The organism is Arsenicibacter sp. R0_47 (genome assembly GCF_057652235.1).
On record NZ_JBYFCJ010000020.1, the window covers coordinates 1 to 57,671 of the forward strand.

The following is a 57,671-nucleotide window of genomic DNA, read 5'->3' on the forward strand; positions in this document are numbered from 1 at the left end:
AATCGATCAGTTTGCGGATGATTTTAACTCACTAATCGAATTTATGACCATGCATAGGGTTTTATGAGAAAGCCCTGGATAAGTAAAATGATTCATTGTTGTAGTATTCTATTGATAATGAAGCCAAGTTGTCTTCATATAATAAAACCGAATCTTGTTCGATTCTTTTGAAATTTCCCTCAAATAATATACGCTTCAGACTTCTCTCAACTTCATTTAAATCGTCACAATAAATTGTAGCGTAAATAGCTGTTTCCATATCTTTTCATAATTTAACAAATGGTTTCAGATCAACGCTTTTGCGTCAGCCAATCTCTGACCGGCATCTAATCAACTAATTTACAAGTTTTCATCTCACGCAACAGCATTCAGAGCTAAATCACTACGGCTAAACGGTAATCCCGACTATGCAGAAGCTATTAATTGCTACTGATTTTCTTAGAACAGTACGCCGGTCTGCGACCGGCTAACGTGCGGCCGTGGGTTGCACCACGACCAACGGGGCAAGCCGTGATGATGTAGCCGGTAGTCGGCCCGGACTGACGGGTATGAACTATATCAATCCGGAAGAATCATCAACTTAGTGCAGAATTCTATCGAATTGATCCAATTTCGGACCCGATATGCTTGGATATGTTTTCTCATATGAGTAAATTGAAAACCTATCTAAACCCCTCTGAGCCATGAATATAAAACAAATCTTACAGCGCAAGCCAATCAACACAATTTACTCGGTTAGTCCTGACGAATCGGTTTATCATGCCCTGGAGCTTATGGCCGAGAAAAACATTGGTGCCGTACTGGTCATGGCCGATGGTAATCTGACGGGGATTTTCTCCGAACGGGATTATGCCCGCAAAGGGATTCTGATGGGCCGGGCCTCCAAAGAAACGCACATTCATGAGGTGATGACCAGCAAACTGATTACCGTCACGTCGACCGACAAACTCGAAGACGCGATGCGGATCATGGCCGACAAGCACATCCGCCACCTGCCGGTCGTTGACGAAGGCACGCTGATCGGCATCATCTCCATCAATGACGTGGTTTCGACGATTATTAATGACCAGAAGGCACGAATTAATTCCCTTGAGAGTTATATAACCGGTAGTATGTATTAAAAGAAGGAAAGCAGGTTACGGATTATGCAGCCGTGAACTCTACGGAATTCATAATTCGTAACTATATTTGTTTTTCTCTTTTTTAACCACCGGAATCATTTTGACTGAAATACTCGATAAACCCCGGCAAGAGGTTTTGAAATTATATGGCAACCGGCTCCGTCTTCGCGTATGCGGCCTCTATCGCGAAGGAGATCGTCTGTTAATGGTTCGCCATCGTGGCATTGGCCCGACCGATACGTTCTGGTGCCCTCCCGGGGGAGGCCCGCAGTTCGGTGAGGCAGCGCATGAGGCTCTGGTCCGTGAATTTGTGGAAGAAACCGGCCTCAATATTGCCGTTGGCGACTTGTTGTTTGTCAACGAGTTTATGCAACCGCCGCTGCATGCGCTTGAGTTATTTTTTGACGTTAAAAACCTGGGCGGCAGCATTCATCAGGGATTTGATCCGGAAATGGGTGCCGATGAGCAGATTATCGAAGATGTGCAGATGATGCACTTTGAAGAGATCAAAGCCTACCCGCCCGAAGAAGTACATACGCTTTTTCAGCGGTGTGAATCGCTGGATGATGTCTTCCGCCTGAGGGGATATTTACACTGATCCACTGCCGGCAGTCCGGTCTTAGCCGGACTGCCGGTATTATGTTTGCCTGAATTATTTTGATCGCTACTGTGTCTACTTCACCAACCGTTGCCATTCGTCAGGAATCTTTTGATCCGATTCAGGCCGAACAGGCGACCCTATGCCTCGAAGTAGCCAAAGACCGGTTCCGGTTTGCGATGCTGGATCATGAAGGCCTGTGTGTCTGGCTGGAAGAATTTATGTTTCCGTCGCTCCTGAATGAGCGCCCGCCCCACGACATACTACCAACCATCTTTGAGCAGCATCAGGTATTGTCGCACGGTTCATGGCGGCAGGTGCTGGTATCGGTCAATTCGCCTTCGTTTACGCTGATTCCCAAACCGCTTTTCCGGAAAGAATACGCGGGCAGTTATCTGGCGTTCATGCGTGGCAGTGAACTGATGCCGCACGAGTTTCCGGCCGCCTACCTCCACGCTCATGACCAATGTTATGTGGTCTTCAACATGGACCACCAGCTGAGCGACTTTTTTTCGGCGCAGTATCCGCTACAGCAGCTGTCATTTGTGCACCAGACCAGTACCATCCTTGAGTCCTCCCGGTATTCAGATGGCGGCAAAACGGGTTTACGGCCTGTGCTGACGCTTTATTTTGAGAACGAGTTTGTTACGGCCGTTGTCCGTCAGAGTGGTTCGCTGAAATACAGCAACCGTTTCGGGTACAAAAATCCGGACGACCTTGTGTACTACCTGCTTTACCTGATTGCCGAGCTTCAGCTTACGCCCGATGTGCTGACTGCCGTTCTATTCGGGGAAATAACCCCCTTTTCGGAGACGTATTCACGGTTAGCCGCGTTTTTTCCGAACCTTCGCTTCGGGCAGTCGCCTGCCCCGCTCCGGCTCGCCCCCGATTTTGATGAGCTGCCCGACCACCGCTACCTGAGCCTCTACGGCCTCTGCCTCCTCAGCGACTAAGCACCTGAGTACCCACAAAAGCAAATTGAATTATTCTTTTTTCACACAATCACTATCGCTCTTTCACTCAATCACTCTTTCACTCTTTACTCCCTCTTGTAGGTTTGTAGTTATTTTCTTCGCTAATTCGCCGACACATTCATGTGAGTCAATGAAGCGAATCGCACTTTTCCCGGGCTCTTTCGACCCGTTCACCAAAGGGCACGAAGACATCGTTCTGCGCGGCCTGAATCTGTTCGACGAAGTCGTTATCGGTATTGGCCGTAATGCGAATAAGCAACGCTATTTCGGGCTGGAGCTCATGCAGCAACTGATTGAAGAAACGTTCAGGGAGTACCCGGCGGTCAGGGTGGTATCGTATGATGACCTGACGGCCAATGTTGCCCGCGAGCTGGGCGCCCGTTTTTTATTGCGTGGTTTACGCAATACCACGGATTTCGAATACGAAAACGGCATTTCGCAGGTAAACCGGTATGTCTATGAAGACGTGGAGACGGTTTTTCTGATTACCTCCCCTCATCTGGCACCGATCAGTTCGAGCATCATCCGTGATCTGCACCGGTACCACAAAAACATCGACAATTTTCTGCCGTACAATATTGATCCAAAAAAATAAGCGGTGTTTCCACCGCTTATTTTACCAATGACTCAATCACGTAGCGGATGGAGCTGAACGAGTTGGTCAGCGCCATCTGCGTTTGTTTGGTATCCATCCAGGCCAGTTTTTCAATATCTTCATCTTCCTGCGGGGCCATCTTCCGGTCGTCGATGCAGACCATCCGGTACCACTTGGTCCGTTTCAGAATCCGGTTGCCATTCAGCGTATAGGTATGCCACGTGGTACAGATTTTTTCCTCAATATCGACCCGGACGCCGGTTTCTTCCTCGACTTCCCGCATGGCTCCCTCCTGCGACGATTCACCGTCGTCGAGTTTACCCTTTGGCAGGTCCCACACGCCGCGGCGGAACATGAGGAGCATTTTATTGCCTTTAAACACCACGCCTCCTGCGGCCTTTACCACCTTGTACAGCGTCTTGAAGCGGTCTTCAACCGCCTCTTTATCAAGACAGACAAGCGTTACCGACAACAGGTGTGAGGCATCACTGCTCTGGAGTAAACTATTCAGCTTCTCGGCCGTGGCCGGCGTAGCATTCAGCAGAAGCAAGTGACCATGTAAGGCGCTCTCTTTCAGAACACCGAGCCGGGCGTCGATTACCTTATCAAAATAATCGTGGCTTTCGAGCCGGTCAGTTGCATTACGCCCAATAATTCGGATGGGCCGGTCGTCAATAAAGACAATCATGTAGGGGATGATTACAGCCTGGTTTGTTTTCAAATGCAAGGATAGCCTGCTAAACAACAAACTTATCTTTACAAAAGGCTAAACAGGCGGCTGAAAACTAGTTTTTGGGCAAATTTAGCAAAACCAACATTGTTGCATAGTTAGAACTTATGCTATTTTTGCGTCAGGTCAATTCTCTCCCTTTGTGGAAATACTCATAATACTCTTACTTACGATACTCAACGGCGTCTTCTCCATGTCCGAAATCGCCCTTGTATCCTCCCGTCGGTCAAAACTTGAATCCGCTGCCAAAAACGGCGATCGGCGCGCACAGGTGGCGCTTGATCTGGCTAACGCACCAAACCGCTTTCTATCTACCGTTCAGATTGGTATTACCCTGATCGGTATCCTGTTAGGTATTTTCAGTGGTGACCAGCTCACCACCGATGTCCAGAACTTCATCGCGCAGATTGATATTCTCCAGCCATACTCCCGCTCCGTTGCCGTTGTTCTGGTGCTGCTTATGCTGACGTATACCTCACTGGTGCTCGGCGAGCTCGTACCGAAACGAATCGGTCTGTCGAATCCGGAAGGCATTGCCAAAACCATGGCGGCCCCGATGATTCTGTTATCAAAAATTACGTCGCCGTTTATCAGCCTTCTCAGTGTGTCGAGCGACTTGCTCATCAAGCTGCTCCAGATTAAGCCGAACGAAAGCGCCGTAACGGAAGAAGAAATCAAAAGCCTGATTCAGGAAGGAACCACCGGTGGTGCCATCGAGGAAATTGAACAGGAAATTGTACAGAATGTTTTCCAGCTGGGCGACCGGCGCATTACGTCGCTGATGACTAACCGGCAGGAGATTGTATACCTGGATCTGGAAGAATCGGCCGAAGAAAACATTGAGAAGGTTATTCAGTATAAACATTCGACCTATCCGCTCTGTAACGGCGGTGTGGATGAAGTGGTCGGACTGGTGTATTCGAAGGATTTACTTGGTAAAGATCTTTCCACGGAAATTCTGCGGCTAGACTCGATCAAACGCGAAGTGCTGTATATCCCGGAAAATAACCGTGCCTATCAGGTACTGGAACGGTTCCGCGAACGCCGGCAATACGTGGGCATTATTGTCGATGAATACGGCGGCGTTCTGGGTATTGTGACCCTGAATGATATTCTGGACGCGCTGGTGGGCGATATTTCGGAAACCAGCGAATTCAACTATGAAATCCGGGAGCGCGAAGACGGTAGTTTCCTGATTGATGCCCAGTTGCCGTTCGACGAATTTGTGGAGCACTTCGACATCACGCTGTCGGCCCAGAGCCGCCGCGAACTGACCGGCTTTGATACCCTCGGCGGCTTTGCGCTGCATATCCTGAAGGATATTCCGCAGACCGGCGAAACCTTTACCTGGCATAATTACCAGTTCGAAATTGTGGACATGGACAAGAGCCGGATCGACAAAATGCTGGTCAAGAAACTCTCTGACGAATAAGCTAGTAGTGATGAGTATGGATTCAATAAAAAGTGAAGTTGCCCGCGCGCTCCTCGACGTGAAGGCGGTCCGGTTACGGCCGCAGGAACCGTTTACCTGGAGTTCGGGCTGGAAGTCGCCGATTTACTGCGATAACCGTATTACCCTGTCTTACCCGCCTGCCCGCACGCTGATCAAGCACGCACTGGCACAGGCTGTTCAGGAGCAGTTCCCGGAGGCTGATATCATTGCCGGGGTTGCCACCGCCGGTATCCCGCAGGGGGTACTGGTTGCCGATGCCCTGGCACTCCCTTATTGTTATGTCCGGCCGGAGCCGAAAAAACACGGCATGGGTAACCAGATCGAAGGCCGGCTTGAACCTGGTCAGAAAGTGGTTGTGGTTGAAGACCTGATTTCGACCGGCGGTAGTTCGCTGAAAGTGGTTGACGTGCTGCGTCAGGCCGGTGCAGAGGTGCTGGGCATGGTCGCTATCTTCACCTACGGCTTTCCCGTTGCCGATCAGAACTTCAGCAACAAAGACGTTAAGCTCGTTTGCCTGAGTGATTACACGGCGCTGCTGACCGAAGCGGCGGCCCTCGATTATATTTCTGAATCAGACATGGCTTCGCTCAACGCGTGGCGCGAAAATCCGGCGGTCTGGCAGGGTTAACGGCGCTGCACCGTAGTAAAAAAGAGGCATCTCCTTCGGGGTTGCCTCTTTTTTTTGTTAAAGACCGGATTAACAGAAATTTCACACCGCCAATGGCCTTAGCCGCCGATTTTCGCGTAAGTTAGTGGCCTGTATTTTATCTTATTCTGCATGAACACCCAGCAAACTATAGCCGATATCAGCGCTCTTTTTGACCGTAGCGGGCAGGAAGCCTACTATGGTGAGGACGTTACCCAATTGCAGCATGCCCTGCAATGTGCCCACCTTGCCGAACGTGCAAAACTCGACGACGAATGTATCATTGCCGCCCTGCTGCACGACATCGGTCATTTGCTGCCGTCGGATGTTGCCGAAGAGCACATGGACGGGTACGGCCGCGTAGACCATGAAAAACTGGCGGCCGACTACCTGCGCGAGCGCGGGTTTTCCGAAAAAACCGCGCAGCTGATTGAGCATCATGTGAATGCCAAACGGTATCTGGTGGCGCGTAATCCTGATTACCTGGCCGACCTCTCGGATGCCAGCCTGCAAACGCTGACGTTTCAGGGCGGCCCGATGAGTCCGGAAGAAGCTACTGATTTTGAGCAGAATCCTCACTTTCACGGCATTCTGCAAATGCGCCGCTGGGACGAACTGGCGAAGGATACCGATGCACAAACCCCGTCACTTACGCATTATCTGCAGATCTGCGAACGCTATCTCACTCAGGCATGAAACGATTTCTGTGGGCAATGGCACTTTGCGGCGTAACACCGGCCATAGCCCAGAAAACCTACCAGACCCTACAGGTGCCGGGGCGCACGCAGTTCTGTCAGATCGACACCAACGGGCGCAGCGCCGTTTTACCGAGCGGCCGCCTGGTCACCCCTGCCGGAAACGTTATACGCATCACCAACGACCCCTTCGGTCTGGCCATCGCCCCCGACGGCCGCACCGCCCTGACCCTGCATGACGGTGTTGTTACCGTGGTTGACCTGCCATCACTCAAACCGGCGCGGGTGCCTGACTATGGCCAGCCGGCCAACAGTTCTCCGGTTCGCGGCGGTTCGTTTCTGGGTGTTGCCTTTTCGGCCGACAGCCGGCTTGCCTACCTCAGCAACGGCGATAAAGGCCGGATTATCGTGTTTGACGTTAACCGAAAAACGGCGATCGACAGCATCAGTCTCGACGGGCAGGGCTTCGGCGAAAGCTTTACGTCTGACCTGCTCCTGAACGGCCGCGAATTACTGGCCCTCGACCGCGCCAACTTCCGGATGGTCCGCATCGACCTGGCCACTAAAACCGTTACAGCGTCTATCCCGGTAGGCCGGCAACCCTTCGGCCTCTCGCTGAGCCCGGACAAAAAACTGGCCTTTGTAGCCAACGTGGGCCTGTATGAGTACCCGCTTGTGCCGGGTGTGACACCAGCGAACAAGGACAGCATGATGCTCCGCTTTCCGGCCTACGGGGCACATACCAAAGAATCGCGGGAAGGGGTCGAAATCGAAGGCCGGAAAATCCCCGGACTCGGCGACCCGCTCGACGATGAGGCCATGAGCGTCTGGACCATCGACCTGCAAACCAACAAGGTAGTGGCCAGACATAAAACAGGCGTTCAGATCGGCGAGATGATTGAAGAAGCCGAGGTAGTGGGCGGCAGCAGTCCCAATTCCATCGCCGTCGGGCAGCGCTACGCCTATGTGTCGAATGCGACCAACGATAACATTTCGGTTATTGACTACGTAAAACATAAAATCGTCGGGACAATTCCGCTGAAAGCGGACCGGCGTATCGACCGCTTCAGAGGCCTGATGCCGTTTGGGCTGGCCCTGAGCAACGACGAAAAAACACTGTATGTCGCCCTGCTGGCCTTCAACGCCGTAGCGGTCGTGGATGTGCCGTCTAAGAAAGTAAAGGGGCTGATTCCGACCGGCTGGGGCCCAACCAAACTCGCCCTGTCGGCCGATAACGGAATGGTATATGTAGTCTCGGCCCGTGGTTACGGGGCAGGCCCAAACGGAGGTAAATCCTTTGTCCGGCCACCGCAGGGCACTTATGTCGGCGACATTCAGCTGGGTACGTTTCAGGCCATCCCGGTACCGGGTCCGGACGCGCTTGCGGCTTATACAAAGCAGGTTCTGGCAAATACATTTGACGTAGTTCCGGTTATCGACGACAAAACAAATCCGTTACCGCCGTTGCCTGAAATCCGGCAGTCGCCGATTAAACACATTGTGTACATCACCAAAGAAAACCGCACGTATGACGAAGTGCTCGGGCAGCTTAAAACAGGACGCGGGGACTCAACACTGGCGCGGTATGGTGTGAATGTGACGATTAAAGGCAAAAACCAGGCCGACTCGCTGTTTGGCGTGGCGGTCATGCCGAATCACCAGCGGGTGGCGACGCAGTTTGCGTTTTCCGACAACTTCTACTGCGACTCAGACGCCAGCATTCATGGCCACCACTGGATGATGGGCACCATTCCGAATGAGTGGGTGGAGGCAAATTCGTCAACGTCTGCGACATTCGATGCCTTCTCCAAAGCGCCGGGCCGACGGTTTCCGCGCACCACAGGGGCCATTGATCCTGAGGACTATAACGAAACCGGCGGACTGTGGGAAGCCCTCGAACGGGCAAAGATTTCCTTTTATAACTTCGGCGAGGCCAATGAATACAACGGAGCACACGAAGACGCCAACACCCTGCCGTTCGGTACGGCCCAGCCCGTTGTGTTTCCGATGCCGGGTGCCGCATTCCGGCATACGTCGCGGAACTATGCCGGCTATAATACCAGCATTCCGGACCAGTACCGCATGGAGCAGTTTGAGCAGGAGTTTACGGAAAAGTGGCTGAAAGGCAAGGAGAAAATGCCGCAGCTCATCACCATGCAGGTGCCGAACGACCACGGCTCACGCCCGAGACCCGATGCTGGTTATCCGTTTACGCATTCGTACATGGCCGATAATGATCTGGCAGTAGGCCGCATTCTGCATTTCCTGTCGCGGACACCATATTGGAAAGATATGCTGGTGATTATTACCGAAGACGATCCGCAGGGGGGTGTTGACCATATCGACGGGCACCGGTCGGTGCTGATGATGGCGGGGCCTTACGTGAAGCGGGGATATGTCTCCCACACGCATGGCAATTTCGGGTCTATTCTGAAGGTGATTTATAACACGCTTGGCGTTCCGTACGTCAACCAGTATGACCAGACGGCGTCGCTGCTACAGGACTTTTTTACCGACAAGCCGGACGTTACGCCGTATACGGTTGTGCTGCCCGACAAGCGTATTTTTGACCCGCAAAAGGCAATGAATCCATACGGCAAACCCTTTGACTGGTCGAAGATTCAGACGGGGCCACAGGCCGGTGAGACAAAAATGGATGATCCGGCCCAACAGCGCGCCGAACACTATCGCCAGCAGCAGAATTAAGTATGTAACTGAATAGACTACACTATAAATACGTAGCAAACAAAAATTTACCACATAGGCACATAGAGAAATAAAGATTATATTCTTAAATTTTCTATGTGCCTATGTAGTAAAATAAAAAATATTGGTTTTCCGGTTTATTGCAAATTCCGGTCTTCGCGGCTGTTGAAGGTATCGCCCTGATTCAGGTCACCGGTCTGGAAACCCTTTTTAAACCAGTAAACCCGCTGAGCTGACGTACCGTGGGTAAACGCATCGGGCACTACATAGCCCTGCGACTCTTTCTGCAGCCGGTCGTCACCGATGGCATTGGCCGCCCGCATGGCTTCTTCAATGTCTCCGTCTTCCACTACTTTCAGCGTTTTCTGCGCATAGTGCGCCCAGACACCGGCCAGAAAATCAGCCTGTAACTCCAGGCGTACCGAGAGCTTATTGTATTCTGCCTCACTCACCCGTCCGCGGGCATTATTCACTTTGTCGAGTATCCCCCACTGGTGCTGCAGGTGGTGGCCGACTTCATGGGCAACGACATAGGCCATGGCAAAATCGCCGGGTGCATTGAAGCGCGACGACAGTTCATCGTAAAACGAAAGGTCGATGTATAATTTTTCATCGGCAGGGCAGTAGAACGGTCCCGAAGCGGCCGTAGCTGTTCCGCAGCCCGACTGGGTTCTTCCACGGAAAAGCACCATCGTCGGTTTAGGATATTGCTGGTTCTGCTCCGCCAGCAGTTTCGTCCAGACGTCTTCGGTATCGGCCAGAACAACCTTGACAAACTTAGCGGCTTCATCGTCTGCCTGCGGCCCCGCCGGTGCTTCGGTAGCCACCTGGTCGGACCCCGACTGATTGAATACTTCGGACGGGTCACCGCCCAGCAACATTACGATCAGGGCAATGACCAGGGTACCTATGCCCCCGCCAACCACCATGCCGGTGCCGCCCCCGCCGCCCCGGCGATCTTCTACATTATCACTTTCACGTCTTCCTATCCAACGCATGATTTCTGTTGTTTTGGTTAAAATAGTCCCCAAAGTAAGGAGGAAACCTGATTTCTTGCTAACCTGCAAACCACTTTATCTGATCATTGTTAGGATTATTGAGCGAATGTCAGTTCAGGTGAAAAGGCTGCGAATCCTTGTTGATCAGCTTTGACTGATGGATCAGTCCCAGAATCAGCAGGCCGACCACAATCGCACTGACTATCTGAATCATGGATACCAGATTAAATACCGACGACTCACTTTTCGATTCCATCATCAGCGCCCGGCCTTCTGCCGATTGAATGGCGGTCAGTTCATGGACTTCCCCCATTAAGGCCTGAAATGTCTGCGCGCTCCTGCCTTTCACCAGTTCATCGAGTGCCTGCGCTTTGTCTTTCCGGTACAGCGTCAGCAGGTCGCGCTCCTGTCCGTTGTAGCGGGCCAGCTGCTGCTTAAAGAGTTGCAGGCCTCTGGTTTCGCCGTCAACCAGAAACGTCTTTTCGTAGGCTGTCAGCAGGGAATCAATACGGCCCTGATGCATCCGTTGCTGGCTCACAAAAAAGGCTTCATCCGGCGACCGGCCCAGAATCATCTGCTTTTGCAGCGCAATGCGTTTAGTAAACAGGCTCTCCGTTAGGTATACCATATCAATAGCCGGCATCAGCCGGTCAGCGTAAATGGACGAAAACGATTGGTTGATGCTGCGTATGTTCTTCCGGGAGATAAAGGTATTCAGCGTAATGATGGCCATGATGCCGCTTAACAGCAAAGCCGCTTTCAGTTTTTGTTGTATGACGAATGACCACTTCATAAGTGTTTTTCCATTGAGTGTTACACATATACAGTCCGACAGACTATTATATTTGTAACGAACCTACAAAAAATTGTATAATAACACCTAATCCGGTTGCTGTCCGGTGCCTTTTATGCAGTTTTTCTTCCTTAACCTGGCTATGCTGACCCGACTAACTGCCCCATTCCTGTGTTGTGTCCTGTATCTGACCGGCTGGCTCGTGATCAGTCAGGCTGCCTGTGCGCAGGAAACGGCAACAATCCTCCGCGGAACCGTGACCGATGCCGAAACCCATCAGCCGATTCCGGCCGCCAACGTGTACATCAGCGGCACGACAAGGGGAACCACCACCGACGAAAAAGGCAATTACGTACTGACAAACGTGCCGCAGAACACCATTGAACTGGTCGTCTCTTTTACGGGTTACGAGCCCTTCCGGCAACGCCTGCGCCCAACCGGCAAACCCGTCGATGTCGCACTCCGGATTACCGTGCTGCAGGAACTGGTGGTGGTTGCCAAACGAGATAAGGCATGGCTACAGAACGCCCGCACCGTCGAGAAAGAGCTGCTGGGCCAATCCCCCTTTGCCGGCGACTGCCGCCTGCTGAACGCCGAAGTCCTGAGCTTTACCGAAACAGCAGGCGTATTAACGGCGCGGGCGGCCGAACCGCTGCGATTCGAAAACCTGTCACTGGGGTATCAGATTACTTACCAGCTCGTTGGCTTCCGGTTCGAGCCGGGCAAGGGGACATTCTACGCCGGACATACGCTCTTTGCCGAACTTACGCCGACATCTGAGAAACAAAACCGCCAGTGGCAGCGCAACCGGTTGCAGGCCTACCGCGGATCACTACGGCATTTTATGACCGCCCTGCTGCAAAACCGGCTGGAAGACGAAAAATTTCTGGTCTACCGCGAAGACGTTACAACCCCCATCGCCAAAAACTCCGTGCCAATGCTGAGCAGCGAACTGGGCAATCACCTGAAACCGTTTGACGCACAGGCCGCTCTGACCGCCGGGCAGGTACCCAATGAACGGGTGCTGACAAGCTACCTGCCGCTGGTTGTATTCTATACGCCGGTCTCGTCCCGTTTTTCTCCCTACCGTGATGCCCAGTACGCGTACTCTCAGCTGGTTTTTCCGCAACGTTCCATCGACATCAGTACGAGCGGACTGATTGTGAAACCTAATGGCTTTGAGGCCCGGGGCTACCTGAGTAACGACCGGCTGGCCAGTGCCTTACCCGATGACTGGACACCGGAAACGCCCATTAAGGGCGACCCGCAACCCAAACCGGTTACGGCGCAGGCCGGGCAGCCCGGCCCGGCAGCGCCGCTGATCCGACCCGCCGATAAGCGGCTTGACTCGCTCCGGCAGGTGTGGCGTAGCCAGCCCAACAGTAAAGCACTGTTTGTACACATCGACAAACCGGTATACCTGACCGGCGACCGGATCTGGTGCAGCATCTATGCCCTGCAACGCCGGACGCACCAGCCCGATACCAGCGACACCGGTCCGGCAGTACGGCTTGAACTCTGGTCGTCAGATCGGCGGCTGGTCAGTCAGCAATGGGTTGCCATCCATGTTGGCCGGGGAGAAACATCGGTCTATTTACCGGACTCCCTCGCGGACGGGATGTATCAGCTCCGTGCGTACACCGACGCAGACCGGTTGGCGAACCGCCCGCCCTTCGAGCGCACGATCCCGGTCCTGCAATCAGCTGCGCAACCAACTACGCCGACGCCGGCCGCTCCGGTGCTTAACGGTGATTCCGACATGCAGCTGCTGCCCGAAGGCGGCAATATGGTAGCCGGATTACCCGTCCGGTTTGGCATCCGTGCCCTCAATGCCGCCGGTAAGGGGCAACCGGTGCAGGGACGCATCCTGGATGCGGCCGGTCAGGAGCTTACCCGTTTTCAGACCAATGCACTGGGGTTCGGCCAGGTCGAACTACCCGCTGCTCCGGCTCCTGCCCAACGGCTTACGGCCCACATGGTAGCGCCTCAAAACAAGCAGGTTACCTTACCTCCATCCTTACCCGAAGGCCTGACGCTACGGACCAGTCTGGCAGCAGACTCCGGTCAGGTGCTGGTGCGGATAATGGCTTCGGCAGCGTATCAGCACCGGACTGCCTATCTGATTGCCCAGAGCCGCGGACGGGTGATCGACGCATTGGTACTGGGTTTATCCGGCAAACCGGCAGACGTGACCCTCAATACCGCTAACTTTCCGGCGGGTGTAGCCCAACTGACACTATACGATTCACTGGGCCGGCCGCAAGCCGAGCGACTCGTCTTTATCCCCGAGCGGCGGCCGGCGATTCGGGCGGATTTCGACCTGTCATCGGCCCCCGCGGCCAACCAGACTACCATTACCCTCCGGCTGAGCGATGGCACACCCGTACCGGTACAGGCCCTGCTGTCGGTTGCCGTTACGAGCGATGCGCAGGTACCAGCCGATACGGTTGCCGCTGACATACCCGTTCACCTGCTGCTGACCGGCGAATTAGCGGGTGTGGTCGAACAGCCACGGGTATATTTCCGGAATCGTTCCCGCCAAACCTGGCAGGCCCTTGATCAGGTGTTGCTGACGCAGGGCTGGCGGTCGATCCGCACGCAGCCGGTTGACCGCATAGCGACAAAGGCCCCGGAAACTGCCGACATAACCTTGCGGGGTCAGGTCGTTAATCTACAGAATGAACCCCTGAACGGGCTGAACATGGTACTGACCGTAATGGGCGGCCAGCGATGGCAGGTTAAGCAAACCACTACCGGCGCCGATGGCCGGTTTGCCATAGACGGATTAGTACTCACCGATTCGACGCAGCTGCGGGTTCAGCTTTCGGATGCAACCAAACGGGAGATTAAGGCAAAGGTTGTTTTTGATAACAGTGCAGGTACATTTGTGACGCAGCCTATGCTTTCTCCGGTTGATTCAGCACCGGCCGCGCTGGCGACCGTGCTCACCGGGGGCCGTGAGCGGCAGGCAGCGGATCCTGCGCAATACCGGCAGGCAGGGGCCAAACTCCTGAAAGAGGTCGTGGTAAAAGCACCGGTCACCGATGAACGTCCCGAAAGCATCCGGCGGCGGAGTATGCACGACCGTGTTGATCAGACCATTATCGTTACCGACCAGAAACGCGCCGGTCAGACGAGCTTGTATACGCTGCTCCGTAACCTGTCGGGCATCAGCGTTACCGAGGTCGATAACAAAGGCAGCCTTGCCTATAACGTCCGCATCTACGGTACCGGCCCTACCGCAGGGATTACCAGCCTCAATGTCACCCCGCGCTCGCTGGAAGCGAATCCGTACACGGCCCGGCAAGTCGTCAGTAATACGTTTTCCAACCCGTTATTCCTCGTTGACGGGTATCCGGTTCAGGACGACGACGGGCGGCAGCTCCTCCTGTTCCAGGCGACTGACATTGAACGGATTGAGATTCTGAAAAGCGCTACCGCCAGCATTTATGGTGTCCGGGGCAATAACGGCATCATTGCCTTTTACACACGGCAGGGCGCCGGAACAACGGGTAATGCGGGCAGCACGGCATTTTATAAACTACCAGGCTATACCGTACACCGTGATTTTTTAACGACCCGCTTTCCGGCGGGGCGCACACCCGTACCACCTGCCCTGCTGGATGTTATCGGCTGGTTTCCGGCGGCAGTTACCGACAGACAGGGCCGGTTTGAAGCCCTGTTGCCGGTACCGAAACTTCCGGCACGGACCCGCATTACGATTCAGGGCATTACCCCTTCAGGGGATCCTGTTTCGATCAGCCAGCCGCTTAATTAATGCCGGTATATCCGGGGGCCGGTCTGCTTTTAACACTATACGTTTAAACCCGATCTGACAAGCATGCAATCGACGCGTCGCAACTTCATCAAAGGTGTTACAGCAGCCTCTGCGCTGGCTGCCACACAGAGCATGGCCGGTCCGTTTTCCATTATCCGGAACCTGAAAAAAGTAAGCCCCAACGACAAAATCCGGATTGCCACCATTGGCATGGGTATTCAGGGAAATTATGACACACAGGCCGCCCTCCGCAATCCGGATGTTGAACTCGTGGCCGTGGCTGACCTCTACGACGGGCGGCTCGAACATGCGAAGACGGCGTTCAGCAAAGACCTTTTTACGACCCGCGACTATCGGGAAATTCTGGCCCGCAAAGACATTGATGCCGTACTGGTCGTAACCCCGGATCACTGGCACGACCACATTACCATTGCCGCCCTGAAAGCAGGCAAGCACGTATACTGCGAGAAACCGATGGTTCACCACATCAACGAAGGCAAAGCCGTAATTGATGCCTGGAAAAAATCGGGCAAAACCATGCAGGTTGGCAGTCAGCGGATCAGCAGTGCTGCCTTTCAGGAAGCGAAACGACTCGTACAGGCCGGCGACATCGGAGCGATCAACTACATTGAGTCGAACAGCGACCGGTTTAACGCCATCGGTGCCTGGAACTATTCCATTCCAACCGATGCATCGACCCAAACCCTCGACTGGGACCGGTTTCTGGGCGATGCGCCTAAACGCCCGTTTGATGCAACCCGCTTCTTCCGCTGGCGGAATTACCGCGATTACGGCACCGGTGTGGCCGGTGACCTGTTTGTACACCTCATTACGGGTGTTCACTTCGTTACCAACTCCATGGGCCCGAACCGGATTTATTCGTCGGGCAACCTGGCCTACTGGAAAGACGGCCGCGATGTGCCGGATGTGATGACCTCCGTCATGGATTACCCCAAAAGCGATCAGCACGAAGCATTCCAGATGGTGCTACGGGTCAACTTTGCCAACGCCGGCAAGATCAATAACATGACCAGGATTATCGGCAACGAGGGACAAATCGAGTTCTCGGAAAACGGCCTCATCATGACGAAGAAAAAGCTGCCGCTTGCGCCAGGCTACGGAGGCTACGACAGCTATTTCACCTTTACCGAAGACGTTCAGAAAGAATTCACCAAACAGTACGACGCCAAATACCCGCCCGAAACCCGCGCCACCGAACCGGTCAAAGAGGTTAAATTTGAATCCCCGAAAAACGACGATGCCCACGCCCGCCACTTCGGTGATTTCTTCGACAACATCCGGAAAGGCAGCCAGGGAACGATTGAAGATCCGGTTTTCGGCTTCCGCGCGGCCGCGCCCGTACTGGCCTGCAACGAAAGTTATTTCGAGAAAAAAGTGGTGTACTGGGACCCGTTGACAATGACCCAGAAAACCGGCCCCGGCACGGCGAAGCCCGTTGCTAAAAAACCGGTGGCGGCAGCGGCGACGAAAAAGTAACCGGTTTTCTGCTGTATCTACAGGGCGCGGACTTTCATCCGCGCCTTTTTGCGCTTATTTTCGGGCCTTAAACCGGCCGCGTGCTACTTCCGATCAACATGACTAAACAACTCCTCTGGCTGGCTTGCCTCCTGCCGCTTTTTGCCGTTGCGCAACCGAAACCAACGCTCATTTCCCGCTACGAAAAAACCAAAGGACAGGAAACGGCCACCTACGCCGAAATCATTGACTGGTACAAACAGCTCGACCGGCAGTATGAACAGGCAAAACTGATTGAGATCGGAAAGACGGACATCGGCAAACCGCTTCACCTTTTCCTGATTGCGGCCGACAAAAACTTTCAGCCGGCCCCGCAGCGGGTTACGCTCCTGATCAACAACGGCATTCACCCCGGCGAACCCGAAGGCATTGACGCCACCATGATGTGGGCCCGCGACATGCTGGCATTGGGTCAGCTGCCCAAAAATGTCCTGCTCGCCATCGTGCCGGTTTACAATGTCGATGGCTGCCTGAACCGCGGGGTGTCGCGCATTAACCAGAACGGACCCATCGAATACGGATTTCGCGGCAATTCCCGCAACTTCGACCTCAACCGCGATTTTATCAAAAACGATACCGAAAACGCCCGGTCGTGGCAACGGATGTTTCAGCAGCTGAAACCACACGTCATGATCGACAATCACACCAGCAACGGCGCTGACTACCAACACATTCTGACTTATTTTGCTACGCAGAAGGACAAACTACACCCGCTGGTGGCGGGCTACATGAGTCAGTCGTTTCAGCCGGAACTGGACAAGGCCCTGACTGCCCGCCGGTTTGAGCCGGTGCCCTACGTCAATAACTTTTCCAATACGCCCGAAAGCGGCATTGCCGGGTTTAACGACATGCCCCGCTATTCGTCGGGATACGCGGCGCTGTTCAACTGCTTTAGCTTCGTGGTCGAACTTCACATGCTAAAAGATTACCCGTCGCGGGTAGACGGTACCCGTGCGTTTATGGAAGAATCACTGAAGCTGGTTGAGCGGGACGCCCGGAAAATCATTACCAACAAACAGCAGGCCGATCAGGCGCTGACCACCCAGGCAACCTTCGCCGTAAGCTGGAAGCTTGACCGCTCAAAAACCGATTCGATTCCGTTTGCCGGCTTCCGCGCCGGAAACAAACCCAGCGACGTGTCGGGCCTGAACCGGCTGTATTACGACCGGTCAGCCCCGTTCCGGAAGCAGATTCCGTACTGGAACCACTTTGTACCCGAGGTGCAGGTCAAACGCCCGAACGCCTACCTGATTCCGCAGGGGTGGACGGCCATTACTGAGCGGCTGGAGCGTAACGGCGTCCGGCTCCGGCGACTGACAAAAGACAGCCTGATGACCGTAAACGCCTATTTTGTGACGGATGTAAAAAATCCGGCCCGTCCCTACGAAGGTCATTTTCTGCACACGGGCGTACAATTACGGACAGAATCCGTAACGATACAGGCCTATGCCGGTGATGTTATTGTCCCGGTGAATCAGGCCAGTAACCGGTATATCGTTGAAACACTGGAGCCTCAGGGGAGTGACTCATTCTTCGCCTGGAATTTCTTTGACAGCATTCTGGACCAGAAAGAGCATTTTTCAGCGTATGTATTTGAAGAGGTAGCGGCTGATCTGCTGAAAAAAGACCCGAAACTACAGCAGTTGCTGGCGGAGAAAAAAGCGGCCGACAAAGCATTTGCCGAAAGTGCGGCCGCGCAGCTTGAGTTTATTTACCGGTATTCACCGTATTACGAGCGAACGCATACCCGCTATCCGGTTTACCGGCTTGAATAGTCAGATTCGGTAGATAAATCCGGAAGGTAGCCCCCTGATCCGGCTGGCCTTCGGCGATGATTGTACCGCCGTGGTTCTCGGCAACCTTCTTGCAGATAGACAACCCAACGCCTGTACCCGAATAATGCTGCCGGGTGTGCAGGCGTTGGAACACTTCGAAAATCCGTTCTGCGTACCGGGGCTCAAAACCAATACCGTTATCAGCCAGCGTAATCTCATAGTAGGAATCGCCTGTTATACTCAACAGCGCAGGCACATTTGCTGCCGCCAGCAACCGGCAGGTAATACCGATAACCGGCGGGGTTTTCTCCCGCCGGAACTTAATGGAGTTGGCGATCAGGTTCTGAAACAATTGCCGCAGCTGCACGGCATCGCCTGCTAAGACTGGTAACCGGTCGTACAGAATAAGTGCATTGGTTTCGCGCATTGCCACATCAAGATCCTCCAGAACGTCGGTAATTACCTCATTCAGGTTGACCGGGCGGAATACGTCACGATTTGTGCTTACCCGCGAATAGGCCAGTAAGTCACGGATCAGCAGCGACATACGACCCGATGCCGACTGCATCCGGATAATCAGGTCGCGGCCAGTCAAACCCAGCTGCGGCTCAAACTGGTTCAGCAGTAAATCACCGAATGACTGGATTTTGCGCAGCGGCTCCTGCAGGTCGTGGCTGGCAACGTAGGCAAACTGCTGTAAACTCTCATTTGACCGCCTTAGCTCTTTATTGATCGTTTCCAGGCGCGACTGATCCTGATAGCTCTGCGAAATGTCGATCCCGGCCAGAATAAAGCCGTCGCCAAACTTCACCGCCGACAGCCGGTACCAGTGGTTACCAAAAAGCCGGTCCACTTCCATACGCTCGTCCTGTTCCACGACCCGGATATAGGCATCGAATGCCCCTGTTGTTTTCAGGACCGGCGAAATGGTCAGCAGGGTTGTTTTCAGGGCTTCTTCCACCGTACTGCCGATGATGTCTGCCACCATCTGGTTCATCAGCAACACCTTGAAGTCAATAATGGCGCCCGACCCATCCCGCACTGATTCATACTGCGCAAAGCCGATCGGTGCATTCGTCAGCATACTGTTCAGCAGATCGGCCTGGCGCTGCTTTTCCTGCTGCGACCGTTTCAGCTCGGTAATATCCAGAAATGACAACACAATATGTTCGTCTTTCCGGACACCCTGCACCTGATACCACAGGTCGTAACCGTCAAAGGTGTAATGATTATGGTATTGCACCGGCTCTCCGGTATCCGCCAGTTTTTTATACAGCTGCCAGATACCGCTTTTTTCAATACCCGGAAACGTTTCCCGCATGGTGCGGCCAAGCAGCTCCTGCGACTTGCGGCCGGTCATCCGCTCCGCCATCTGGTTAATCAGTTCGTAGCGCAGGTCAACCACTTCCCGGGTTTCCTCATCCCGTACAATACTGTAAAGGCCAATGGCAGTCAGCGAACTATCCGTTACAAACTGAAGCTGTTCAACATGCTTGCGGCGTTGCTCACGGGCCATGGTCTCCGCATTTATTTCGGCCGTGCGGTCACGGGTGATACTGAGGACACCGTCTTCCCAGCGTTTACGGTTAACGTAGAAATATTTTTTGACGAGGGGATTATAGTAATTATACTCCTTGGTGATACCAGTCTGAAAAACCTCTCTGTACTGTTCAAACAAGGTTACGACAAACTCAGAAGCAGACTGGTTATCGGCAATCAGCAGAGAACCGTCCTCACACATGAAACCTTCGCCTGTGACTTCATGCGCCCTCCGGTTTGCATACCGGAAAACAAAGTCCAGAATCTCACCTTGTTCATTGTATACGGGTAAAAGCCAGGCAATTGCGTCCGGAAGGTTATCTAATAATTTTGTCTGCACCGTTTGAGCAGGGTGATCGAAGTTTGCCATCGCCAGGTCAGCCCGTAAACGGGAAATAATAAGTCAGCAATATGTAACTCTTATCGCACAATCAGCGGCCATTTAATAGGTTTAATGCCCCTCAATTCTGACAAAAAGCCCGAATCCTCATTAGTTTTCTTTCATATTTCCGGGAACCGGGTGGCTGCCCGGTCTGTTTCACCCTCAGCGCATAACCTGCCTCTTTCCTGATGAAACGAAAACTGAAAATGATACTGTATATAACCCTTGGTATTCTCGTAGTTGCCGCCCTTGGCGTTGTTATTTTTATGAATACTGCTCCGCAGCTGGGTGCTGTCCCGACCGGTGAACGCCTGAAACGCATGGAGGCGTCCCCGAACTACAAAGACGGTGTTTTTCAGAACCTTGTCCCTACGCCGCTGGAGATTCCGGTTTCGCTGATGGCATCGTCGGCCTACAAAATGCTGGTTGGGTTTCCGGAGGCAGAACCGGCAACGCCCATTAAAACAGTGCCGCTGGATCACTCGAAATTTACCGGTCCCGGTTCGGCTACTGAAGTGGCCGTTTCGTGGTTCGGTCATTCGTCGGTGCTGATCCGGATGGAAGGCAAAACGATTCTTACCGATCCGGTTTTCGGCGAACGCGCGTCAACGTTCTCGTTTATGGGCCCGAAGCGCTTTAATTACGACCACCATGTTACGGTCGATGATCTGCCGCCGCTGGATGCCGTCATTCTCTCGCACGACCACTACGACCACCTGGATTACCCGACTATTCTCCAGCTGAAAGGTAAGGTAAAACGCTTTTTTGTACCGCTGGGTGTGGGTGCCCATCTGGAAAAATGGGGTATTGACCCCGCCTTCATTACCGAACTCGACTGGTGGCAATCGGCAAAATTAGGAGACCTTGAACTGGTATGTGCCCCATCACGCCATTTTTCGGGCCGCAGTTTTAAACGGAACGGTACGCTCTGGAGCTCATGGGTGCTGCTGGGCCGTGAACGCCGCGTCTATTTCGGAGCCGATTCGGGCTATTACCCCGGCTTTAAAATGATTGGTGAGAAATACGGCCCGTTTGATCTGGCTTTGCTGGAATGTGGTGCCTACAACGAAGCCTGGGCCAATATTCACATGATGCCGGAAGAAACGGCGCAGGCTCAGGTTGATGTGAAGGCGAAAAAACTGATCCCGATTCACTGGGCGAAGTTTAACCTGGCTCCGCATCCGTGGCGTGAACCCATCCGGCGGATTACGAAAAAATCGGCTGAGCTCGGCACTACCCTGATCACACCACGTATCGGCGAAGTCACGGTGCTGGATGTCTATATGCCTCAAAATCAATGGTGGGAATCGTATTAAAATACATAAAAATGTACGTTTTTGCCATTTTTATGTTACCTTTGACTAGTTCCCCCCATTAGAACGCTACCAATAACGTAAATGCTTAACGATAACAGTCGCTTTCAGGCTGACTGTAGTGGCCGGCAAAACCGGCCAAAATGTGTTGATCATGTTTTTGGTGTCAAACTTGTACGTTGCTTATTCTTATGAAAGTTGACCAATCTATATGGCTGGTAGACGATGATGCTGACGATCAGTATCTATTTAAAAAAGCGTTCCGGGAGGCAAATCCAAACCTGCAGGTTTGTACGCTTGACGACGGGAACGAACTGCTTGCCAGACTTCATGCCACAAACGAACCGCCCCGTGTAATTGTCATGGACTTAAATATGAGTCCGATGACGGGACTCGAAACGCTCGAACAAGTCCGGCTGATGCCAAAATTCCGGCAGCTTCCGGTCATTATTCTGTCGAGTTCATCAAGCCCGAATGACATTAATTCGTCGATGGGTCTGGGCGCGAACGAATACTTCACCAAACCAGGCAATTTTACCTCACTGGTTAAGCTGGCAGGGCATATAAAGGAAAAATGGCTTACTGTCTGATACTACCGGAGACATTTCCTATGAATTAGTATATACTTTTTGTTGTCTTGGTGCAGGTACTTTATACTTGCACCATGCGACGATTTTTCTCCGTATTCTGTCTTGCCGTAGCCCTGCTTAGTGGTTCCGGTTTATTACCGGCCAGCGCCCAGCAAAAACGGCCGAATATTATCTTTATTCTGGCTGATGATCTCGGGTACGGGAATCTGGGCAGCTACAACGCGAAAAACCGCATACCAACCCCCAATCTTGACAGGATGGCAAAGGAAGGTACGCGGTTTACCCGTTTTTATGCGGGCAGTACCGTGTGTGCGCCTTCCCGCTGTGCCCTGATGACGGGCAAGCACATGGGCCATGCCTATGTGCGCGGCAACGGCGATGTATCGCTGCGGGCGCAGGATACCACGCTGGCCCAACGTCTACAGACCAATGGCTACGCTACGGGGATGTTCGGCAAATGGGGCCTCGGCCGGGAAGACGATGCCGGCTCGCCCGAACGCAAAGGCTTTGACGAGTTCCTTGGCTACCTCAACCAGCGCCACGCGCACAATTACTTCACAAACTTTCTGTTTGAGGTTAAAGACCGGAAAATAAACCGGCTTTCGCTCGATACTACAGTCTATACCCACGACCTTATTTTCGACCGGGCCTTGTCGTTCGTGAAAGCCAATAAAGACCAGCCTTTTTTCCTGTACCTGCCCGTTACGATTCCGCACGCCGAACTGAAAACGCCGGCCAGCTACATGCAGCCGTTCCTCAACGCCGATGGCAACAGCAAACTCCCGCCCGAAACCCCGTTTTACCAGAACGGCCGGTCATACAGTACGCAGTTACAGCCACACGCTGCCTTTGCGGCCATGGTTCACAAGCTCGACGGTGATGTGGGCCGGTTGCTGAGTCTGTTGAAAGAGCTCGGCCTCGATGACAATACTTATGTGTTCTTTACCAGCGACAACGGCCCGCATAAAGAAGGCGGCGGAGACCCTGAGTTTTTCAACAGCAGCGGCCCTCTGCGGGGCATTAAACGGGATTTGTACGAAGGCGGTATCCGCGTACCGATGATCGTACGGGCGCCGGGCCGCGTACCGGCCAACCGCCAAAGCGATGCGATCTGGGCCTTCTGGGATATCTTGCCAACCGTTGGCCAACTGACCGGCACACCGTCACCGAAAGCCACTGACGGACTGTCGTTTGCCCCAACCTTGCTGGGTAAAAAGCAGACACAGACCCATCCGTATCTGTTCTGGCAATTCAACGAAGGCGCTTTTAAGGAAGCCATTGTACAGGGCAACTGGAAGCTGGTGCGCGTCAAAAACAAAGGCAAAGCCGAAACCGTGGAGTTATACGACCTGAGCAAGGATACCGGCGAAACCCGTGATCTGGCCGCCGCAAATCCGCAGAAAGTAAAGGAGATGCGCGCCCTACTGACCGCCGCCAAATCTCCCGCCGAAAACCAGCTCTTTAACTGGGACTCCGTTGAAAACTAACATTCCTCATTATACATCCCCATGAACCGCATTTTTCTAATCCTCTCCTTTTCACTTTTTTTCGTCCTTACGGCACTGGCCGGCCGGGTAGACACCGTTCAGGTGCAGAGCGCAGCGATGAACAAGACTATTCCCTGCGTCATTATCTCACCCGACCAATATACGCTTGGCAATGAGCGGTTTCCGGTTGTCTACCTCCTGCACGGCTATGGCGGCAAATACAGCGACTGGATTAAGCAGGTGCCGGAGCTGGCGCTGATGGCCGACCGCTACGGCGTCATGATCGTTTGCCCGAGCGGGGCTAACAGCTGGTATATCGACAGCCCGCTGGAGCCTTCCCTGCGCTATGAAACGTTTGTCGGTAAGGAGTTACCGGGCTATATCGACAACACTTACCGTACGCTGGCCGACCGCGACCACCGGGCCATTACCGGTCTGTCGATGGGCGGGCACGGAGCCCTTTACCTCGCAATCCGTCACCGCGATACGTTCGGGCAGGCGGGTAGTCTGAGCGGCGGGGTGGATATCCGGCCGTTCCCGAATAACTGGGAAATCAAAAAATCACTGGGCGAAATCGGTACAAATCCGGAGAACTGGGAGCGCAATACGGTCATCAACGTTGCCGACAGCCTGAAAAATAAGGATTTACGCTTATTCATCGACTGCGGCACCGCTGATTTCTTTTTTGAGGTAAACCGCAACCTGCATAAGAAGCTGCTGGAGCGCGGTATCGAGCACGATTACATTGAACGGCCGGGCGCCCATACCTGGGCATACTGGCGCGAGAACGTCGAATACCATCTGCTCTTTTTCCGGCGCGGCTTTAAGAAATAAAGTCTTCGCGCATGGGTGTAAATACATCGACCAGAACACCGGCTTCGAGGGCCAGCGCGCCGTGGGGAAGGTTGGGCGGCATGTGGTACACGTCGCCCTGTTTAAGGATATGTTTCTCGCCGTCGATGGTGATTTCAAAGCGGCCGCTTTCGACATAACTCATCTGGGTGTGGTAGTGGTGATGAATCGCCCCTACTCCACCCGCTTCGAAGGCCACTTTAACGAGCATCAGGTTGGCATCAAAGGCCAGTATCTTGCGCCGCACACCGTCGCCGACCTGTTCCCAGGCCACATCCTCGTCACGGACAACTAATTTTTGTTCAGTGGTCATACGTTAGTTCTGTTTCTGATACACCCGGACATAGTCGATTTCGTACTTTGCCGGAAAGGTGGTAGTCGCCGGATCACCGCCGTTGTCGCCGCCAATAGCCAGGTTGACCAGCAGGTAATGCGGCTGCATAAACGGGTTGGTCTGCGTTCCGTCGCGGTTGATGGTTTCGGTCAGCGGCACCGATCGCAGCAACTGGTCATCGACATACAAGTTTATGGCTTTCTCATCCCAATCCATGCGCCAGACATGAAATTTATTCGCCCATCCGGGGTCGTTAAATTCCGTCAGCGGCTTTTTAGTACTGCGCCATTCGGCGGTATAGCGTTTTTCGGTCCCCCAGGCTACATTGGCCAGCAACATGCCCCGGTAATATTCCATAATGTCAATTTCGCCGTTGCTTGGCCATTCGCCCGACACGCCTAAGGTCCAGAATGCGGGCCACATCCCCGGTTGCACATTGATCCGGCCGCGCAGTTCAAACCGGCCATACTGCCAGCTGTGAAGCCCCTGCGTTTTCAGGCTGGATGCCGTGTAGTCAATAAACTGACGGTTGTTTTTCCAGTTCTTACTCCCCGCTTCGTAGTCCGGATTGGCTTTTTGTTCCTTACGTGCTTCAATGATCAGGAACCCATCCCGGCAATAGGCATTATCCGGCTGGTACCATTGCAGCTCGTGGTTACGGACAAACCCCTGCTCGAATTTCCAGTTTTTCGGATCAGGTTTACCGTTGCCGGAAAATTCATCGGCCCAGACCAGTTTCCAGCCATCATAAGCCGGTGCCTGCTGCCCGGCGACCGACAGGCTCATCCCAAGACCGGCAAACAGGCTAAGCCATCCTCTTTTTTTCATATGCGAAACGTTGATTTTCTCTTTTGCAAAGCGTGCTGAACCGGCAATTTACCAGCAAATCTGAAAAATCTTTTGCCCTGTTTTAAACCTTTACCGGCCATGCCTGTCCAACCCACGTAAACAACAACGAACAACGAGATGAAAACCGGAATAATCTTCGCCCTGGCAGCCAGCCTTTTTGTTGGCGCCTGTACCAGTCAACGCCCAACCACCAGCGGCCGCTATGACGGCCCTTACGGTGGCCGCTATGAAGGCCGCAATGACCGGCGATCCGACAATGACCGTTTTGAAGAACGTATCCAGCAATATGCTAATGAACTGAACCTGAGCCGCCGTCAGATGCGTGATCTGGAGCAAATCCAGGACCGGTATAACCGTCGCGGGCTGACAGCGGATGAACGTAATAATCCGTCCGCCTATCAGCGGCTACAACAACAAAAACGCCGTGATTTAATGGCTGTACTGACACCGTCACAGCAGAACCAGCTGCGTGATATGCTACAGCGGGATCGGGCGTACCGACAACGTCGGGGATAGCAGACCCGTCGTTCACCCACCGTTCAGGAGCGCCTTCGGGCGCTCTTTTGTTTTTACACTACTCTTGTCATTTAGTAGTTTAGTTTGGGTTCATCGGGAAAGATGCGGACCTTTGTCCGGGGTATGCCCTGCCTGACCCTCCGGCAAGGCACGCCCGGTAAACTTTTCTTTCTCTGTAAACACGTTTGTCGAATGCGGTATTATCAATTTCTTTTCATCATTCTTTTTACTCTTAACACCGCCACGTTTACGGCTCTGGCCCAGCAAACAGAAGGCATTACGTATCCTTATCCGGTACAGACGCTGAGTTTTCAGCTGGAATCACAGCCCGTTAAGATGGCCTACATGGATGTCAAACCGGCCCGGTCAACCGGAAAAGTTGCGGTGTTGCTGCACGGTAAAAACTTTAATGGTTTTTACTGGAAAGGCGTTATTCAGTACCTCACGGGGCGAGGCTACCGCGTCATCGTGCCTGATCAGGTGGGTTGGGGCAAGTCCAGCCACCCGAATATTCACTACAGTTTTCACCGGCTCGCGGCCAACACCAAACACCTGCTCAATACGCTGAAAATCACAAAAGCCACGATTATCGGTCATTCGATGGGTGGTATGCTGGCGACGCGGTTCAGCCTGATGTATCCGGAAAGCGTTGAACGGCTGGTACTCGAAAACCCGATCGGGCTGGAAGATTACAAGACTTTTATCCCCTACCAGCCTCTTGAAACACTGTACAAAAAAGAGCGGTCGGCTACTTATGAGTCGTACAAACAATACCAGCAGACGTATTATCCGGTCTGGAAACCGGAATACGAAGATCTGGTAAAAGCGCAGGCAGCCGACCTGCAGTCACCTGATTTCAAAAACATTGCGTGGACCAACGCGGTGACCTATCAGATGATTTATGAGCAGCCGGTTTATTACGAATTTGAAGCGGTTACCGCGCCGACGCTGCTGATTATCGGGCAGGAAGACCGGACTGTGGTTGGCAAGAACATTCTGCCGAAAAACGAACAGACTAAATACGGGCAGTATCCAACGTTAGGCCAGGAGACAGCAAAACGTATCCGGAACGCCAAACTGGTCGAACTCGACGGCGTCGGCCATATTCCGCATATTCAGACACCGGACCGGTTTGTGAAGGCACTGGGGGAATTTCTGAAATAAGTTTTGAACCACGAAGGCGGGAAGAACCGGAGCGGCACAAAGATTTTTTGGTTACACACCGCAGGTTTAACCACGAAGGCGGGAAGAACCGGAGTGGCACGAAGATTTTTTTGTTATACACCGCTGGTTTATCCACGAAGGCGGGAAGAACCGGAGCGGCACAAAGATTTTACATTGTGCCGCTTCGTGCCTTCCCGCCTTCGTGGTTTATCATTCTATTGTACCAACACCCTCGTGCATCCGCAGCATCTGACTTACGCAGCGCGGAATTTCGTCGGCATAATGGGATACGTACAGCAGCGTGCGCTCCGGCGACTCGCAAAGCTCATCGACCAGATCGCGGAAACGGGCGGTGTGCATCAGGTCAAGACCCTGACAAGGCTCGTCTAACACCAGCAGCGGCGGATTTTTCACCAGCGCCCGCGCCAGCAACACCCACCGCTGCTGACCCGTCGATAAATCGGCGAGCCGCTTCAGGCGCAGTGTCTGAATCTGGAGCAGATCAAGCGCAAAATCAACGCGGTCAGCCTGCTCATCGGTTAGTTTCCGGAACAGACCGGCGGTATCGAACAAGCCTGACGCAATTACCTTCCAGACCGGCTGTTCGCGCGGAAAGTATAAGTGTAGCTCGGGCGATACAAACCCGATGTTTCGTTTAATGTCCCAGATGCTTTCGCCTTTGCCCCGCTTCCGGTCAAAAAGGTCATAATCATTGCGGTACGCCTGCGGGTTGTCGGCCGTAATAAGGCTGAGCAAGGTTGATTTTCCCGAGCCGTTCGGCCCCAGCACGGCCCATTTTTCGCCGCGTTTCACCTGCCAGTCCAGCTGATTCAAAACCACTTTTTCACCATACGAGACTGTCACCTGCCGCATCGCAATGGCATTGGCAAAGGTTGCTACCGGCGGACGTTCCAGCCACTCGCGCAGCCGTTCCGGATTGGTCAGCGGTTCATGGCTTTCTTCACCCGCCAGCGGGGCACCGGCTTTCGGACCGCTGTACGTGACCCGGCCATCTTCCAGCACCAGCACATGGGTGATAGAGGCGGGCAGATCGCGCACCGTCGTTACCAGAATCAGGCTTGTACCTTCGGCGGCAATCCGGTCCAGCGTACTGTGCAACCGCTCGCGGCTTACGGTATCAAGTCCCGTAAACGGATTGTCGAGCAACAGCACCTTTGGCCGCCTGAGCAACGACCGGGTCAGCAGCGTCCGGCGGGTTTCGCCATTCGAGAGTGACGTTAACCGGCGCTGAAGCAAATGACTGATGTGGGTCCATGAGGCCACTTCCTGCAACCATTCTTCCTTATACCGTGGCGGGGGCAGCGGCACGGATTCCGGATCAACCGTACCCACCGGCCGGACCTGTTCCTGGAGAACCTCCCACACCGTCGGAGCCTCAGCAGCCGCGTCGGCATTGAAGCGTTGCTGGTAAAACTGCGCGGCGGCCGACACATTCCGGTCGAAGCGATAGTCGTTGGCGACCCGTTCAACGGTGTCGCGGAGGGGGCCGGTGTGTTGATATTGACCGGAAATGACAGGTAATTGACCCGACAGCGTTTCCAGAAAGGACGTTTTACCGGAGCCCGTCGGCCCGATCACTGCCCAGTGCTGGCCGGGTTCCAGCGTCCAGTCAACCTGATGGAGCACCGGCCCCGTCGGCCGCCGAACCGAAACATTCTGTAATACAAGCATTCAGTTTATACGATTTATAAACGGAGACACGGTTAACACTGCCCTCCGTTTCGCTTAGTTGTCTAAAAAAGCCGCCAGCTCCTGCCAGGAAATCATACCGATGGCCAGCACCGCTACCCCTAACCCGATTTTATTAGCCGTTGACAGCCGTTCCTGAAAAAACAGCAGGGCCACCAGCGCAGCCACGACAATGACGCCGATGTTGTAGAGCGGGTACACAAATGCGCCGTTACTACCGAAATACGACAAGGCGAGCAGCAGGGTATAAAAGCTCAGGTAATTGGGCACGCCCAGGGTAACGGCACCGATCAGGCTCCGCAGCTCAATTTTTTCCTTCCCCTGAATCACGCGCACAACCATCATGATCATACCGGCAATGATCGCCCCCAGCACCATTGTCAGGGTGACAACGGCCGTCTGATCGGTCGAGGGAATGTAGTTGAGATTGATGTAATTAATCAGTGTGTTGGTCGTGCCGTACATGATAAATACGGCAACCGGCAGCAATACGCCCGGGCCGGTCCGTGGTTTAGCGGCGCTAGGTTCTGCATTGGCAGGGCTTTTCTTCAGCGTACTGAGCGCAACGGCCACCAGTGCCAGCACCAGCCCCGCATAGTTGATCAGGTCGAAGGTTTTCCCGCCGGTGTTGAATACAAAAAGGCTGAAACAAACCGGAATCACCAGCGACAGGTTATTGGCCAGCGAGGTGGCGGTGATACCCATTTGCTGGGTTGAGGCACCTGAGAGCAGAAAGGTGACAATAAAACCAACGCCCAGGCCCAGCGACAGCCATGTCCAGGTCTGCCCGAAATCGACCGAAAAATGCTGACCGGCAGGCATCAGAAAATAGCCGGTTGTGAAGCAAACAAGGTAATTAAAAACGATTGCCTGAAACGTATTGATGCTGAACCGGGGGAATAATCTGAAATTGAGGAGCAGAATTACCGACAGTAAAATACTCAGGATCAGGTAGATCATACGAAGTCGAAGCTAGGTGATTATGTGAGGCTTACTAAAAATTTGCGGAAAATTAAACGATCTGCGCGACAATGCCAGCCTGCTTGTTATCATCTTCTGCCCGGAAATCCGTATTTAGCTTTGTCTTTTGAATCAACCCTGCGCTCGCGTATGAAAACCAAAATCACTTTTTTCAGCACCAAACCCTACGATATCGCCTTTTTTGACAAGGCCAACCACGACGATTCGCTTGAGCTCTGCTACCTCGACACACACCTGAATCCGGCCACGGCTCAGCTGGTTCAGGGCAGTGAGGTCGTTTGCCTGTTCGTGAACGACAAAGCCGATGCGGGCATTATCAACACCTTCGCGAAGGCCGGCGTTAAGCTGATTGCCCTCCGGTGTGCGGGCTACAACAACGTCGATCTGGCGGCCTGTAAGCAGGCGGGCATTGCGGTTGTACGGGTGCCGGCCTATTCGCCCTATTCAGTCGCCGAGCATGCACTGGCCCTGATCCTGACGTTGAACCGCAAAACGCACAAAGCCTTTAACCGCGTCAGGGAAGGTAATTTTGCCCTCGACGGCCTGATGGGCTTCGACCTGCACGGACAGACCGTCGGGCTCATTGGCTTAGGAAAAATCGGCCGGGTGACGGCGCAGATTCTGCGCGGTTTTGGCTGCACCGTGCTCGGTTACGATGTATACGAAGACGAGGAAGCAAAACAGATTGGTGTCTCCTATGTACCGCTGGATACTTTGTTGTCGCAGTCGGACATTGTCTCGCTACACTGCCCGCTGACGCCCCAAACCCACCACCTGATCAACGCCCAAACGCTCGCGAACATGAAAAACGGGGTGATGCTGATCAACACCAGCCGCGGGGCTTTAATTGATACCATGGCCGTTATTCAGAGCCTGAAATCCGGTAAAATCGGCTATCTGGGGCTGGATGTGTATGAAGAAGAGGCGGATCTGTTTTTTGAGGATTTCTCGGGCAAAGTCATTCAGGACGATGTGTTTTCACGACTGCTGAGCTTCCCGAACGTGCTCATCACCGGTCATCAGGCTTTTTTCACCCGCAACGCCCTCCAAAACATTGCCGAAACTACCCTTTCCAACATTCATGCCTTTCTGCGTGGCGGGCCACTGGCGAATGAAGTGGTTTTTAAAGAGTGAAAGACAGATTGAGCGAAAGAGCGATCGCCGAAAAATGAAGTAGTTTATTTTATATACACCTACAGATGAAACAGCTTATCCTGTTTTTTTCGCTTGCCTATTTACTTTCGTGGGTGATCTGGCTACCGTTGTACGGGCAGGTTTTCGGCTTGCCGGTTCTGCCCGTACTGCCGTTTCATCACGGCATTGGCTCCCTTGGCCCCCTTCTGGCGGCATTCATCACCACGTACATATTTGAAGGATTAAACGGGGTAAGGCGATTAGCAGCCCGATGCCTTAGCCTCCGCCCTGTTTTGTATCTTCTGGTCGCTTTCTTCAGCCCGTTTCTATTGGTTGCTTTCAGCATGCTGATCAATATGCTGGTAACCGGCACCTGTCCGCAAATCAGTGAACTGTTTCATACACCCGAGTTTCCAGGCTTTACGTTTGTTCAATTCTTCATCTTCAACTTAGTGTTTTATGGATTCGGCGAAGAAACGGGTTGGCGGGGCTTTGCACTGCCCCGGATCCAGCAGCATTTAAGTCCTTTCGTTGCGGCTCTGGTGATGGCCGTTTTCTGGGCGATCTGGCATTGGCCGCTTTTTTTCTACCGTCCTGGTATGATGGCAATGGATGGTGCCGGAATCGTCGGCTGGTTTATGAGCTTATTGACCGGCAGCATCCTGCTGACATGGCTTTATAACAGGTCAAAAGGCAGCATACTTATTTGTGCCATCTTCCATTCCACCATCGACATCGCCTTTCTGGCCGATTCTGCCGATCAGCACATTATAAACTATCTTGGTGCTTTTATTACCCTTTGGGGCATCTGGACGGGTATATGGATGGTAAAGAGTGAAAGGGCGAAAGAGTGAAAGAGTGGCTACCGCTCGACAGCCGCCAGCCCTACCCAGTCCGCAACCAACAACAACCACCAGCAACAATCAACCAACCACCAGCAACAACTCAGAAACCACCAGCAACAACTCAGAAACCACCAGCAACAACTCAGAAACCACCAGCAACAAGCCAGCAACAAAAAATTCTACAACTTTTTTTGATTTCCCCCGCAAGTTTCCCGTCACAACCGCATCTAAACTTTTGAAACCGCCCGGATAACCGTTTGGAAACACAGGAACTCATCGTCGGATTACAGCGCGGAAGCGAGATAGCGTTCCGGCATTTGGTAGATACCTACCAGCGCCGGGTCTACAACACGGTGCTGGCCATTGTGCAGCACCCCGACGATGCCGATGATGTGACGCAGGAGGTGTTTGTGACGGTTTTTGAGGCTATCAAACAGTTTCGGGGCGATGCACAGTTATCGACCTGGCTGTACCGGATTGCCACGACCCGCGCGCTGGAAGCGTACCGGAAAAAACACGCCCGGAAGCGATTTGCTTTTCTGACCAGCCTGTTTGGCGGAGACGACGGGGAGGATTCCGGCGAACGGTTGCATCCCGTCGAGTTCGACCATCCGGGCATTCAGCTGGAACAGCAGGAACGGGCACGGGTGTTATTTGCCGCCATCAACCGGCTTTCTGATCAGCAAAAGGTAGCGTTTACCCTCTACCATGTAGAGGGGTTGAGTTACCAGGAAATTACCGAAGTCATGCAGACGTCGCTTTCATCGGTGGAATCCTTGTTGTTCCGGGCTAAACAGAACCTGAAAAAACAGTTACACAGCTATTACTACAACGCGTAAGAGAAGCCGGCCCGCCGGCATAAAACCAAAACGCATATGGAAGACGAACTAGAAAAAACACTGCATGCACTGGATGGTATGGAACGGGCAGAGCCGAAGCCTTTTCTCTACACCCGCATTCAGGGCAGGCTGGAACGACGCCGGGCTGATACCTATTCCCGGATCTGGCAGCTCAAACCGGCCTATGTCATTGCCTCTGTTGCGCTGCTGATCGTCCTGAATGTGGCGGCGATGCTGGTCTACAGCCGGTCGCAGCGGCAATCCGGTACGGCTAAGCCGTCGATTGATGCCGTGGCCTCCGATTACGGGCTCTCATTTGACATTCAATAACTACGGCTATGGAAACTAAAACGCTTATCCGCTGGCTGTCAGGCGTCATTGCTATCCTGGTTTTATTAAACCTTGGTCTGATTGGCTGGATGTTTTTCGGACACAGCGGCATGCCGCCCGGAGCAGGCGGACCGGCAGCTTTCCGCTTTTTAGAGCGGGAACTGGCCTTAACGGATCAGCAGGAGCAACTGGTTATTGCTTCCCGCGAAGCCTTATCGGAGCGGTCACGTCCTCTGGAAGACAGCGCCCGCGCTTTACGGAAACAGCTCTTTGCCCTGACCAGGCAATCGCCGCTGCCGGTTGCCGAAGCGGATCAGATTACCCGTCAGTTAGGTAACATCATATCGCAACTTGAACGCAATCGTTTCCAGCACTTTAAAGAAATCCGCGATGTGCTGAATTCTGATCAGCAAAGCCGCTTCGACAATATTCTGGATGAACTGGCGCAACGGCAGGGGCCGCCGCCAGGGCCCGGACATGGCAATGGAAATCGTCCGCCGGATGATCGTCCTGGGCCGCCTGACGGACCACCAGGGCACTAAAAAAATCGTCTACCCCGCAAGTTTTGGTAAACACCTGCATCTAAACCAACAACAACACGAAAAAACGCATGAAATAACTGTACGGGTCCTTCAGCCACTTCACTATTTTTTATTTCACGTTTTAACAATCACGACAATGCAGAAGACAATTTGTCTTGCAGCGCTCGGGCTGATGATCAGCCTGATGGCCTGCAACAAGGATTCCGTTGCCCCTTTAGTTGACGGCGCCGCCAGGGCCGGTGCAACCAGTGCCGCACCCGATACGACCAAAGGCCGTCCGGCACCGCCAACCCCGATTGAGATCAGTGCCCTGCCCGCCACCATCACCAGCGCCATCAGCGCCAGTTATGCAGGCGCCACCATCGAACGGGCCGGCAAGGACAAGGCCGGTAACTATGTGGTTCTGATTATCCAGAATGATCAGCCTAAAGGCCTGCTCTTCGACGCGTCCGGCAAATTCCTGCAAGTCCTGCCCCCTCCGCCTCCGGGTGGCCCGCAACAGGGTGGCCCGCAGTCAGGTACGGCTACACCTCCAGGCTCCGGTACCGGCATGGGTCCCGGTCCCCGGCCAGGCCCTCCGGGGTCAACAACTGCCCCGGCACCGCCAAAACTGACCGAGATTCAACTCACTGCCCTACCGGTAGCGGTAACCGATTACATCAAAAGTAAGTACGCAGGTGCTGACATTAAAAAGGCTGGGAAAGACGAAGCGGGTAATTATGTAGTTCTGATCAGTCAGAATAATCAACCCAAAGGCTTACTGTTTAACAGCGCCGGTGTATTCCAGAAAGAACTGCCGCCACCAGGAAAGTGATTGAATGATTGAGTGATTGAGTGATCCTGACGGCAGCATCACTCAATCACCATCCAGCAACCGCCAGAACCATCCAGCAACCACCAGAACCATCCAGCAACCACCAGAACCACACAGCAACAATCAGAACCACCAGCAACAATCAGAACCACACAGCAACAATCAAAACCACCAGCAACAATCAGAACCACACAGCAACAACCAGAACCACCACCAATAAAAACATCAGCAACAAATAACCTAAAAATCCAGCGTCAGCTGACGACCCTCCAGTTCATCGAGGGATTCGAGGTTGGAGAGGGTGACGCCGAGGAGCCGCACACCTTTCGGGACCGGATGCAGCGATTCGAGCAGGCTGTAGGCCAGCCGCTCAAAAAACGGTTTGTCCAGAATGGCTGACAGCGCCAACTTACTGCGCGTAATCTGCTGAAAATCGTCAAACTTCACCTTGACCGTTACCGTTCGGCCGGCAATACCACGGTTGGTGCAATAGTCCCATACATCGTCGATCAGCGGCCGTAGTCCGTCTTCCAGTTCGGCGGGGGTAAACAAATCATGTTCAAACGTATTTTCGGATCCCGACGACTTTCGGATGCGCTCCGGATTTACAGGCCGGTCGTCGACTGCACGGGCAATCTGGTAGTAATAGCCACCGGACTTCCCGAAATGACGGCGCAGAAACGCCTCGGTTTGCTGCCGCAGATCGGCACCGGTATGAATTCCGAGCTGGTTCATTTTTTCAGCCGTCACGCGACCGATGCCGTGAAACTGACCTACCGACAAACGCTCAACAAAGGCCTCTCCCTGAGCAGGTTTGATCACGTAAATACCATCCGGTTTGCGGTAATCAGAGGCCAGCTTGGCCAGAAACTTGTTATACGAAACCCCTGCCGAAGCGGTCAGGCCGGTTTCAGCCTTAATTTTTGCTTTTATTTCTGTTGCTATTTCTGTTGCCGATACACCGCCATCCTGATAAGCCGTCACATCCAGATAGGCTTCATCCAGCGACAAAGGCTCAACCAGCGGGGTATATTCCTCAAAAATCCGGCGGATCTGGGCCGAAACACCTTTGTATACATCAAAGCGCGGCGGCACAAAAATCAGGTGTGGACATCGCTTTTTAGCCGTCACCGAGGCCATTGCCGACCGCACCCCGAATGTCCTTGCTTCGTAACTGGCTGCTGCCACTACCCCACGCGCCCGCGAACCACCAACAGCTACAGGTTTGCCCCGCAACGCCGGATTGTCCCGTTGCTCCACGGACGCGTAAAAGGCATCCATGTCAATGTGGATAATTTTGCGAACCGTATTTGTTGTCATAAAACAAAAATAAGCACACCGCAGGTTTATAAAAACTATCGCAGGTCTTTGAAAACCAAAACCAGGTTTGTAACTTTTCTATCCCTAAAATTCTCAGACCTATGCGCCCTATTTTCTACCTGTATGCCGCCCTGCTGGGCATGTCGGGTTGTGCTCCCCGCCCTCAGTCTCCTGTAACGGGCGTGACAGACACCGGCATGTCACGCCCTGCCGGCCAGCATGATGAATACTACGTTGCCCAACGGAGTGGTCCGGCCTCCTACTCGCGTAAACTTCTTCCCGACCCCACCAATGGTCTGGGCAGCACCAGCGACCCGAATATCCGTGTAACAGACATTCAGCTGACCGATCAGTATACTATTCTGCACATGGTATTTAAAATTGATCCGAACCGCGACTGGAGCGTCACCAGCAGCCAGATTTCGATACAGCCTAAAACCAAACTAATTGCCGTTAACAAGCTGAAAAGCTACGAACTGATTAAAGCCGAAGGCATTACCCTGTCGCCGGACTATACCGAAGTACACGCTAACAAAGAGGTACAGTTCCGGCTTTATTTCCCACGGCTCGATAAGGGAATCGAAGAAATTAACATGTACGAATGTGCCGACACCGCCGAACAAACCTGCTGGAATGTCCGCGGCATGCACATCGTCAACCCCTGAAACCCGTACATTAAGCGGCACTACCGAAAGGGCAGGCCGCTCTTTCACTCTTTATCTCTTTCACTCTTTACCTCCGTGAACAAACTACTACTTACCCTGACACTTTGCTTACCGGCAACGGTATTTGCTCAGGACCGCCTGATGGGCAAGGCATGGGCTACCCGCTCGGTCGTAATGGCCCAACGCGGCATGGCCTGTACCTCCCATCCACTGTCAACTCAGGCGGCGATTGAGGTTCTCAAAGCCGGTGGCACCGCGATTGACGCTGCCATAGCCGCCAACGCGATGGAAGGCGTGGTTGAACCCCATGTCAACGGCATCGGCGGCGACCTGTATGCGATCGTGTGGGACGCTAAAGCCAAAAAACTATACGGCCTGAACGCCTCGGGCCGGTCGCCGTATTCGCTGACACTCGACGAATTCAAAAAGCGGGGATTGACACACATTCCGGCGACGGGTCCGCTGCCGGTTTCGGTACCAGGCTGCGTAGATGGCTGGTTTGAGCTCCACAAGCGCTTCGGGAAATTACCTATGGAAAAGCTGCTGTCCAACGCCATTCACTATGCCCGTGAAGGCTATCCGGTGCATGACGAAGCATCCATTTCGTGGGCCAGTATGGTTAGCCGCCTCGGGAATCTGCCGAACGTAAAAGAGACCTATGCACCCAACGGGGCAGCCCCGAAACGCGGCGAAATTTTCAAAAATCCGGCCCTTGCCAACACCCTCGAAAAGATTGCGAAAGGGGGCCGTGATGCGTTTTATAAAGGCGATATTGCCCGCACAATTGATGCGTTCATGAAGCGGGTCGGGGGTTTTCTCAGCTACCGCGACCTGGCCGAACATACGTCCGACTGGATTGAGCCGGTTTCGACCAGCTACCGGGGCTACGATGTGTGGGAGTTACCGCCAAACGGTCAGGGGATAGCAGCTCTCCAGATGCTGAATATTCTGGAAGGCTACGATTTCTCGAAAATTCCGTGGGGTAGTCCGGAGCATGTGCACCTGTTTGTGGAAGCCAAAAAACTGGTGTATGAAGACAGAGCCAAATACTACGCCGATCCGGCCTTCGCGCAGATCCCCGTAAAAGAGCTGATTTCAAAACCCTATGCAAACGAGCGCCGGAAACTGATTGACATGAACCGTGCCCTGACGAAGATTGATGCCGGTTCGTTTAACGTGGCGCTGAAAGACGGCGACACCATTTACCTGACCGTTGCCGACGGCGAGGGCAACATGGTATCGCTGATTCAGAGCAATTTCCGAGGCTTTGGGTCGGGCATGGTGCCGGACGGTCTTGGCTTCATGTTTCAGGATCGCGGCGAGCTGTATTCGCTTCAGGAAGGCCAGAATAATACCTACGCGCCCCACAAACGGCCGTTTCATACCATCATTCCGGCCTTCGTGACGAAAGATGGGCAGCCATTTATGAGCTTTGGCGTGATGGGCGGCAGTTTCCAGCCGTTGGGCCATGTGCAGATCATCATGAACATGATCGACTACGGCATGAACCCGCAGGAGGCCGGCGACGCCCCCCGTATTGACCATCAGGGGTCATCCGAGCCGACCGGTGAGAAAATGGAAGGTGTCGGTGAAATCACCCTCGAATCGGGCTACTCCTACGAGACCATCCGCGACCTGATGCGCAAAGGCCACAAAATCGGTTTCGGCCTCGGCGGCTACGGCGGTTATCAGGCCATTATGTATGATGTGAAAAACAAGGTGTACCACGGCGCCACCGAATCCCGCAAAGACGGACAGGCGCAGGGATATTAATTTCCCACATCCCATCCCGTACGGGCGACCCCACGTGGTCGCCCATCATTCGGATTAAAACCCGGATTAACCTTTAGTTAAACTAGTTTGTGCCGTAAACCTTTCCTGAATCTGGTTGTTGACTGAATAAACACTAACTACTGGAAGCCATGGAAAAGACGCCAAAAACTTATATTGCAGAAGTAGTAGCTGTAGATCAATATGGCAACGAAACGCAGACAACTGTTCCGATAAAAGCAATCTATGAGCCAATTCAGGCCGATATTGAAAATAAGCTAAATGCGGACTACCCTCACCTGACGCACCGTGTTGCTAAGCTGGATGAACTGAAAAGTCCGGAGCAGGTAGAGGATTGGCACCATTCATTCATGGGGGTCCTTTTTGGCGAAGACGTTCACAAAAAGTAGCATTATCCGTTAAATGTCAAAAGGCGCCGATGGCGCCTTTTGACATTATAAATAATACGAAAGTTAGTCCCCTTACGCCAGCACCTCGCGGCCTTTGGCAAGGGCGGCATCGAGGCCGCTTGCGTCAGAACCACCGGCTGTGGCAAAAAACGGCTGACCGCCGCCACCGCCTTTAATCTCGCGGGCGAGTTCTTTCACGATCTGACCGGCCTGTAACTTCTTGCCCTGAATCAGGCTATCCGGCAGCATTACGGCAAGTTGCGGCTTACCGTTCACGTCGGCACCGAGCACCAGGGCCAGATCATCAATTTTCGCTTTCAGATCGTAGGCCAGCTGCTTCAATGCATCAGCCGACGGAACGTCAACACGCTCCACGATCAGGGAATGACCCGTAGCGGTCTGGCTTACTTTTGTCAGCAACTGCTCTTTCAGCTGCTGTACTTTTTCGTTTTCGAAGCCTTCGATTTTCTTTTGCAGCTGACTGCGTTCCTGCAACAGGCTTTCCACCGCTTTGACAATGTCTTTCGGGGCTTTCAGCAGTTCTTTCAGCTGGTCCAGAATGGCCTGCTGCTCGTTCAGCATGGCCAGTGCCCGCTCCGACGTAACCGCTTCAATACGGCGTACACCGGTCGATACGGATCCTTCTGACGTGAACTTAAACAGACCGATCTGGCCCGTTGCCGACACGTGCGTGCCCCCGCAGAGTTCAACCGAATAAGCCGGATCAAACACGATAACGCGGACAAAATCGCCGTACTTCTCCCCGAACAAAGCCATGGCGCCCAGTGCCTTCGCCTGATCAATCGGCACATTCCGGCGCTCGTCGAGCAGGATGTTTTCGCGGATTTTAGCGTTTACGATCTCCTCTACTTTCGCCAGTTCTTCGTCGGTCACCTTGGTAAAGTGGCTGAAGTCAAACCGCAGGGCGTCCGGCCCAACGTATGAGCCTTTCTGCGCCACGTGCGTACCCAATACATCCCGCAGGGCGGCGTGCAGCAGGTGCGTGGCCGAGTGGTTGCTGCTGGTCAGTGTCCGGCGGTGGGCATCGACCTGCGCCGATACTGCCGTGGCCTGCTGCAACGCCTCGTCGATGTTTTTATCACTTGAAATCAGAATCGACAGGTCGTTTTCCTTTTTCGTATCCGAGATGTTAATGACCTTCGTTTCGCCGCCGACGGTCAGCGTCAGTGTACCGGTATCACCGATCTGCCCGCCCGATTCGGCGTAGAACGGCGTCGGGTCAATCACAATCTGGTACTGCGTACCTTGTTTATTCTGCACTTTCCGGTACTTAATGATCTGGGCATCAGCTTCGGTCTGATCGTAACCGACAAAGCTTACGCCGTCGTTGTCGTCAACGAGTTCAACCCAGTCACCGGCCGACGAAGCGGCATCTTTGCGGGAACGCTGCTTCTGCGCCTGTAGGTGTTTTTCATAGTGGAAAGTATCTACCTTCCATCCATTCTCTTTTGCAATCAGTTCAGTTAGATCCAGTGGAAAACCAAATGTGTCATTCATTCTAAACGCCACTCCACCAAAAACTGTCCTCTCATCTTCAAAGGCTTTAAATAAACCTTCGGGATCAGGTGTTTGGGCCATTTTAGCAACCTCATATATATATCTTCGGCGATATTCTATATCATTAAGATATTTCATCAATTCCTCAATACCTAGTGATAAAGTACGAAGGAAAACCGCCTCTTCCTCACGAATCACCGTGGCTACAAAATCCTGCTGGGCAATCAGCTCCGGGAACACCCCGTCGAACTGCTTCGCCAGCGTCGGCACGAGCTTCGTCATAAACGGCTCGGTAAAGCCCAGATACGAGTAGCCATAGCGAACGGCACGGCGCAGAATCCGGCGGATTACATAACCGGCCTTCGCGTTCGACGGCACCAGCCCGTCGGCAATCGCAAACGAAACCGCACGGATGTGGTCGGCAATCACGCGCATAGCCACATCAGCGTATTCGCGCGGTGTGCCGCCGTAGACTTTTCCGCTCAGCTCTTCAATGACCTTGATGGTGTTGGTAAATACGTCCGTGTCGTAGTTCGACATTTTCGCCTGAATCGCCATACACAGGCGTTCAAAGCCCATACCTGTATCGACGTGTTTGGCAGGCAATGGCACAAGTTGTGTCAGTTCCAGATGTTTCTCTGCACGAGCTACTTTGAAGGCTTCAGGATCTCCTTTATAGCTTTGAGACCATGCTGTTAATTCAGCAGCACCGCCTTTTTCCGGATTCCAAATGCGCTCAAACTGCATAAAGACCAGGTTCCAGATTTCAACCACCTGCGGGTGATCGGCGTTAACCAGCTCTTTACCCGGCTGTGCGTCTACATCGGCCTGCGGGCGCAGATCGACGTGGATTTCCGAGCACGGACCACACGGGCCGGTATCGCCCATTTCCCAGAAGTTATCTTTTTTATTGCCGAGGATAATCCGCTCTTCACCAACAATCGGGCTCCACAGATCCCACGCTTCCTGATCGAACGGCACATTGTCTTTTTCGTCGCCCTTAAACACCGACACATACAACCGGTCTTTCGGCAGTTTGTAGACTTCGGTCAGCAGCTCCCACGCCCATTCGATGGCTTCCTTCTTGAAATAATCACCAAACGACCAGTTGCCCAGCATTTCGAACATGGTATGGTGGTAGGTATCAAAGCCTACATCTTCAAGGTCATTGTGTTTGCCGGACACCCGAAGACACTTCTGCGTATCCGCGACGCGCTTCGACGGTGGTGTGCCGTTGCCCAGGAAAAAGTCTTTAAACTGCGCCATCCCTGAGTTATTAAACATCAGCGTTGGGTCATTCTTGGCTACCAGTGGCGCCGACGGTACAATGAGGTGATCTTTGCTACGGAAAAAGTCCAGAAAATGCTGGCGAATCTCGGAAGATGTCATAAAAATCGGACGGCAGACTCAGAAACGTGAATTGGTAACGCCGGCCGTATCAATAACGAGTCTGTCGCATAATGTCTGTCGGTCCGGCATCTTTGTCGCAAATTTACGTTATTTTCATCGTTTGATACGAAACAATCCTTGCTCACCGGCAAGCAATTGCATAATTCCCCCTTGATTTAGTATGGATTCGTCCGGGAAACGTTTTTTTGGCATTCAGGAAGTAGCCGAACAGTTTGGAGTTAATGCCTCGAAACTGCGCTACTATGAAAAAGAATTTCCGAGTTTAAAACCACAGAAAAACCGCTCCGGCGAGCGGATGTACTCCCAGAGCGACATTGACCACATCGCCGAAATCATCCATCTGACCACCGAAAAAGGCATGAAGCTGGCGGCCGTTAAAGCCCATCTCCGGACCAAAAACACCCGCCATGACGAGAACAAACAGATGATTAACAAGCTGGTCAACATCAAGAAGTTTCTGGAAGAGCTGCGTAATTCATTGCCGGATGGCTCTCAACCCAAAGAGGTTACTGCCGCCGGGCCTCCTCCGGACAATTCCCGGCCGAAGCCTTAAAGCGCTTTCAGGAAAGCGATTAATGCCTTTTTCTCGCCCAGGCTCAGCTTCAGCGGTTCTGCGGGTAATGTCTGATTGTCCAGTTCAAACCCCAGTCCGGTCCCGCCCCCTTTGTCGTAGAAATCAACGACCTGCTCCAGCGTCCGGTAAATGCCGTTGTGCATGTAGGGAGCGGTTTGTCCGATATGCCGGAGCGTCGGCGTTTTAAACGCATGTTTTAAGGGTCCGACCTTTACGTATGCATACCGCCCGATGTCGGTATCCAGCGTTTTGTTATCCGCACCGGCCGGTACGCCGATCACTTCCGACTCGGTTTTTGTAAAGCCCGGCGGCACAGTTCCGTTAAACAGCGGCATAAAATGGCAGATTCCGCATTTAGCTTTGCCCATAAACAGGTTGAACCCGTAAATTTCTTCGGCCGACAGCGCCCGGTCATTCCCCCGCATGTAGTGATCAAACCGGCTGTTGAACGACAACAGCGTCCGCTCATAACCGGCAAGTGCATTCTGAATCTGCGCCGGCTCAATGGCCCCCCGATGGGCCGGAAAGGCTTTTTTGAACAACGCTACGTATTCCGGTGAACGCTGTAAGTCAGCGGCTACCTGTCGCAGCGAGCCGTTCATTTCGCCGGTATTGTGCACCACATCGAACGACTGGCTTTCGAGCGTCGGCGTCCGCATGTCGTAAAACTGCCCCGCCTGCAACGCCGCATTCAGCAATGTCGGCGTGTTTCGGGCCACAAGCCCGTTGCCCGTCAGGGTTGTATTTTTGGCTAACCCATCGGTAAAGGCGCGGTCGGGCTGATGGCAACCGGCACACGACCGCTGTTTATTGGCCGACAGAACGGGGTCGAAAAACAGTTTACGCCCCAGCTCGACTTTGGCCGGATTCATACGCGCATCGGCGGTGGTGGCATAAGCGTCGGCATCAAAAGCCCCGACCGCAAATAAGGTAGCAGCCGAGGACCGTAACGGCCGCCGATCGGTCAGCACCGGCACCGACAGTTTTTGCTGCAAGGCCAGCAACTGCTCCGATACCGGATTGGCATATTGCCGGATGAACCTGGCACGGTCAAACGAATTAAAATCCGGATGCTGGTTCAGGTACGCCACTGCCGCCTCAAGCTGACGAATCAAGGTATCGCCTGCGGGCAGCGTTTTTGCATAGCCATGCAGGTATTGCCGGATATGCTGCATACTCACAGCCGCTTCCGGAATAGCGGTCTGACACAGCGGCGTATCAAATCCACTGATCCCCAGTGTCATGATACGGAATACCTGCAACCGCAGGGCATCAAACACGTGGGCATCGGTCACTGTGGTCACCGCCCACAACTGCCGGCAACGGGCTACTTCACGGCGCAGTTTCCGGATTTCTGCGGTCAGCATCTCCCGCTGCGTCGTATCAACTTCAGGGTAAAGTAGTTCTTCAATGACCTGAAACCCTTCCGGCTCAAATGCCTTGTTTTCTTCCGCTTCGATCTCAGGCAAAGGCGGTCCGTTGATTAAGCGCGACGTTGCCGGAAAAAAGTATTCCGAGAAGGGCTCAATGCCTTTGTACAGTTTACGGCAGGCCAGAAATGCCCGGCGCAACTCTTCGGGCGCGGCTCCCTGTGCGGCGGGCAGTAATAAGGTCTTTTCGATCCGCGCATCGAGGCTGTCGAGCTGCCGGGTAACCTGCCCTTTCAACTGTTCTGTTGGCCTGAACAGCAGTTGTCCGGCTTGCCGGATGCTCAGAAAACCGACCGTCAGCAGGGCGACCAGACTTATACCCGCTAACACCAATCCGTTCTGCTTCATAGGATTAACAAAAGAAGCCCCTCACACACAGGCATGAGGGGCCGGTTTTCAGTTAAATTGGATTAGCGGGGAATGCCTCGAACGATAATAGTCTGACCACCTTCGGCATAAGCGCCTGTTGCGGCATCAGACAGACTGGTTGCCTTGCTCACGGAGCTGCCATCGGCATTGCTGTATTTCATGTCACGCCAGGTGTGCGGGTGCAGGTTGATCATGAACGTATTCGGCACGCCGACGATGTCTGAAATATCGAGCATCGCACCATACTCCCATGAGCTCAGCAGGTTCGTATTTACGGAGTTATACTTCGCGTTAAACGTAGCATCTGTCCGGCGGTGATTCATTTCGATCATCGCTTTGTTCTGACCGGTTGCGATATTGAACTGCCAGATGCGGCCATCGTGTTTGTTGTCCAGATAGAACGAGTCGCCGTCTTCCTGAATGTAAACGTAATTTTCGGTTACGCACAGGTTATCCGGGTTCACAATGCTGTTGCCCGGATCAACCTCACCGTCGATGACCGGTGTCAGCTTACCCGCCAGCGGATTGGCGGCGTCCAGCACCAGCTTGTACACACGCCCCCACATGGTTTTACCGGCAATCGGGTCTTTCTGAGCAGCCGCAACACCGGTTGCGGTAAAGTAAACCTCGCGGCTGTTAGCCCCGCCGCCCTTGCGGTAATCCACATCTTCGACACGGGCAAACTGAATGGCTTTTTTCTCCACCGACAACGAAGCGATCTGCGCACCCGTCAGGGTTTTCGCATTATCGACTTCCACGAACTCAACGTCGTACGACTGGCCGACTTTCATGTTTGTCTCAACAGGGTCCTGGCTTTTCTGACGCAGGAAGTAAAGTTTACCATTCTGCAGATCACCCACGGTGTTCGAAACATACGCCAGCAGCTGACCGTTTGAATCATCTTCACCGATGATAATCACCGTTTTACCGGCAAAGGCATCTTTCGGCAGCGGTACGGCATTTTCCATCGACGCCTTGCCGAGCGCAGGCAATACACGGTCTTTGTTTTTCACCTCGGCAGCACCCACCGGACTGATCGCATGCACCATCGACTCGGCACCACTCTCTCCGGCAGTCAGAAAAACAGGGCCAAAGCCGTGCACGTCAGGCGTTGCGAGGGTAGCCGAACAAAGCCGCCAAACTCCGCCTTCGTAGTTGACGATGTACTCCCCTTTTACCGGTTTCAGCGTTTTGTCGAGGTAAACGCGTGATGCTGACCGCAGGTATTCGTGGTTGGTCACGAAAATGTAGCCGTCACTAGCCGGGTCTTTCATCAGACCGGCACCGTCGGGCTGGCCACCGTACACAAAGTTCGGCGACTGTTCCAGTTTGTCGTCTGAGCTGATCAGCGGCAGTACCTCAAGGCTCTCAAAGCCCGTCATTGTTTTAACCAGCGACGGATTGACGGAATGCGCCTTGAAAACAATGTTTGAATTTACCCCGTTCGACGGCTCATCCGTTGAACAGGCGAAGAAAGCCGTTACGCTTAAGACAACGGCTGATACTTTAAGAAGGTTGGTATTGTACATGTAGAGTAGATAGATGATTACCTGAATCACCTGCAAAATTCTACTCCGGAGATTACTTCAATATGAATGAAACATAAAGATACCGTGTCCATTTAACGGGTTTTACCGTCACAAGTGAAGCCAATGTAACATTGGTACGTGTTCATTACACGAATTCTTAATAATAAGCCTGTGACCGACGAAAAACTCCACCAGATTGCGTTAACGCTTGTGCCGGGCATCGGCGACATCCTGATCCGTCAGTTAATCAGCTACTGCGGCTCGGCGCAGGATGTATTCCGGAGCACTCCGGCCAGATTACAGAAAATACCGGGCATCGGGCCCGCTACGGCGCATGCCGTCCTGCATACACCCGTCCGCCAGGAGGCCGAAAAAACAGTGCAGAAACTAGACCGGATGGAGGCAAGGGCCTTATTTTATACCGACGAAGCCTATCCCAAACGCCTCAAAGACCTGTACGACGCACCGGTAATGCTCTATGCGCAGGGCACGGCCGACCTCAACGCGCGCCGGACACTCGCCCTGGTCGGTACACGGCAGGCAACAGACTACGGCCGCCGGGTTACGGAAGACATTGTGCAGGGTATGAAACCGTACGGGGTCAGCATCATCAGCGGGCTGGCCTACGGTATCGACATCATTGCCCACCGCGCCAGCCTCGCCGGTCAGCTGCCAACCATTGGTGTCATGGCCAGCGGGCTGGATGTGATTTACCCGTCTGTGCACCAGAAAACGGCCCAGGAAATGCTTATTCAAGGTGGTTTGCTGACTGAAAACCGGCCTGGCATCAAGCCCGACGCGCGGTTATTTCCGGCCCGTAACCGGATTATTGCCGGTCTCAGCGACATGGTTGTTGTGGTTGAGTCGGCGGCCAAAAGCGGGAGCCTGATTACGGCCGAATACGCGAATAACTACCACAGAGAGGTTTTTGCGGTGCCGGGGCAGCTGAATCAGACATTCTCCCTGGGCTGCAACAAACTGATCCGCGAGAACAAAGCCCGGATTTATACCAGTCCCGACGACCTGATTACGGCCATGAACTGGGATCAGCCGGAACAGGCCGGCCGGACGGGTAAATCAACCGCCAGCCTGCTGTCGCATCAGTTTACGGAGGAAGAAAGCCAGGTTGTTGCCCTGCTCCGGCAGCAAAACGACCTGCACATTGACGACCTCAGCTGGAAAAGTCAGATTCCGATGGGTCGCCTGGCTTCTCTCCTGCTCAATCTCGAATTTCAGGGTATCATCAGGGCGCTGCCCGGCAAAAAATACCAGGTCGTCTATGTTTAGCGCAGCAGTTTGTAGTTCCGGTATTCGCCGACGCGCCAGCCCGTCCAGCGCTGGATAGCCATCAGAAGCCGGTTTTTAGGCGAATATTTTTTCTGCTTAATGTCGAAGTCGAACAGCCAGTTCATGCGGTCGACGCGTTCCTGCATGACGGCGGGATGCGTGTCTTTGAACAGCGCCAGGGCATCAATACCGGAATAGTCGAATGTCTCGGCCCGTTCAAGCACACCGTCCATTTTCGTGTCGTCATTCCACAACCGGCCGAAATCACGGAGCTTGGCTTTCTGTTTATCCGGCGGTTTCACCCAGCCATAATGGTAAACCCAGGCATCGATGAGTTTGACATGCAGCTTTTTGTTCTCAACTGTCCGGAAGCCCTGCGCATCGCGGTAGGCTACGACATTGCCCGTCGGCCGGATCACACGGATTTCGCGGCGGTACCAGCGGCGGGAATCGCCCACGTAGCGGTACGACCCGTAAAAATGCAGGTAGTTAAACAGCAGCCCCTCTACTTCGGGCTGGTTCAGGTACTGCTCCATGGCCTGCCTGACCACGGGCAGGTACTTTTCGTGGATTACCTCATCGCCCTGAATGTAAAAGGCCCAGTCGGCATCGGGCGAAATGGCGGCCAGGGCCTTGTCGGTTTCCACCGCCAGCACCCGTCCGCCTTCCCGCAGACTATCGTCCCAGATGGTGTCAATAATGCGGATTTTAGGGCTCAGGCCGGCTACCAGCTCGCGGGTACCATCCTCCGAATTTCCGACGGCGACCACCACTTCATCGCAAACCGGCAGAATTGACCGGATGGCTTCGACAATCGGATAATCGTATTTCAGGGCATTCCGGATAATGGTGAATCCACTGACTTTCATACTGTATGTGTTTGGGGTTGGGGCTCCGTTCCAGGTGGGTTGGGTGATTGCACTCGCTCGGTTGGGTCACCGTTCTACATGGGTTCGGGTCACCACGTGGGGTTCTATGTTCAGTTGGGTCACTGCTCCTCGTGGCTTTGGGTCACCACGTGGGGTTCTATGTTCAGTTGGGTCACTGCACCTCCTGGCTTTGGGTCACCACGTGGGGTGACCCCTACGGTTGTGTTACATGTCGTAATGCTTGCGGATCATTTTTTCGTATGTGGCGACGGGTAAAATCCGTTTCAGGATGACCGAAAACTTTTCCAGCGGTTTGCCAAGGCGGTACAGACGATCTACCTGCGGGGTGTTTATGATTTTTTCAATTAATTCACCAAACAGCTCCGGGGCCAGGCCCTGACTCACACTTTCGTCTATCAGCTCGTAGGTCCGCTCGAATGTTTTTTTGTAGACACTCGTGCCGGGTAACTGCACCTTCAGTCGGTTTTTGTTAATGTCAGTACGGACACCGCCGGGCTGGACGGTACAGGCCTGTACACCGAACGGAGCCAGTTCCAGCCGCAGCGCTTCGGTAATCCGGTCGAGTGCCGCTTTGCTGGCGCTGTAGGCCCCGCGATACGGCAGCCCGGCCTCGGCCGCAATTGAACTGATGTTTATGATGAGGCCCGCCCGGCGGTCACGCATGTGCGGCAGAACGGCCTGAATGGTGCGTACCGCCCCGATCACGTTGGTATCCAGCACACGGGCTATGTCATCGGTCAACAACGACTCCACCGGACCGGCAATACCCAGACCGGCATTGTTGATCAGTACGTCGATCTGACCCTGTTCGGCCAGTACCCGCTCAATGCCGCGCCCAACGCTTTCTTCATTGCTGACATCCATGTTCAGCGTTTTAAACGCCTTTTTCTGGCCTTCAATATTCCGCGAAGTGCCGTACACGATATACCCTTTCTGCACCAGGTGATTGCCAATGCTTTCACCCAGGCCGGTCGACGCGCCGGTAATGAGCACAACTTTTGCCATCGTTCCAATTAAGTTATCAGGGCGCAAAATTGATCATTTTTGGCAGGATTTACTACATGTATAGCGGAATGACATTCCGCCAGGCCGGTCCACAGTTCAGCGGAATATCATTCCGCTATACATGCCCGTTGTGTAAAACAAGCCGGGGTTCAAGCATAACCTGCTTCCAGTCAGACACCGGCTCCTTCTCCTGTAACACCGACATCAGGATGGCAGCGGCCGTCTGCCCGATCTGGAACGGATGCTGTTCTACCGACGCCATCGGCGGCTGTTCGAGGTAGGCATTCAGGGGGAGGTTGGCAAAACTCACAAACACAATATCCTGATTCATCCGCAGGCCCTGCATCCGGCAGACCTGCATGGCATCGAGCGCCACGTAATCGTTGAAGGCCAGCACCGCATCGGGCGGTTCCGGCAGGGCCAGCAATTGGCTCATTTTCTGATGAATGTCCGCACGGGTCAGATCCACCCGCTTGATCAGCGCATTTTCAACCGGCAAGCCTTCTTCGAGCAAAGCCTTGATATACCCCCTGTAGCGCTCCTCACTGGCCACCAGCGGATGCGGGCCGTTGAGCAAGGCAATCCGGCGGTGGCCCCGGCCGGCCAGCCATTTGATAGCATCATACGCACCCTTTTCCATATCGCAGCTCACCTGATGCGTCTCAATATCGGGCGGTATCCGGTCGAACAGAACCACCGGAATCTGTAAATCAATCAGGCGCTGAATGTGCTCAAACCGCCGCGACTCCTTGGCTACCGACAGCAGCACGCCGTCGACCCGCTGCGCGGCCAGTACGTCCAGAATCTGCTTTTCGCGGTCATAGCGATCATGCGACTGGTAGAGTGCAACCGTATAATTCCGGTCGAAAGCAATTTCTTCGACCCCGTTGAGTACCTCCGAAAAGAAGTTTTCGCGGATTTCGGGTACCACTACCCCGATTATCCCCGTTTTTCCCTGCCGCAGGTTACGGGCTGTCGTACTGGGCAGGTATTTCAGTTCTTCTGCCAGCGCCCTGACAGCCTGCCGGGTGGCGATGCTGATCCGCGGGTGATCCTGCAACGCACGCGAAACCGTCGACGGTGAGATCGCTAACCGGCGGGCAATTTCCTTGATCGTTACGGCTTCTTTCATCGTTTATCCATGCGTTACACCCGGTAACCAAGTTCGTGCTTAATTTCCTTTAACACAAAGGTGCTGTTCAGGATACCGATATTTTCAATCTGAGACAGTTTATTTTTCACAAAATCGTGGTATTCGTCCAGACTGCTGATGTTTATTTTCAGCAGAAAGTCAACCTGACCCGCCATGTGGTAGCACTCCTGCACCTCCTCCAGTTTCTGCACCTCTTCTTCAAACTTTTCGATAAATGCCTTATCGTGGTACCGCATCGACACCTGGCAAAACGTAGTGATCGACCGGCCGAGCCTGGTTTTGTCCAGAATTGCCACATATTGCCGGATGTAGCCAAGGTTTTCCAGCCGCTTTATCCGTTCGTAAACCGGCGATAATGTCAGGCTTAGCTGGGCCGCCACTTCTTTGGTCGTCAGCTTGGCATCCTGCTGCAGCAGCCGCAGAATCGTCTTGTCAATTTCGTCAATCGGCTCCATGAAGAAATTTTTTCTTTAACCGTTCACTTCTGAAATAGTGAATAAGATATTTTATCTACAAATAAATCACTAAACCACAATATTAACTGATTCTTTAACAACATTCCATCTTTTTATCTTTCATTTATAGATTTGCCAATAAAATTACTTCATCAATAATTGCTTCGCTAAACAACTCTTCCGGCGATTAATGCTTCCGGAAGTCCTTAACAAAAGGCCGTTATGAAACAGGAAACCGTTTTAATCATTGGTGCAAACGGGCAAATCGGAACAGCCCTCCTTCCCGAACTTCAACACCGTTTCGGTGCGGATCAGGTCATTGGTGCTGATCTCCGCAAACCCGCCTCCGGCGGGCATCGCTTCGTACAGCTGGACGCTACCCGTGCCGACGATCTGGCCGCAATCGTGCAGACGCACGGCGTTACCCAGATCTACCACCTCGCCGCCGTGCTGTCGGCAAAGGGCGAAACTGATCCGATTGCGACCTGGAACCTGAACATGCAGACACTGCTGAACGTCCTGGAAGTGGCCCGCACCTTCAGCCTCGACAAGGTGTTTGTACCCAGCTCCATTGCTGCGTTCGGCGATCAGGCACCGAAATACGAAACACCGCAGACAGCCTCGCTCGATCCGGCAACGGTGTATGGCATCAGCAAGGTTGCCGCCGAAAACTGGCAGTTGTACTACCACAAACGTTACGGGCTGGACATCCGGTCGCTGCGGTATCCGGGCGTGATCAGCTACCAGTCCATGCCAGGCGGCGGCACCACCGACTATGCAGTAGCCATCTTCCACGAGGCCGTAAAAGGTGAAAACTTTACCTGCTTCCTGGATCAGGACACGCTCCTGCCGATGATTTATATGGATGACGCCATCCGGGCAACGCTTGAACTGATGGATGCCCCTGCCGACCGGATCCAGGTCCGGACATCATACAACCTGGCAGGTATGAGCTTCACACCGGCACAGCTGACTGCTGAAATTCAGCGGCATTTCCCGGATTTCAAGACCGACTACAAACCGGATTTCCGGCAGCAGATTGCCGATTCGTGGCCAAAGTCAATCGATGATTCGATTGCCCGGCGTGACTGGGGCTGGCAACCGGCGTTCGATCTGCCGCGCATGACCCGCGAAATGATCCATCAACTGACCGCATTTTATCAACAAACCGCATAAATCAACCGCCATGTACGGAAATCTGAAAAACGAATTGCGTCAGGAGCTTGACGCCTTACAGGAGGCCGGCCTCTATAAAGCCGAGCGCATCATTGTTACACCACAGTCGGCCGCGATTGCCATTCAGGATGGCCGTGAAGTGATTAACTTCTGCGCCAACAACTACCTTGGCCTGTCGTCGCATCCGGCCGTAATCGAAGCCGCGCACAAAACGCTGGATACCCACGGTTTCGGTATGTCGTCGGTCCGGTTTATCTGCGGTACGCAGGATATTCACAAGGAACTCGAACGCCGTACTGCCGCCTTTGTCGGTGCCGAAGACTGCATTCTGTATGCGGCGGCGTTTGATGCCAACGGTGGCGTATTTGAACCGCTGCTGGGCGAGGAAGATGCCATTATTTCGGATGAACTCAACCACGCGTCAATCATCGACGGTATCCGGTTGTGTAAAGCCAAACGATTCCGGTATAAAAACAACGACATGGCCGATCTGGAAGCACAGCTGCAGGCCGCATCGGGTTGCCGCCGTAAACTGATCGTGACCGACGGGGTGTTTTCAATGGACGGTACGATTGCTCAGCTCGACAAAATCTGCGATCTCGCCGATAAATACGAAGCCCTGGTGATGGTTGACGAATGCCATGCCAGCGGATTTATGGGCAAAACCGGTCGTGGTACACCGGAACTGAAAAACGTGTTCGGCCGGATCGACATCATTACCGGCACCTACGGGAAAGCGCTGGGTGGTGCCTCGGGCGGGTTTACGGCAGCCCGTAAGGAAATTGTGGAGATGCTGCGGCAGCGGTCACGCCCGTATCTGTTCTCGAACACCCTGGCTCCGTCGATTGTCGGCGCCTCGCTGGCAGTGCTGGATATTCTGGAGGAGTCAACGGCCCTGCGCGATAAACTGGAAACCAACACACGGTATTTCCGGGAGGCTATGACGGCAGCCGGGTTCGATATTATTCCGGGTGAGCACCCGATTGTGCCGATCATGTTGTACGATGCGCCGCTAGCCCAGCAGTTTGCCGCGCGCTTACTGGAAGAAGGTATTTACGTCATCGGGTTTTTCTACCCGGTTGTGCCGAAAGGCAAGGCCCGCATCCGGGTACAGGTTTCGGCCGGTCACGAGCCGGAGCACCTGCAGAAAGCCGTCGCCGCCTTCACAAAAGTCGGCAAAGCACTCGGCGTCATCCCCGCCGAAGCACCGGTATAAGCCTCACTCAATCACCAATTGCCGCAAAGCGGCCACTCAATCACTCAATAAAAAAACGCCCGGGATCGATCACGAATCCGGGCGTTTTATCTTCTCAACCAAAGGAAAAGGGAGAAGAAAGGGGGCCGACATACGAGCGCTGACCCCATCTCTTATTTTTCTACCTTGATTTGTTCGGCGAAACGTTTTACATCTGAACCTACTGTCAGGGTATAAGCACCTTGTGGCAGACCATTCAGATCAAGACGGCTAACATTACCGGCAACTTCTTCCACGAATACCAGTTCATCGTTCTGGTTGTAGATCGCTACGTTTGTTGATTCAACGTTAACGGTCGGGATTGTTACCTGCAGTTTGTTTTTAGCGTATGTAGAAATAGTAGGACGGGCAATCTGCGTCAGCTTTGTATCGTCGATTGACAGGGCGTTGTCACGGATATTCAGCTCTTGTGATGACCACCATGTGTTCGTGCTTGTTGTCAGGAAGTATTTACCGTCCGGCAGAGACGCTACGTCGAAAGGAACACCTTTTTGCGTACGGTCGATTACCGTGCCTGAGAACAACATTGTACCGTCTGTGTCGATCAATGAAACCTGAACAGCACCGCTGCCTTGCGTCATTGTCTTAGGAATGTGCAACTGAAACTTCTTTGATTCAGATTTCACAACTGTAACTTTACCCATAATAGCACCATCAAAAGCAGAGGCGGTTGTGGCCGTTGCCAGGGTAAATGCTGCGATCAGAGCAGCTGCGGATAATTGGATCGTTTTCATAATGGATTATTTAATTTTTCCGTGACAAAGGTATGCTCACAGCTTTTTTTAAAGCAATACTTTTGCACCGATCCAATTCGAAAAATGCAAAAGTTCTTTATTTCGTCCTACATTTTTCGGGATAATTAGGGCAATTATTGGTTAAATACCATAGATTCCTCAAAAAGTCAGTTCAATTGTATTTTTCTAATAATTCTAAATAATTGGACTCACGTCAACGAAAAATACAAAAAATATTTCTTTAGTACCATTTTGAAAATTCTTCTGTTTTTTGTATCTGTGAGTGACTCAGCCGACCTTCATCCCGAAGCCTGAATAAATCCTGTATTTTCTGCGATTCTGCACAAACGTTTGCATGCAGTTGTGCAAACGTTTGTGCAAAAGAAATTCGGAAAATGTCGCCTCTTACCTTCGTTTGCGGGTTGTTTTTGGCTGGCAAGCGGGGTAACTTTCGTTCGAAATCGGGTTATGCCTAACCTGAACTGTCCTTTACCGGTTTTAAGCACTACGCAATATGTCCTTTACGTCCCGTCGAACTTTTCTGAAAACGGCCGCCCTGACTGGTGCCGCAACCCCGTTTATGCCGTCACTGCTCTCACCGGTCGCCGCCTCTCCGGTCAAAGCGCCGTTGCAGCGCGTGCGTCTGGCATTTATCGGTGTTGGTGCACGGGGCCGCAGTCACGTTGCCCAGGCGCTGTACCGCGATGATGTCGACATCACGGCCATCTGCGATGTGGATCCGGATGCCATCAGCCGGACGAACAAAATGATTGAAAAAGCCGGCCGGAAACTGCCCGAAGCCTATACAAAGGGAGACGAGGCATTCCAGCAGATGCTGAAGCGGGATGATATCGACGGCGTTGTGATTGCCACCCCGTGGGAATGGCACGTGCCGATGGCCGTTGCAACCATGAAGGCAGGGAAATATGCCGCTGTCGAAGTATCGGCAACCGTTACCCTCAAAGAATCGTGGGATCTGGTGAACACGTTTGAAAAAACGGGGTCACACTGCATGATTCTGGAAAACGTCTGCTACCGCCGTGACGTGATGGCAATCCTGAACATGATCCGGCAGGGTATGTTCGGCGAAATGCTGTATGCCCATTGCGGGTATCAGCACGATCTGCGGAACATCAAGTTCAACGACGGTAAATCGATTGGCGGTGTGGGCGCTGAATTCGGAGCCAAAGGCTATTCCGAAGCCCACTGGCGTACCCAGCACTCGGTCGACCGCAACGGCGATTTGTACCCAACCCACGGTCTCGGTCCCGTTGCCCACTGGCTCAATATCAACCGGGGCAACCGCTTTACCTACCTGACCAGCATGGCCACCAAATCGCGGGGGCTACATAAATACGTGGTTGACAAGGGCGGTGCCAACCACCCGAACGCCAAAGTAAATTTCAAACTGGGCGATGTTGTAACGACCATGCTTCAGTGCGCCAACGGCGAAAACATCATGATCATTCACGACACCAACTCACCGCGCCCGTATTCGCTTGGTTTCCGCGCTCAGGGCACGGAAGGTATCTGGATGGACGACAACGACATGATTTACCTCGAAGGCAAAAGTCCGAAGCCGCACCAATGGGAGCCGTTCGCGGCCTACCAGGATAAGTATGACCACCCGCTCTGGAAAAAGCACGCCGAAACGGCGGCCAATGCCGGCCACGGCGGTATCGATTTCTTTGTCCTGCGGGCATTTATTGAATCGGTCAAAAATCAGGTAGCACCACCGATTGACGTGTATGACGCAGCCGTCTGGAGCGCCATCAGCCCGCTGTCGGAACAGTCGATTGCGCAGGGCAGCAAGCCCATTGAAATCCCTGATTTCACCCGTGGCAAATGGAAAACCAACGCCACGATCTTTGCCCTGAATGACGTTTATTAAGTTTTCTTTCTGATTTACTCAACCTGAAAAAACCGGCTTATCCCCCGTTACTCTTTGTTTAATTACCTGACATTCATGCAGCCTTTACCCTTAACCGTTTCGACACCCGGCCGTATCTGCCTGTTCGGTGAGCATCAGGATTACCTGGGCCTGCCGGTGATTGCCGCCGCTATCTCGCGCCGCGTGCAGATCAGTGCCGTGTCTGTACCAGACAAACAGGTCCGGCTGGGGTTACCGGACATCGGTGCCGAAGAGGCATTTGCCCTGACCGATACGCCGCTGGTCTATCAGCACGACCGGGATTATTTCCGGAGTGCCATCAACGTGCTGCGTCGCGAGGGATTTACGTTTAGTCAGGGTATCCAGGGCGAAATTCACGGGAATATTCCGATCAATGCCGGTACATCGAGCTCATCGGCCCTGCTGATTTCGTGGCTGAATGTGCTGACCCAACTGGCCGATCAGCCACAGCAACTGGCTCCTACCCGGCTGGCGGAACTTGCCTACGTGGCCGAAGTGCTTGAATTCGGTGAACCGGGCGGCATGATGGATCATTATTCAACGGCAGTCGGTAACCTGATTTACCTGAGCAGCCAGCCAGCCATTCAGCTACAGTCACTGCGACCGGCGCTGGGAAGCTTTGTACTCGGCGACTCGTCGGAACCCAAAGATACGATTGGTATCCTGGGCCGTGTCAAAGGCGGTATGCTCCGGATCATGGACCGGCTGAGAACCGAAATTCCGGATTTTAGCCTGCATACTACGACCACCGATGAGGTGGCCCCATTTAAAAATCTGTTTACGGCCGATGAGTTCACATTGCTGTCGGGCAATATTGAGAACCGCGATATTCTGCGCGAGGCCCTGACAATTATTCAGGCTCCGGTACTTGACCATAAAGCGTTCGGGCAACTGCTGTATCGCCACCAGACCAACCTTCGGGAAGCCCAGCGCATCTCGACGCCTAAAATTGACCGCATGCTCGACGCTGCCCTTGAAGCCGGTGCGTATGGGGGTAAAATTAACGGGTCCGGCGGCGGCGGCTGTATGTTTGCCTATGCCCCCGAACAGCCCGAAAAGGTGGCGGAGGCCATCGAACGGGCTGGCGGCAAAGCGTATGTTATCCATGTGGATGAGGGTACGCGGCAGGAATTTGCGCCTGCTTTAGTCACAAACTGAGGAATTACTTTTCTTTTCGACGTATAGTTTACCATAAGCTCCCCGGCTGAAGATTCTTCGGCCGGGGCTTTTTATGACAAAGCTTACCTGAACACCAACCGACATCAAATAACAATATCCTCATATAACATCCCGTTCAATCTGATTTTATTCCTTTTTTATGTTTATAAAAACTTAAACATTCCGGGTATTTGTAGCTTTATCCTTTTGGTACATTAACACAAAATGGCACAGGCAGGCTACGACACCGATAACGAAGAACGAATGCGCTTTGCGCTTGAATCGGCCGGGATGGGCATATGGGATCTTGATCCTGTCAATCAGGTTATTCACTGGGACGAGCGTTGCCAGCAACTTTACGGTTTCTCAAAACACGATACCATCACCTACAGTGAGGTACTGAAGCATATTCATCCGCAGGACCAGCACAAAGTAGACACCGCTGTAAAGCAGGCCCTTAACCCTGCTTCTGACGGAATCTATTACTGCGTTTTCCGGACCATCGGGGCTGAAGACAACAAACTCCGCTGGCTTCGTTGTCAGGGGAAAGTGTATTTTGACAGTCAGCATAATCCGTATCGCTTTGCCGGGACAGCCATTGACATAACCGAAGAAATCAACACGAAGAACCTGCTGGCCGAAAGCGAAACGCGTTTTGTCAACATGATCGAGCAGGCCCCCGTTGCCGTCGGCGTTTTACGGGGTGAACAACTGGTTATTGAGTCGGCAAACGACATGCTGTTAATGCTATGGGGTAAAACCCGCGCCGTGATCGGCCTTCCGCTACTGGCCGGATTACCGGAACTTATCGGCCAGCCATTTCCGGATATTCTGGCCGAGGTTTATAACACCGGCATTGCATACAACGGCTCCAATTCCAGAGGGTTTCTGATGCGGAATAATCAGCTTGAAGAAGCTTACTTCAATTTTGTTTACTCTCCGTTAAGCCACAGCAGCCAGACCAACAGGGGAATTATGGTAATCGCCTATGAGGTTACCACACAGGTCAACTCCCGTAAAGAACTGGCAGAA

General features: G+C 53.3%; 51 protein-coding genes (1 of these 51 running past the window's edge). 33 read left to right on the forward strand and 18 right to left on the reverse strand.

All coding sequences use genetic code 11. The features are described 5' to 3' along the window. Positions 1-683: 683 nt before the first annotated feature. The 4 genes from AC23NW_RS25040 to coaD all read left to right on the forward strand — a co-directional run bounded on the left by AC23NW_RS25040 (position 684) and on the right by coaD (position 3,288). On the forward strand, positions 684-1,121 hold the full coding sequence (locus AC23NW_RS25040; RefSeq protein ID WP_071502821.1) for a CBS domain-containing protein: 438 nt from the start codon (positions 684-686) through the stop codon (positions 1,119-1,121). Positions 1,122-1,221: 100 nt separating this feature from the next. Further along, positions 1,222-1,719 carry an NUDIX domain-containing protein gene (locus tag AC23NW_RS25045; protein WP_293837261.1) on the forward strand — a complete coding sequence of 166 codons (498 nt, stop codon included), beginning with the start codon at positions 1,222-1,224 and terminating at the stop codon, positions 1,717-1,719. 71 nt (positions 1,720-1,790) lie between these two features. Continuing rightward, a complete protein-coding gene (locus AC23NW_RS25050) occupies positions 1,791-2,672 on the forward strand; it encodes a DUF3822 family protein (RefSeq protein ID WP_487452903.1) in 882 nt (293 codons plus the stop codon). A gap of 151 nt (positions 2,673-2,823) precedes the next feature. Next, the gene (gene coaD / locus AC23NW_RS25055) at positions 2,824-3,288 is read left to right on the forward strand and encodes a pantetheine-phosphate adenylyltransferase (protein WP_293837253.1); all 465 of its coding nucleotides are present in this window, start codon (positions 2,824-2,826) and stop codon (positions 3,286-3,288) included. Positions 3,289-3,304: 16 nt separating this feature from the next. On the opposite strand, the gene AC23NW_RS25060 is transcribed toward coaD, so the two are convergent. Continuing rightward, positions 3,305-3,976: an NUDIX hydrolase gene (locus tag AC23NW_RS25060; protein WP_293837251.1), complete on the reverse strand. Its 672-nt coding sequence runs from the start codon at positions 3,974-3,976 to the stop codon at positions 3,305-3,307. Positions 3,977-4,160: 184 nt separating this feature from the next. Here AC23NW_RS25060 and AC23NW_RS25065 point away from each other — a divergent pair, with 184 nt between their 5' ends. The 4 genes from AC23NW_RS25065 to AC23NW_RS25080 all read left to right on the forward strand — a co-directional run bounded on the left by AC23NW_RS25065 (position 4,161) and on the right by AC23NW_RS25080 (position 9,518). Continuing rightward, positions 4,161-5,450 carry a hemolysin family protein gene (locus tag AC23NW_RS25065; protein ID WP_293837249.1) on the forward strand — a complete coding sequence of 430 codons (1,290 nt, stop codon included), beginning with the start codon at positions 4,161-4,163 and terminating at the stop codon, positions 5,448-5,450. A gap of 10 nt (positions 5,451-5,460) precedes the next feature. Beyond that, the gene (pyrE, locus tag AC23NW_RS25070; RefSeq protein WP_293837247.1) at positions 5,461-6,099 is read left to right on the forward strand and encodes an orotate phosphoribosyltransferase; all 639 of its coding nucleotides are present in this window, start codon (positions 5,461-5,463) and stop codon (positions 6,097-6,099) included. 150 nt (positions 6,100-6,249) lie between these two features. Next, positions 6,250-6,813 carry a phosphonate degradation HD-domain oxygenase gene (locus AC23NW_RS25075; protein WP_487452904.1) on the forward strand — a complete coding sequence of 188 codons (564 nt, stop codon included), beginning with the start codon at positions 6,250-6,252 and terminating at the stop codon, positions 6,811-6,813. Next, the gene (locus AC23NW_RS25080; RefSeq protein WP_487452906.1) at positions 6,810-9,518 is read left to right on the forward strand and encodes a bifunctional YncE family protein/alkaline phosphatase family protein; all 2,709 of its coding nucleotides are present in this window, start codon (positions 6,810-6,812) and stop codon (positions 9,516-9,518) included. Before AC23NW_RS25075 ends, AC23NW_RS25080 begins: the two co-directional genes overlap by 4 nt. 137 nt (positions 9,519-9,655) lie before the next feature. Here the strand turns inward: AC23NW_RS25080 and ypfJ are convergent, their stop codons facing one another. Continuing rightward, positions 9,656-10,516, reverse strand: a complete 861-nt coding sequence (gene ypfJ / locus AC23NW_RS25085) for a KPN_02809 family neutral zinc metallopeptidase (RefSeq protein ID WP_487452907.1) — start codon at positions 10,514-10,516, stop codon at positions 9,656-9,658. 109 nt (positions 10,517-10,625) lie between these two features. Further along, positions 10,626-11,309, reverse strand: coding sequence for an MCP four helix bundle domain-containing protein (locus tag AC23NW_RS25090; protein ID WP_487452909.1), 684 nt, complete (start codon positions 11,307-11,309; stop codon positions 10,626-10,628). A gap of 142 nt (positions 11,310-11,451) precedes the next feature. On the opposite strand from AC23NW_RS25090, the gene AC23NW_RS25095 reads away from it, so the two are divergent. From AC23NW_RS25095 to AC23NW_RS25105, 3 genes are all read left to right on the forward strand, one after another. Next, entirely contained in the window at positions 11,452-15,087 is a 3,636-nt protein-coding gene (locus tag AC23NW_RS25095) for a carboxypeptidase-like regulatory domain-containing protein (protein ID WP_487452911.1), read from the forward strand. Positions 15,088-15,150: 63 nt separating this feature from the next. Continuing rightward, entirely contained in the window at positions 15,151-16,584 is a 1,434-nt protein-coding gene (locus tag AC23NW_RS25100; RefSeq protein ID WP_487452912.1) for a Gfo/Idh/MocA family protein, read from the forward strand. 98 nt (positions 16,585-16,682) lie between these two features. Then, positions 16,683-18,398, forward strand: coding sequence for a M14 family zinc carboxypeptidase (locus AC23NW_RS25105; RefSeq protein ID WP_487452914.1), 1,716 nt, complete (start codon positions 16,683-16,685; stop codon positions 18,396-18,398). Here the strand turns inward: AC23NW_RS25105 and AC23NW_RS25110 are convergent. Beyond that, positions 18,331-20,307 (reverse strand): sensor histidine kinase, encoded by a 1,977-nt coding sequence (locus AC23NW_RS25110; RefSeq protein WP_487452916.1) that lies wholly within the window; start codon positions 20,305-20,307, stop codon positions 18,331-18,333. The genes AC23NW_RS25105 and AC23NW_RS25110 overlap by 68 nt on opposite strands. 200 nt (positions 20,308-20,507) lie before the next feature. Between AC23NW_RS25110 and AC23NW_RS25115 the strand changes: the two genes are divergently transcribed. From AC23NW_RS25115 to AC23NW_RS25130, 4 genes are all read left to right on the forward strand, one after another. Next, positions 20,508-21,635, forward strand: coding sequence for an MBL fold metallo-hydrolase (locus tag AC23NW_RS25115; RefSeq protein ID WP_293837230.1), 1,128 nt, complete (start codon positions 20,508-20,510; stop codon positions 21,633-21,635). Positions 21,636-21,823: 188 nt separating this feature from the next. Continuing rightward, positions 21,824-22,222, forward strand: a complete 399-nt coding sequence (locus tag AC23NW_RS25120; RefSeq protein WP_487452918.1) for a response regulator — start codon at positions 21,824-21,826, stop codon at positions 22,220-22,222. Positions 22,223-22,296: 74 nt separating this feature from the next. After that, positions 22,297-23,709 carry an arylsulfatase gene (locus tag AC23NW_RS25125; RefSeq protein WP_487452919.1) on the forward strand — a complete coding sequence of 471 codons (1,413 nt, stop codon included), beginning with the start codon at positions 22,297-22,299 and terminating at the stop codon, positions 23,707-23,709. A gap of 21 nt (positions 23,710-23,730) precedes the next feature. Further along, on the forward strand, positions 23,731-24,543 hold the full coding sequence (locus tag AC23NW_RS25130; RefSeq protein ID WP_293837222.1) for an alpha/beta hydrolase: 813 nt from the start codon (positions 23,731-23,733) through the stop codon (positions 24,541-24,543). Here AC23NW_RS25130 and AC23NW_RS25135 read toward each other — a convergent pair. Further along, complete coding sequence (locus AC23NW_RS25135) at positions 24,533-24,874, reverse strand: cupin domain-containing protein (RefSeq protein ID WP_071502838.1); 342 nt, start codon at positions 24,872-24,874, stop codon at positions 24,533-24,535. The genes AC23NW_RS25130 and AC23NW_RS25135 overlap by 11 nt on opposite strands. Before the next feature lie 3 nt (positions 24,875-24,877). After that, a complete protein-coding gene (locus tag AC23NW_RS25140; protein ID WP_487453035.1) occupies positions 24,878-25,681 on the reverse strand; it encodes a glycoside hydrolase family 16 protein in 804 nt (267 codons plus the stop codon). Positions 25,682-25,861: 180 nt separating this feature from the next. On the opposite strand from AC23NW_RS25140, the gene AC23NW_RS25145 reads away from it, so the two are divergent. Further along, the gene (locus tag AC23NW_RS25145; RefSeq protein ID WP_293837218.1) at positions 25,862-26,260 is read left to right on the forward strand and encodes a hypothetical protein; all 399 of its coding nucleotides are present in this window, start codon (positions 25,862-25,864) and stop codon (positions 26,258-26,260) included. A gap of 192 nt (positions 26,261-26,452) precedes the next feature. After that, positions 26,453-27,424, forward strand: coding sequence for an alpha/beta fold hydrolase (locus AC23NW_RS25150; RefSeq protein WP_487452921.1), 972 nt, complete (start codon positions 26,453-26,455; stop codon positions 27,422-27,424). 210 nt (positions 27,425-27,634) lie between these two features. Here the strand turns inward: AC23NW_RS25150 and AC23NW_RS25155 are convergent, their stop codons facing one another. Both AC23NW_RS25155 and AC23NW_RS25160 read right to left on the reverse strand, forming a co-directional pair. Beyond that, positions 27,635-29,116 (reverse strand): ATP-binding cassette domain-containing protein, encoded by a 1,482-nt coding sequence (locus AC23NW_RS25155; protein ID WP_487452923.1) that lies wholly within the window; start codon positions 29,114-29,116, stop codon positions 27,635-27,637. Positions 29,117-29,170: 54 nt separating this feature from the next. Then, on the reverse strand, positions 29,171-30,094 hold the full coding sequence (locus AC23NW_RS25160) for an EamA/RhaT family transporter (RefSeq protein ID WP_487452925.1): 924 nt from the start codon (positions 30,092-30,094) through the stop codon (positions 29,171-29,173). A 150-nt stretch (positions 30,095-30,244) separates the two neighbouring features. Between AC23NW_RS25160 and AC23NW_RS25165 the strand changes: the two genes are divergently transcribed. Beyond that, positions 30,245-31,249, forward strand: a complete 1,005-nt coding sequence (locus tag AC23NW_RS25165; protein WP_487452926.1) for a 2-hydroxyacid dehydrogenase — start codon at positions 30,245-30,247, stop codon at positions 31,247-31,249. Between the two features lie 65 nt (positions 31,250-31,314). Further along, a complete protein-coding gene (locus tag AC23NW_RS25170; protein WP_487452927.1) occupies positions 31,315-32,103 on the forward strand; it encodes a CPBP family intramembrane glutamic endopeptidase in 789 nt (262 codons plus the stop codon). A 69-nt stretch (positions 32,104-32,172) separates the two neighbouring features. On the opposite strand, the gene AC23NW_RS25175 is transcribed toward AC23NW_RS25170, so the two are convergent. Further along, positions 32,173-32,361: a hypothetical protein gene (locus tag AC23NW_RS25175; protein ID WP_487452928.1), complete on the reverse strand. Its 189-nt coding sequence runs from the start codon at positions 32,359-32,361 to the stop codon at positions 32,173-32,175. On the opposite strand from AC23NW_RS25175, the gene AC23NW_RS25180 reads away from it, so the two are divergent. From AC23NW_RS25180 to AC23NW_RS25195, 4 genes are all read left to right on the forward strand, one after another. Beyond that, a complete protein-coding gene (locus AC23NW_RS25180; RefSeq protein WP_487452930.1) occupies positions 32,352-32,933 on the forward strand; it encodes an RNA polymerase sigma factor in 582 nt (193 codons plus the stop codon). The genes AC23NW_RS25175 and AC23NW_RS25180 overlap by 10 nt on opposite strands. A 36-nt stretch (positions 32,934-32,969) precedes the next feature. Then, positions 32,970-33,263 (forward strand): hypothetical protein, encoded by a 294-nt coding sequence (locus AC23NW_RS25185; RefSeq protein WP_487452932.1) that lies wholly within the window; start codon positions 32,970-32,972, stop codon positions 33,261-33,263. A gap of 8 nt (positions 33,264-33,271) precedes the next feature. Beyond that, positions 33,272-33,805, forward strand: coding sequence for a Spy/CpxP family protein refolding chaperone (locus tag AC23NW_RS25190; RefSeq protein WP_487452934.1), 534 nt, complete (start codon positions 33,272-33,274; stop codon positions 33,803-33,805). A 136-nt stretch (positions 33,806-33,941) separates the two neighbouring features. Then, a complete protein-coding gene (locus AC23NW_RS25195) occupies positions 33,942-34,619 on the forward strand; it encodes a PepSY-like domain-containing protein (protein WP_487452936.1) in 678 nt (225 codons plus the stop codon). 240 nt (positions 34,620-34,859) lie between these two features. On the opposite strand, the gene dinB is transcribed toward AC23NW_RS25195, so the two are convergent. After that, positions 34,860-35,939: a DNA polymerase IV gene (gene dinB / locus AC23NW_RS25200; RefSeq protein WP_487452938.1), complete on the reverse strand. Its 1,080-nt coding sequence runs from the start codon at positions 35,937-35,939 to the stop codon at positions 34,860-34,862. A 101-nt stretch (positions 35,940-36,040) separates the two neighbouring features. Here dinB and AC23NW_RS25205 point away from each other — a divergent pair, with 101 nt between their 5' ends. The 3 genes from AC23NW_RS25205 to AC23NW_RS25215 all read left to right on the forward strand — a co-directional run bounded on the left by AC23NW_RS25205 (position 36,041) and on the right by AC23NW_RS25215 (position 38,784). Continuing rightward, positions 36,041-36,604, forward strand: coding sequence for a hypothetical protein (locus AC23NW_RS25205; RefSeq protein WP_487452939.1), 564 nt, complete (start codon positions 36,041-36,043; stop codon positions 36,602-36,604). Between the two features lie 141 nt (positions 36,605-36,745). Further along, positions 36,746-38,377, forward strand: coding sequence for a gamma-glutamyltransferase (gene ggt, locus AC23NW_RS25210; protein WP_487453037.1), 1,632 nt, complete (start codon positions 36,746-36,748; stop codon positions 38,375-38,377). A 149-nt stretch (positions 38,378-38,526) separates the two neighbouring features. Further along, the gene (locus AC23NW_RS25215) at positions 38,527-38,784 is read left to right on the forward strand and encodes a hypothetical protein (RefSeq protein ID WP_071502852.1); all 258 of its coding nucleotides are present in this window, start codon (positions 38,527-38,529) and stop codon (positions 38,782-38,784) included. A 72-nt stretch (positions 38,785-38,856) separates the two neighbouring features. Here the strand turns inward: AC23NW_RS25215 and alaS are convergent, their stop codons facing one another. Further along, a complete protein-coding gene (alaS, locus tag AC23NW_RS25220) occupies positions 38,857-41,691 on the reverse strand; it encodes an alanine--tRNA ligase (protein WP_487452941.1) in 2,835 nt (944 codons plus the stop codon). 181 nt (positions 41,692-41,872) lie between these two features. Here alaS and AC23NW_RS25225 point away from each other — a divergent pair, with 181 nt between their 5' ends. Further along, entirely contained in the window at positions 41,873-42,265 is a 393-nt protein-coding gene (locus AC23NW_RS25225; protein WP_487452942.1) for a MerR family transcriptional regulator, read from the forward strand. Here AC23NW_RS25225 and AC23NW_RS25230 read toward each other — a convergent pair. Continuing rightward, a complete protein-coding gene (locus AC23NW_RS25230) occupies positions 42,262-44,064 on the reverse strand; it encodes a cytochrome-c peroxidase (RefSeq protein ID WP_487452944.1) in 1,803 nt (600 codons plus the stop codon). The genes AC23NW_RS25225 and AC23NW_RS25230 overlap by 4 nt on opposite strands. 62 nt (positions 44,065-44,126) lie before the next feature. Continuing rightward, positions 44,127-45,614: a PhoX family protein gene (locus tag AC23NW_RS25235; protein ID WP_487452945.1), complete on the reverse strand. Its 1,488-nt coding sequence runs from the start codon at positions 45,612-45,614 to the stop codon at positions 44,127-44,129. A 171-nt stretch (positions 45,615-45,785) separates the two neighbouring features. Here AC23NW_RS25235 and dprA point away from each other — a divergent pair, with 171 nt between their 5' ends. After that, a complete protein-coding gene (gene dprA / locus AC23NW_RS25240) occupies positions 45,786-46,901 on the forward strand; it encodes a DNA-processing protein DprA (protein WP_487452947.1) in 1,116 nt (371 codons plus the stop codon). Here the strand turns inward: dprA and AC23NW_RS25245 are convergent. From AC23NW_RS25245 to AC23NW_RS25260, 4 genes are all read right to left on the reverse strand, one after another. Continuing rightward, positions 46,898-47,770: a glycosyltransferase family 2 protein gene (locus AC23NW_RS25245; protein WP_487452948.1), complete on the reverse strand. Its 873-nt coding sequence runs from the start codon at positions 47,768-47,770 to the stop codon at positions 46,898-46,900. The genes dprA and AC23NW_RS25245 overlap by 4 nt on opposite strands. 225 nt (positions 47,771-47,995) lie before the next feature. After that, on the reverse strand, positions 47,996-48,796 hold the full coding sequence (locus AC23NW_RS25250) for an SDR family oxidoreductase (RefSeq protein WP_487452950.1): 801 nt from the start codon (positions 48,794-48,796) through the stop codon (positions 47,996-47,998). A 115-nt stretch (positions 48,797-48,911) separates the two neighbouring features. Further along, positions 48,912-49,928, reverse strand: coding sequence for a LacI family DNA-binding transcriptional regulator (locus AC23NW_RS25255; protein ID WP_487452951.1), 1,017 nt, complete (start codon positions 49,926-49,928; stop codon positions 48,912-48,914). A gap of 14 nt (positions 49,929-49,942) precedes the next feature. Continuing rightward, positions 49,943-50,404, reverse strand: a complete 462-nt coding sequence (locus AC23NW_RS25260) for an Lrp/AsnC family transcriptional regulator (RefSeq protein ID WP_293833273.1) — start codon at positions 50,402-50,404, stop codon at positions 49,943-49,945. 222 nt (positions 50,405-50,626) lie between these two features. Between AC23NW_RS25260 and AC23NW_RS25265 the strand changes: the two genes are divergently transcribed. After that, positions 50,627-51,580 (forward strand): NAD-dependent epimerase/dehydratase family protein, encoded by a 954-nt coding sequence (locus AC23NW_RS25265; RefSeq protein ID WP_293833272.1) that lies wholly within the window; start codon positions 50,627-50,629, stop codon positions 51,578-51,580. A 10-nt stretch (positions 51,581-51,590) separates the two neighbouring features. Next, positions 51,591-52,796: a glycine C-acetyltransferase gene (gene kbl, locus AC23NW_RS25270; protein ID WP_487452953.1), complete on the forward strand. Its 1,206-nt coding sequence runs from the start codon at positions 51,591-51,593 to the stop codon at positions 52,794-52,796. A gap of 152 nt (positions 52,797-52,948) precedes the next feature. Here the strand turns inward: kbl and AC23NW_RS25275 are convergent, their stop codons facing one another. After that, a complete protein-coding gene (locus AC23NW_RS25275; RefSeq protein WP_293833269.1) occupies positions 52,949-53,569 on the reverse strand; it encodes a T9SS type A sorting domain-containing protein in 621 nt (206 codons plus the stop codon). Between the two features lie 514 nt (positions 53,570-54,083). Between AC23NW_RS25275 and AC23NW_RS25280 the strand changes: the two genes are divergently transcribed. The 3 genes from AC23NW_RS25280 to AC23NW_RS25290 all read left to right on the forward strand — a co-directional run. Then, the gene (locus AC23NW_RS25280) at positions 54,084-55,460 is read left to right on the forward strand and encodes a Gfo/Idh/MocA family protein (protein ID WP_487452955.1); all 1,377 of its coding nucleotides are present in this window, start codon (positions 54,084-54,086) and stop codon (positions 55,458-55,460) included. A gap of 75 nt (positions 55,461-55,535) precedes the next feature. After that, a complete protein-coding gene (locus AC23NW_RS25285) occupies positions 55,536-56,639 on the forward strand; it encodes a mevalonate kinase family protein (protein ID WP_487452957.1) in 1,104 nt (367 codons plus the stop codon). A 225-nt stretch (positions 56,640-56,864) separates the two neighbouring features. Continuing rightward, on the forward strand, positions 56,865-57,671 hold the beginning of the coding sequence (locus tag AC23NW_RS25290) for a PAS domain-containing sensor histidine kinase (RefSeq protein ID WP_487452959.1). Its footprint extends 1,560 nt past the window's final position; only the first 807 of its 2,367 coding nucleotides appear in the window; its start codon is at positions 56,865-56,867; its stop codon lies beyond the right edge, outside the window.

What these genes read in the sequence shown, in the direction of transcription:
- AC23NW_RS25195 (WP_487452936.1), top strand. Translation starts at nt 33,942, where the DNA reads ATGCAGAAGACAATTTGTCTTGCAGCGCTCGGGCTGATGATCAGCCTG.
- AC23NW_RS25280 (WP_487452955.1), top strand. Translation starts at nt 54,084, where the DNA reads ATGTCCTTTACGTCCCGTCGAACTTTTCTGAAAACGGCCGCCCTGACT.
- ggt (WP_487453037.1), top strand. Translation starts at nt 36,746, where the DNA reads ATGGGCAAGGCATGGGCTACCCGCTCGGTCGTAATGGCCCAACGCGGC.
- AC23NW_RS25250 (WP_487452950.1), bottom strand. Translation starts at nt 48,796, where the DNA reads ATGGCAAAAGTTGTGCTCATTACCGGCGCGTCGACCGGCCTGGGTGAA.
- AC23NW_RS25105 (WP_487452914.1), top strand. Translation starts at nt 16,683, where the DNA reads ATGACTAAACAACTCCTCTGGCTGGCTTGCCTCCTGCCGCTTTTTGCC.
- AC23NW_RS25130 (WP_293837222.1), top strand. Translation starts at nt 23,731, where the DNA reads ATGAACCGCATTTTTCTAATCCTCTCCTTTTCACTTTTTTTCGTCCTT.
- AC23NW_RS25190 (WP_487452934.1), top strand. Translation starts at nt 33,272, where the DNA reads ATGGAAACTAAAACGCTTATCCGCTGGCTGTCAGGCGTCATTGCTATC.
- AC23NW_RS25095 (WP_487452911.1), top strand. Translation starts at nt 11,452, where the DNA reads ATGCTGACCCGACTAACTGCCCCATTCCTGTGTTGTGTCCTGTATCTG.
- AC23NW_RS25115 (WP_293837230.1), top strand. Translation starts at nt 20,508, where the DNA reads ATGAAACGAAAACTGAAAATGATACTGTATATAACCCTTGGTATTCTC.
- AC23NW_RS25275 (WP_293833269.1), bottom strand. Translation starts at nt 53,569, where the DNA reads ATGAAAACGATCCAATTATCCGCAGCTGCTCTGATCGCAGCATTTACC.
- AC23NW_RS25145 (WP_293837218.1), top strand. Translation starts at nt 25,862, where the DNA reads ATGAAAACCGGAATAATCTTCGCCCTGGCAGCCAGCCTTTTTGTTGGC.
- AC23NW_RS25265 (WP_293833272.1), top strand. Translation starts at nt 50,627, where the DNA reads ATGAAACAGGAAACCGTTTTAATCATTGGTGCAAACGGGCAAATCGGA.
- ypfJ (WP_487452907.1), bottom strand. Translation starts at nt 10,516, where the DNA reads ATGCGTTGGATAGGAAGACGTGAAAGTGATAATGTAGAAGATCGCCGG.
- AC23NW_RS25230 (WP_487452944.1), bottom strand. Translation starts at nt 44,064, where the DNA reads ATGAAGCAGAACGGATTGGTGTTAGCGGGTATAAGTCTGGTCGCCCTG.
- AC23NW_RS25125 (WP_487452919.1), top strand. Translation starts at nt 22,297, where the DNA reads ATGCGACGATTTTTCTCCGTATTCTGTCTTGCCGTAGCCCTGCTTAGT.
- coaD (WP_293837253.1), top strand. Translation starts at nt 2,824, where the DNA reads ATGAAGCGAATCGCACTTTTCCCGGGCTCTTTCGACCCGTTCACCAAA.
- AC23NW_RS25160 (WP_487452925.1), bottom strand. Translation starts at nt 30,094, where the DNA reads ATGATCTACCTGATCCTGAGTATTTTACTGTCGGTAATTCTGCTCCTC.
- alaS (WP_487452941.1), bottom strand. Translation starts at nt 41,691, where the DNA reads ATGACATCTTCCGAGATTCGCCAGCATTTTCTGGACTTTTTCCGTAGC.
- AC23NW_RS25205 (WP_487452939.1), top strand. Translation starts at nt 36,041, where the DNA reads ATGCGCCCTATTTTCTACCTGTATGCCGCCCTGCTGGGCATGTCGGGT.
- AC23NW_RS25165 (WP_487452926.1), top strand. Translation starts at nt 30,245, where the DNA reads ATGAAAACCAAAATCACTTTTTTCAGCACCAAACCCTACGATATCGCC.
- AC23NW_RS25260 (WP_293833273.1), bottom strand. Translation starts at nt 50,404, where the DNA reads ATGGAGCCGATTGACGAAATTGACAAGACGATTCTGCGGCTGCTGCAG.
- AC23NW_RS25170 (WP_487452927.1), top strand. Translation starts at nt 31,315, where the DNA reads ATGAAACAGCTTATCCTGTTTTTTTCGCTTGCCTATTTACTTTCGTGG.
- AC23NW_RS25100 (WP_487452912.1), top strand. Translation starts at nt 15,151, where the DNA reads ATGCAATCGACGCGTCGCAACTTCATCAAAGGTGTTACAGCAGCCTCT.
- AC23NW_RS25110 (WP_487452916.1), bottom strand. Translation starts at nt 20,307, where the DNA reads ATGGCAAACTTCGATCACCCTGCTCAAACGGTGCAGACAAAATTATTA.
- kbl (WP_487452953.1), top strand. Translation starts at nt 51,591, where the DNA reads ATGTACGGAAATCTGAAAAACGAATTGCGTCAGGAGCTTGACGCCTTA.
- AC23NW_RS25235 (WP_487452945.1), bottom strand. Translation starts at nt 45,614, where the DNA reads ATGTACAATACCAACCTTCTTAAAGTATCAGCCGTTGTCTTAAGCGTA.
- AC23NW_RS25150 (WP_487452921.1), top strand. Translation starts at nt 26,453, where the DNA reads ATGCGGTATTATCAATTTCTTTTCATCATTCTTTTTACTCTTAACACC.
- AC23NW_RS25185 (WP_487452932.1), top strand. Translation starts at nt 32,970, where the DNA reads ATGGAAGACGAACTAGAAAAAACACTGCATGCACTGGATGGTATGGAA.
- AC23NW_RS25285 (WP_487452957.1), top strand. Translation starts at nt 55,536, where the DNA reads ATGCAGCCTTTACCCTTAACCGTTTCGACACCCGGCCGTATCTGCCTG.
- AC23NW_RS25255 (WP_487452951.1), bottom strand. Translation starts at nt 49,928, where the DNA reads ATGAAAGAAGCCGTAACGATCAAGGAAATTGCCCGCCGGTTAGCGATC.
- AC23NW_RS25060 (WP_293837251.1), bottom strand. Translation starts at nt 3,976, where the DNA reads ATGATTGTCTTTATTGACGACCGGCCCATCCGAATTATTGGGCGTAAT.
- AC23NW_RS25140 (WP_487453035.1), bottom strand. Translation starts at nt 25,681, where the DNA reads ATGAGCCTGTCGGTCGCCGGGCAGCAGGCACCGGCTTATGATGGCTGG.
- dinB (WP_487452938.1), bottom strand. Translation starts at nt 35,939, where the DNA reads ATGACAACAAATACGGTTCGCAAAATTATCCACATTGACATGGATGCC.
- AC23NW_RS25215 (WP_071502852.1), top strand. Translation starts at nt 38,527, where the DNA reads ATGGAAAAGACGCCAAAAACTTATATTGCAGAAGTAGTAGCTGTAGAT.
- AC23NW_RS25080 (WP_487452906.1), top strand. Translation starts at nt 6,810, where the DNA reads ATGAAACGATTTCTGTGGGCAATGGCACTTTGCGGCGTAACACCGGCC.
- AC23NW_RS25075 (WP_487452904.1), top strand. Translation starts at nt 6,250, where the DNA reads ATGAACACCCAGCAAACTATAGCCGATATCAGCGCTCTTTTTGACCGT.
- AC23NW_RS25245 (WP_487452948.1), bottom strand. Translation starts at nt 47,770, where the DNA reads ATGAAAGTCAGTGGATTCACCATTATCCGGAATGCCCTGAAATACGAT.
- pyrE (WP_293837247.1), top strand. Translation starts at nt 5,461, where the DNA reads ATGAGTATGGATTCAATAAAAAGTGAAGTTGCCCGCGCGCTCCTCGAC.
- AC23NW_RS25120 (WP_487452918.1), top strand. Translation starts at nt 21,824, where the DNA reads ATGAAAGTTGACCAATCTATATGGCTGGTAGACGATGATGCTGACGAT.
- AC23NW_RS25225 (WP_487452942.1), top strand. Translation starts at nt 41,873, where the DNA reads ATGGATTCGTCCGGGAAACGTTTTTTTGGCATTCAGGAAGTAGCCGAA.
- AC23NW_RS25090 (WP_487452909.1), bottom strand. Translation starts at nt 11,309, where the DNA reads ATGAAGTGGTCATTCGTCATACAACAAAAACTGAAAGCGGCTTTGCTG.
- AC23NW_RS25135 (WP_071502838.1), bottom strand. Translation starts at nt 24,874, where the DNA reads ATGACCACTGAACAAAAATTAGTTGTCCGTGACGAGGATGTGGCCTGG.
- AC23NW_RS25040 (WP_071502821.1), top strand. Translation starts at nt 684, where the DNA reads ATGAATATAAAACAAATCTTACAGCGCAAGCCAATCAACACAATTTAC.
- AC23NW_RS25155 (WP_487452923.1), bottom strand. Translation starts at nt 29,116, where the DNA reads ATGCTTGTATTACAGAATGTTTCGGTTCGGCGGCCGACGGGGCCGGTG.